This window comes from Methylomonas koyamae (assembly GCF_001644025.1).
Classification (GTDB): Bacteria; Pseudomonadota; Gammaproteobacteria; order Methylococcales; family Methylomonadaceae; genus Methylomonas; species Methylomonas koyamae_A.
The window spans coordinates 1-42451 of record NZ_LUUK01000164.1; the positions used below are offsets into that span (position 1 = coordinate 1).

Here is a 42451-nt window from a genome sequence, read left to right on the forward strand (position 1 = left end):
GCGGCAACGGCTTGGCCAGGCCGCCCAACTGCAATGCGTCGTTACTGCCCAGGCGTTGTTGCAACATGCCGGCGATCAGCATCAAACTGGCGGCGACGCTGGCGAAATTCAACAACTGCATCAGCGCGCCTTGCAAACCCGACAAGTTAAAACTGGCGATACCGAGGATCACCATGCCGACATGGCTGACCCCGGCATAGGCCAGCAAGCGGCGCAGATTGGTCTGCCGTAGCGCGACCAGCGCGCCGTAGATCAGCGTCACCGCGCCGCCTATCGCCAGCGGCCAGCGGTATTCGGACGCGGCGGCCGGCGCCAGCGGAATCGCGAAACGCACAATGCCGTAAACCCCCAGTTTCAAACCGAGCAGCAACGCGGCGATTTGCGGCGGCGCCTCCATCGCCACGGTCGGCAGCCAGGTATGAAACGGCAGCAGCGGCGCCTTGACCGCGAAACCCAGCAGCAGCAGGCCGAACACCACCGTCTGCGCCGAAGCCGGTAGCGGCGACCTGAGCAATTCCGGCAAGCCGAACACCGGCAACGCGCCTGGCTCGCCGGCGGTCGCCAGCAATATGAACGCAAACAGCAGCGGCACGCCGCCGAACAACATATACAAGGTGTATTTCATCGCCGCGTAGCGCCGATGCGGACCGACACCCCACAAACCGATCAAAAAAAACAGCGGCGGCAGGGTCAGTTCCCAAAACAAAAAAAACAACACGGTATCCAGCGCGGTAAACACGCCTATCGTCACGCTTTCCAAGGCCAGCAGCAGCGCCAGATAAAACCGGTTCAGACGCTGCACCGCATTCCAGCCGGTCAGCAGGGCCGCCAACGTCACCAGCGCGGTCATCGGCAGAAAACCGATCGAAATACCGTCCACGCCCAGCAAAAATCGAACATTCAAGCCGGGTATCCAGGGATAGTCTTCGACCAGTTGGAAATCGCCGTCCTCCGGCCGAAATGCCGCGAATGCCCACAAACAAAACAGCAACTCCAACCCGGCAACCACCAAGGCCCAACGCCGCGCCGACATCCGTCCGACCGGTACCGCCAACGGCAGCGCTCCCAGCAGCGGCCAGAACAGACAAAGCGATAACAGCGGAAATCCGTTACTCATGGTGAGGAGTATTTCTGTGGTGGCTATGGTGCGCGGGGTAGTGTTCGCCGATTTCACTGGCTTCCTGATCGATGAACTTCAACCACGGCGTCGTGTAAAAGCCGGTGCCGATCAGCAAGCCGCAAATCACTAGGGCGATGATGCGTTCCTTGATGACCGGATGATGAATACTGCCGTAGGGCTGCACCCAACGCCGCGGGTGAGCGATGAACAGGCGTTGAAACGCCCACAGTAAAAATGCCGCGGCCAGCACGTTGCCGAGCAATATCGCAATCGCGATCAGCCAGCCGTGCTCTTCTATCGTGCCTTCGATCAGTAAATGCGCGGCGTCGAAGCCGGGCGTGCCGGGCATCACCATCGTGCTCAAGGCCGAGATCATGAACAGCAGCGCCAGCGTGGTGTTGGTCTCGAACAATCCGCCCAGGCGGGGTAGAAACGAAGTCCGGGTCCGTTCGTAAATCAGGCCGATACTGAACAGCATGCCGGCGGTCGCCAGACCGTAGGCAACCGACAACAGAATGCTGCCTTCCAACGCGAAATCGTTGAACGAAAACACCCCGATCGCCAGCATACCGGTATGGCTGATCACCGCGAAGGCCACCAACCGGCGCATGTTGATTTGCATCAGCGCCAACAACGCGCCGTAAAAAATCCCGATCAAGCCCAAGGTCAGCACGAAATGCGCCCATTGTTCGGCGGCGCCGGGCACCAGCGGCAATATGAAGCGAATCAGCGCGTAAATGCCCAGTTTGATGCCATGCAGAAAGATCGCCGCGCTGGCGGCGGTACCGTGCTCGGCCAGCGGCGGCAGCCAAGCGTGAAACGGAAACAGCGGCATTCGCACCGCGAAACCGAACAATAGCAGGATGAAGATCAAGGTCTCGTTGGGAATCGCCAAATCGTGATGCTTAAGCGCCAACCAATCGAAGCTTAGCGGCATGCCGTTCTGAGCCAGACCGCCGCTGAGCAGCACGAAACCGATCAGACTCATCGCCAGTCCGGACAGCCAGTATTGCAACACCGCTTTGACGACCCGGTTGCGCTGGCGGCCAGTGCCGGCGAACACGGTCAGCAGCACTACCGGCACCAGTTCCAACAGGCACCAAAACCAAAACTGCAAGGTGTTCAACGCGCTGAACGCGCCGATCAGAATGCCCTGATACGCGAGTAGGCAGGCGACGAACAAACGGTCGTCGCGGTGGCGGGTAATCAAGGTATAGACCAAGGCCAACAAGCCCAGGATGGCCGCCAGCGGGATGAATAGCACGTTGGTGCCGTCCACGCCGGTGCGGTAATGCAGACCCAGCCATTCGACGCTCTCGGCCAAGTGGATGCCGGGGGCTTCGGCGTCGAACACCCACAGCATGTAGACGCTCAAGGCCACGTTCAGCAACGCGCCGGCGAACGCCAGGCGTAGCGCGTGCGGCGGCCGTGCCGCCATCACCGCCAACGCGGTCAGCAACGGCAACAGGGTCAGAATGCTCAATACCGGCAACGCGGCGGCGGCTTGCCAATAAACGATATCGGTTGTCATCGGTATCCCAGCGCCACCATCAGCGTAATCAGAACGAACAGCGCCAAATAGCGCGGACTCAACAGCAATTTCTCGAAGCGGTTGGCGGCGCGTCCCAAGCGCCGGCCGAAACGAATACTGTCCCCGCCGATGCCCCGCAAGATGAAGCGATATTCGAACCAGCCCAACAGCGCCGCGCTCCATTGCGCCAGTTTGCCGGCCAGACCGCTGCCGTAAGCGAAACTATCGCGGTCGCTGTCCAAGTTCGCGCCGAGCTTGCGTTCCTCCCATTGCGCCAGCGACGAAATCGCCCGTATCGCCGGCGCCGGCGCGCCCAGGGCCGGATCGATGACGTGCTCGTCCAGAAACCTTAAGTCCTCGGACAAGCGGCGTACCGGCTTGACGAATAGCCGCTCCAGCGCCGGCTCCAGCCAGCCGCGCTGCAGCGACACCAAAAACGCCCAGCGCCGCCGAGCTAGCCAGGCCGGTACCGGCGCGGTCGGCCGACAGGCGGTGGCTTGCAAAATCGACGGCGCCGACAGCAGCAAATAGCAGCGCACCACCGCGTGGGCCAGCAAATGCCAGGACGCCAGCGTCCACCAACCCAGCCCGCATTCGACGAACATCAAGCCCAATTGCACCGCCGCCGCGAAAATCTGCGAACTCTTGATATCGGTCTGACTCAGCCCAACCCAATAGCCGTACAGCGCGGTCAACGCCCCAACCTCGATCAACAAAGCCATCGCTTGCGAGGCCTGCTCGAACAAGGGCTGCAATTGAATCAGCAAAAATACCCCGGCGTGGGTCATCACCCCGCCGTAAAAAATCGCGCTGGACGGCGTCGGCCCTTCCATGGCTCGCCCCAGCCAGAACGTAAACGGAAATTGCGCCGACTTGACGCTGGCCGCCAACGCGAAACAAGTCGCCAACAGCAAAGCGTCGCCTTTTTCCAAATCCGCCGCGCCGTCGTTGATCGCCCGCCAGTCGCAACTTTCCAGCCAGGCCAGGCTCAGACCGATGGCCAGCACAAAACCGGCGTCGCCGATCCGATTGGTAACGAATACCCGCAACGCATTAGCGGTCGCGATCGGCCTGTCGTAGGCATAGCCGATCAGCAAATACGAACACAAGCCGGCCAGTTCCCAGCCGACGAAGGTCAGCAAGGCATTGCCGGCCAGCACCAGCAACAACATCGCCGCCGAGAACAAACTCAGCAGGAAGAAGAAGCGGTGGAAGCCGGCCTCGCGGTGCATATAATTGACCGAGAAACGTAGCGTCACCCACAGCAAAATACCGAACACCCCGGCCACGGCCAGACGGAACCGGTCGCCGGCCAGATCCAAACCGACGCTGATCTTGCCCAGCCGCAGCCAGTCGCCGTAGGCCTGTGCGTCCAGCCCGGCCGGCCAAGCATTCCAGGCCAGCGCCAACACCAGCAGCGTCGCCGCGCCTATCCCCAGCAAAGCCAATCGGGCCGTGACTTTTTCGCCGGCATCGCCGCTCAGCGCGCCGCCGAACTGTAAAGCGCCGATCGCCAGCGCCGACAACAGCGGCAACAACGGTACCAAGGCCAACCAATACGCGCTCATCGCTCGACTCCCGCTTGCCGGATCAGCATCGGCGCCACCGGCTCAACGGCATCGCGGTAGCAATCCGGCGAATTTTCCCGGATCGGCAATTCGTCCGGCAACGGCTGCCACGGCACGAAGCCGTCGCCGCGCTCGAACACGAAAATCTCCCCGCTATCGGGGTCCTGGGCGCTCAGATGCACCCAGCCGCCACCGATCAACTCCCGCAGACCGTCCTGCCGTTGGTAGATCTCGGTCAGCACGCCGATCTTGGCCTCGACCACGAGTTGCAGCCGCATCGCCTCGTGAATTTCGATCATCTGCTTGGGCAAACCGGTGCGCAAATCGCTGCCGGCGCCTTCCATGACCGCGAAGAAACCGGTCGGATTGTGCGGCACCTTGGAACCGCAACCCAGCCGCTCGTTGTTGACCGTGGAAAAGTAGTATTCCAAATTAATGCCGGCGCCGACCGGACCGACCGCCAGCAAGATGCCTTCCAGAATTTGGCCGCTCGGGTCCTGGGTCGGATCGTAGGAAATCAGGAACAAGCGCCTGTCGAAAAACGCGCCCTGGGTGGCCGCGCGCCGGCCGACGAAGGCGGCCGCGTTGGTGGCGTGGCCCAATTCCGGCCGGGCTTGCGAAAAATCGGCGGCACGGTTCAAAAAATGCCGCAGCGCTTGGGCCGGCTTGGGTCGGCGCGGCGCCGACGCCAGCCTTCGGCAGCGTTCGTGGGCCGACATGCGTTGGGCATGGCGCAATTGCTCGTTCAGATTAAGCCAATCCGATCGGCGCTCGGCCGGCAAACCGTCCAGATCGTACCAAGCGATGTCTTCGTCGCAGGTATTGTGCTCGGCGCCAATGAAATAGGTATCGGGCGGAATGACGATGCCGCGTTCCGCCAACAGCAGCCGCACCTCGGCACGATTAGCCATCGCCGCGAACAAACGCGCGTTCGGCCCGCCGTGCCGGCCGCTGCACGCACCGCAGTCGTAAGCGGCCAGATGCGGATTGTTGCGACTCATCGAGCCGTGGCCCATCAACACCACCCATTCGGCAAAGCCGTAGGTCAGGCCGGTATTGCGCAAAAAACCGGCGACCCGCTCGGCTTGCTCAAGGTCGGTAAACCCCAGTCTCGGCTGCTCCGGCGTGGCCGGGGTCGGCGCGGTCGCGGAAAAATTCAGTCGAGTCTTAAGATCCGGCGCGACGATTTTGGCTGCGACGCCCAGCAAATTTTGTTGAGTCCTGGGAAACAGGGCCTTGCCGACCAAGCCGGCCAGCGTCAACGGCGCCATCGCGTTGATTGCCGGATAAGCCAGCCAGGGATCGCGGCGCAAACGATGGTGTATAAAATCCGCGAGACCGCGCACGACTCCGCCGCCGGCTCTATGCCGGCTCGCCCTGAGCGGCGCGGTGCCCGGCGCGGCTTGTTCCTCGACGTCGTGGGCTGGCACGACCACCACCGGACACAACGGCGTCTTGGCCGTGTCGTCCAAGCCCCGGTAATTCATCGGCACCCCGAAAAATCCGGCGGCGCCCAAGGTCTCGACGTCCAGATTCAGTTCCTCCAGATGGCGGCGGAAGCCTTCCTCTCTATCGTCCATGCAAAACACGATTTGCGCGGAGGGACGCCGGTCGCGCCGCGCCCAGCGCCCGCGTCGCCGATTGGCGTGCAGCGCTTGCAACACCTGATCGCGGTAATGGCGCTCATAGGCCCCCAACCAGACCCGGCGCCGGGCGCTGTCGTCGAACCCGTCGCTGGCGCTGAGCCAATGCAGCAACTGGGCCTTGCTCAACTGCGCGATCTCGGCGGCGTTCAACCCCAAGGCCCGGCAAATCCGCCACAAGCGCCAGCCGTGATCGTAAACCGACAAGCCGCCTACCGCCGCCAGCGGGCTGCGTTGCCAAGTCCGGATCCGCTCCGCCAGCCCTTGCCAAGCCGACTTATCGCGGCCGCCGTCGGCGATCTGCACCTGACAGGCTTGCACCAGATATTCCGGCAAGCCGCCGCCGAATAAGGCATCGCGCACGAAAAATTCGTAAACGTGCTTGCCGAAATAACCCGCCAATTTGTCGTAGCGGGCATCGCAGTGCCACAGGGTCCGACAATGGGTTTGCAGAAAGGCCCGATCCAAAATCAAGCACAGGGCCAGGTAGTCGGCCAATTCCGGACGAGCCTCGCCGTCCCGGTAGCCGGGATGGGTCTGCCGCCAATTGATCAAGCCGGACCAACCCGGCAGTTCCAGCGCCAAGCGTTGCAGATAACCGGACCAGCGCTGTTCCGGTATCGCCAAGGCTTGCAGTTGCTGAACGACCGCATCGGCGGCATCGTCCGGCAGGGCCGCGACTATATCGTCCCAATCGTCGAGATCGTGAAAAAAACCGCTAGGATCGAAAGCCAAATTGCGCCGCCAGGCCCGATATAAACCCAATCCCTCGCGGTCGGGCAACTGCCAGGCCGCCAAACCTTCGTCCAGCCAGGAGGCGCACAGTCCGATTAATATCGGGCGCACCTGATCCAGCACATCGACACCGGTCAGCGCCGCCAGCAAACCGCGTAAGCTCAAGCCGTGACCGATCCGGGCAAAGCACTCGTCAACGACGCCAGCCGCCCGTTGCCGCAAATCGCCTTCGCCGCTCAGCCAATCTTCGGCCTGCTCGGCGCTCAAATCCAGCAAATCCTCGGCATGCAGTTGCGGTTCGCGCAATTCCAGAACCGCCAGCAGCGCCCGCCAAGCGGCAGCGGCTTCCGGCTCGGCCAATACACCCAGTTCGCCGACCTGCCAGGACCATTGCGCCGGGGACACCGGGCTGATGTCTTCCAGTAGCGCCAAGCGGTACAACGCGCGGAGCGTGACCGGCCGGCCGCCGCTGCGAGCGATCACCGATTCGATGTCGTCGCCGAAATGGCGGGCGAGTTCGGCGTCCAACTCGGCGTCGGAAATCCGCCCTTGCCGGTAAAACTCGCGAAAGCGCTCGATCGGTAGATAACAATCGATACCGGTCAGTGCGGTGAATTCGGCCAAGGCCTGTTCGAACGGCAGATGTTGAAAACCGTGCAGGGTGTTGTGGTGGACGAAATCGTGGATCGGCGCCTGGCCGGGCAACACGTGATCGAGATGGGCAATGGCGTCCAGAACGATTTGGCGCGGCTCCCGGCCGACGGCGGTGGAGGCTGACATGGCTTAAATCCGGAAAACGGCAGGGCGGCGATCCACGCGGCCGGCCGGAGAGACTATCCAATTCACGGCAGGCGCTCTCCTATCACCGCCAACATTCTATCCACCGTGACGCTGGACAACTCGATCAGCGGCGCCGGCAGCAAACCCAACGCGACGATGCCACCGACCAACACCCCGGACGCCAGCATTTCGACCGGCCGCAAATCGGCGATCTCGCGCATTTGCGGCTTGACCGGTCCGGTAAACAACAGGCCGACGGTGCGCATCGCGTAAGCGGCGCTGATCAGGATGCTCAGGCTGAAAAACACCATCAAGCCGCCCCATTGCCGGAAACCGCCGATCAGCGTGTGCAACTCGGCGACGAAACCGACCGAGCCCGGCAAGCCCATCGCCGCCAGCAAGGTCAGCGTGGTAAACACCGCGAAACGCGGCATGACCTGGACCAGCGAGCTGTAGTCGGGCAGGTGACGGGTATGGGTGCGTTCGTAGAGCAGTCCGACCAGCAGGAACAAGGCGCCGGCGATCAGGCCGTGCGCGGTCATCTGCAAAATCGCGCCGGTGAAACCGGTATGATTCAACGCCGCGATGCCCAGCAGCACCACGCCCATATGACTCAAGGACGAATAGGCCACCATCGCCTTGATGTCGGTCTGCCGCCAAGCCAGCAAGCCGCCATACAGCATGCCGAACAAGGCCAGGAACAGCAACGCCGGCTGCAGCAATTGGGCGGCGACCGGCAGCATCACGCACGACCGGATCAGACCGTAGGCGCCCATCTTCAGCAGGATGCCGGACAGCAAAATGCTGATCGGACTGGGGGCTTCGACGTGCGCCAGCGGCAACCAGCCATGCAGAGGGAAAATCGGCATTTTGACGCCAAAGCCGATCAAGAAACCCAGCAAAACCAGAACTTGCTCGACCACCGGCATGGTTTGCGCCGCCTGACCCATTGCCGCCATCAGCGAACCCTGCTTTTCCAGGTCGTACTCGCTGATCGCCAGCAGACTAAGCAACATGAATACCGACCCGCCCATCGTGTACAACACGAAGTTGAGACTGGCCGCGTGGCGGCGCTTGCCGCCCCAGCGATCGATCAGGAAGTAGAGCGGAATCAGCGTGACTTCCCAGAAAATGTAAAACAGCGCCCAATCCTGCGCCATGAACACGCCCAACATGCCGAATTCCAGCAGCAACACGCAGATGTGATAACCCTTGACGCCATCGCTGACCGACGCCGAAGCCAGCAACGCAATCGCGGTCAGTAAGGTGGCCAAGACCAGCATCGGCAGCGACAAGCCGTCGACGCCGAGCGCGTAGGCGCTGCCGAGCTTGGGATTGAGCGGATAAAATTCGCCGAATTGCATCGCGCTGTCGCCGGCGTCGAAATCCAACAACAGCTTGCCGGCCAAGGCCAGCGCGCAAAGACTCATGAGGTTGCCGAGGATGCGGATCAGCCTGACACGGTCGCCGGAAACCGGTACCAACATCAGCGCCCCTAGCGCCGGGGTCCACAGCAACGCGCTTAAAATCGCCATTTCGAGGTGGTGGTTGAAGTCCAATTCCGGCCATTCTAAAGGCAGCCGGCCCGGCTTGACCAGCCTGAATTCGCGGCCTCGGCCGTTTTCCCGGCCGGCTCGGAGCCGGAATCGGCCGTTCGGTTTAAAAATCCCGCGGCTTCGTGTACTCTAGCCGGCTGGCGTCGCCCACGGGTGACGCTACTTTTTAACCCCGCGCAGGCCGCCACCGCGTCCTCGGTGTCCGCCTCAAACCACGATGCAAATTCACCTGATAGCAGTCGGCAACAAGATGCCGGACTGGGTACAGCAAGGTTATAATGAATACGCCAAACGCCTGCCGCGCGAATGCGAACTGGTCTTGCGGGAAATCGCGCCGGATAAGCGCAAAAGCGGCGACATTGCTCGTATCGCCCGCGACGAAGGCGAGCGGATGCTGGCGGCGTTGCCGCCCAGAGCTCACGTCGTGACCCTGGATATCCCCGGCAAACCCTGGGCCACCTCGGATTTGGCGCAAGCCCTGCAACGCTGGCTGGGCAACGGCCAACCGGTAGCGTTGATGGTAGGCGGCCCGGAGGGCCTGTCGGAGCAAGTCAAAAGCGTCGCCAAGGAATCCTGGAGCCTGTCGCCGTTGACCTTTCCCCACCCGCTGGTTCGCATCGTCGTGGCCGAACAAATCTACCGGGCCTGGAGTCTGCTCAACCACCATCCTTACCACCGCTGACCATGAGCCCACAAATCATTCTCGCCTCCGCCTCGCCGCGCCGTAGCGAATTGCTGAAGCAAATCGGCGTGCGCCACCGCGTCGTCTCGGTCGACATCGACGAAGCACCGCTGCCCCACGAAGCACCGGATGCTTATGTCGCCAGGGTCGCCGCCGAAAAATCCGAAGCCTGCCGGCTTGTAGACCGTTCCGGCCTGCCGATTCTGGCGGCCGATACCAGCGTGATCCTGGACGGCCGCATCCTCGGCAAGCCCGAAGATTTGCAACACGCGATCGAGATGCTGAGCCGGCTGTCCGGCCGTACCCATCAGGTTTTCAGCGCGGTGTCGCTACGCGGCGACCGGCATTGGCAAGCCCTCAGTGTCAGCGAGGTGCGTTTTCGACCGCTCAGCCACCAGGAAATCGTCGCCTATTGGCAAACCGGGGAACCTTGCGATAAAGCCGGCGCCTATGCAATACAGGGCTTGGCCAGCACGTTTATCGAATCGATGGCCGGCAGTTTCTCCGGCGTGATGGGTTTGCCACTGTTCGAAACCGCCCAATTACTGGCCCAACAAGGCATTACCATCCTCCCATGAGCGAAGAAATTTTAATTAATGTGACGCCGCCGGAAACCCGGGTCGCGGTCATCGAAAACGGCGTCTTGCAGGAATTGATCATCGAGCGGCTGCGCCAGAAAGGCCTGGTCGGCAATATCTACAAGGGCGAAGTTTGTCGGGTACTACCAGGCATGCAGGCCGCCTTCGTCGACATCGGCCTGGAACGGGCGGCATTTTTGCATTTGTCGGATTTCAGCAGCCAGGAATTGGCCGAGAAGGCCTCGGAAAACATCGAACACTACCTGAAGGAAGGTCAGAAACTGGTGGTCCAGGTCACCAAGGACCCGATCGGCAACAAGGGCGCCCGGCTGACCACCGATATTTCGATACCGTCGCGCTACCAGGTTTACATGCCCTACGCGGGCAACTCCGGCGTGTCGCAACGCATCGAATGCGAAGCCGAACGCGGCCGTCTGCGCGCCTGTATCGAGTCCTACCAGCAAAAACACAGCGTGCCGGGCGGCTTTATCGCCCGCACCGCCGCAGAATGCGTCGAGGAAGCCATTCTGTATTCGGACATGACCTTTTTGCACAAGCTCTGGGAATCCATCCTGGAAAAAAGTCAAAAAGCTAAGGTCAAGACCCTGATCCACGAGGACTTGCCGCTCAGCGTTCGCACCCTGCGCGATTTGTACAAGGAAGGCATCGAGAAAATCCGCGTCGATTCCAAGGAAACCTATCTGCGCATGGTCGAATTCGCCGAAACCTTCGTGCCGGAAGTGGTCACGGTCATCGAGCACTATTCCGGCGAGCGGCCGGTGTTCGACATTTACAATGTCGAGGACGAGATCAGCAAAGCATTGGATCGCAAGGTCAAGCTCAAATCCGGCGGACATCTGGTATTCGACCAAACCGAATCGATGACGACGGTGGACGTGAATACTGGCGGCTACGTCGGCGGACGCAATCTGGAAGAAACCATCTTCAAGACCAATCTGGAGGCGGCGCAGACCATTTCCCGACAACTGCGGCTGCGCAATCTGGGCGGCATCATCATCATCGATTTCATCGACATGCAGAGCGACGAGCACAAAAAACAAGTGCTCCAGGCCCTACAGCGCAACCTCGACAAAGACCACGCCAAGACCAAAATCACCGAGGTCTCGGCACTGGGTCTGGTGGAAATGACCCGCAAGCGCACCCGCGAAAGCCTGGAACACATCCTCTGCGAGCCTTGCTCCACTTGCGGCGGACGCGGCGTGCTGAAAACCGCCGAATCGATTTGTCTGGAAATCTTTCGCGAGATTATCCGAGTGGTGCGCCAATATTCGGTTCAGCAAATTCTGGTGCTGGCCTCCGAGCAGGTCGTCGAAATGTTGCTCGACGAAGAGGCCGACATGCTGGCCGAACTGGAAATGTTTCTGAAGGTGGCGATCAAGATTCGCGCCGAAGCCGAATACAATCAGGAACACTACGACGTGGTGCTGTTATAGGCCGTCGCCTTGGTGATTCGACACGTCAGCCGCGCGAGTCGGCATCTGCTATTCTGGTCGCTGATAACGGCGGCGCTGGTGCTCAGCGCCTTCCGGATTTGGCTGACCGATATCGCCGACTATAAACCGGAGCTGGAACGGCGCATCCGGGAGGCGGCCGGCATCGCCGTGCATATCGGCCGGCTGGATGCGAACATGCGCGGTTTCAGCCCGGAGTTGAAACTGATCGACATTGCCGTCGATTCGGCCGACTCGGCGGCCCGGCCGGCCATCCGGCTCAGGGAAATCCGGATCGGCATCGATCTGCTGGCCTGGCTGTTCAGCCAGGACCCGATGGCCTCGGGCTGGGTCAGCTTGGTCGGCGCCAAGCTGGACATTATTCGCAACAGCGACGGCAGCCTGGCTGTCAAGGGCTTGCCGAGCAGCGACGAACAACCGCTGTGGCTGTTGCAAGGCGGAAAGTACGAGATCCTGCAAAGCCAGCTGACTTGGCAAGACCTGAAACGCGGCAGCCCGAAAGTCGCCGTCGACGACTTCGATTTGCTGATTAAAAACACCGCCGACGGCGCCAATCACGAAGTCCATCTGCTGGCGAAACTGCCGGAAAGCCACGGCGACCGACTGCGGGTTTCCGCGCGGCTGACAGGCAATCCGTTCCAGCCGGACACAATAGACGGCAGCCTTTACCTCGAAGCCGACAATCTGCAAGGCCCGGCTTGGCTGAACGACGCATTTCCCGAAGGCCCGAGGCTGAACTCCGGTTCCGGCGATTTCCGAATCTGGAGCGAATGGCGCCACGCGCTACCTTACCGGATCGCCGGCTATGCGCAGGCGCAACAAATCGAGCTCAGCCGTCCGCAAGGCGCGGCGTTGCAACTCGACACGCTGGAAGGTAACTTCGTTTGGCGCGATGAGGCCGGCAGCCAACGCTGGTGCGGCTACGACGTCAATCTCGTCGCCAAGCACCAACGTTGGCCGAACGCCGAATTCTGCGTCGGCCGCAATGCCGACGGCGCGTTGTCCGGTTTAATAGAAAGGATCGACTTGCAAGCGCTGATGCACTTGGCCGCCGCCTGGACCCCGGCCGACGATAGGCAGGCCCAATGGCTGAAGATCAATCCGCACGGGATTCTGCGGCAAGTCGGCTTTTACGCCGACGCCAACTTCGACCGCTATGCCTTGCACGGCGACTTTACCGAGCTGGGCAGTGAAGCCGCCGACGTATTTCCGCAACTCCAATCCGTGAACGGCACGTTCTCGATCGCCGATGCCGGCGGCCACCTGCGACTGAACGGCCGCGAAGTCTTGTTGAACGCACCGGCGCTGTTCCGCAATCCGTTGACCTTGCATAACCTCGACGGCAGTCTGAGCTGGCGACAAACCGCCGACGCCTGGCAAATCCACGGCGCCGATCTGATGATCGACTCCGATATGCGCACCGCCAGCGCATTCGACCTACTCGTGCCTAAAAACGGCGATAGCCCGATGCTGGCGATGCGTACCCGCTTCAGCGACTTTAACGACATCGGCAAAGTACCGCTGTATCTCCCGGCCAAAGTCATGAGCCAGGACGCGGTGGCCTGGCTGGACGACGCCTTCGTCGCCGGCCGGATCGAACGCGGCGAAATGGTCTTGTCCGGCCGTCTGGCGGATTTTCCGTTCGAACAAGGTAACGGCCGTTTCGAAACAGTCTTCGCGATCGACGGCGGCGAAATTCAGATCAACGAGGATTGGCCGCATCTACAAGACGTGCATGCCGACGTGCAGTTTCTCGGCGCCGACTTGCAGGTGGCCATCGACGGCGGGCACAGCGAACAGGTCGACATAAGCCAAGCGGTCGTGGCGATACCCGATTTGGCCAACAGCGAGGCGGTTTACGTGTGGGGCCGGGTCGGCGGCAAGCTGGCGGCCGGCCTGAGTTATCTGCAAAAGACGCCGTTGCACGGCAAGGTCGATCCGCTGGTCAAGGCCTTTAGCGCCGAAGGCGAGGTCCGCGTCGACCTGGATCTGAAGATCCCGTATTACGAGAACCAACCGACCGTCTCCGAGGTCGCCGCCCATTTGACACAGGCGAAATTAACGTTGAATTCGGTGGCGCTGGCGATCTCCGACATCAACGGCGTTCTGCATTTCAGCGAAGACGGCGCTAGCGGCGAACGCCTGGACGCCCGCGCGCTAGGCCACCCGATTCGCGGTACTTTGAGTCACGACCAAAGCAGTACCCGACTGGTCTTAGACGGGACCACTGGTACCGCCGAATTACAAAAGCAGTTCACCTTCCTGAAAAACCAAAGCGCCGCCGGGACTTTCCGTTACCGGACCGATTTGCTGATACCCTACGCCGCCGAACGCCCGTCGGTCTTGACGATCACCAGCGATTTACAAGGCGTCGCCGTCAACGGTCCCGACTGGCTGGCCAAATCGGCCGAACAGAGTCTGCCGATCGCGCTGACTTTTCGTTTGGACAGCGGCGACCGCCTGCCGCTGGACATCCGCTACGGTCAGGATCTGAGCTTGGCGCTAACGATAGACACCAAGCAGAATCGGCTATATTCCGGCCATGTCGTGTATGGCGGCAGCCAAGCCGAGCCCTATCCGGCCGCCGGTCTGAAGCTGGACATCGACCGACCGACCTTTAAATTGTCCGAAGCCCTGGCCGCCTTCGGCGACAGCGAGCAACAGCAGCGCCTGCCACCGTTGCGGGAGGTTGGTCTGACCACCGAACAATTGGTCTGGCAGGGCCGCGACATCGGCCCCTTTCATTGCAGTTTGACCCGTCGCGATCAAGGCTGGCAAGGCAGTATCGACAGCAAGTTCGCCCGCGGTCAGCTGAATATTCCCGACCTGCGCGGCGGCGGCGAACGTTTTGTGTTGAACATGGATTATTTGAATCTGTCGGCGGCCGATCAACTGGATTTCGACGCCGCCGAAGACGTCGTCACCGAATTGCCGCTGATCGAAATCGACAGCCAGCAATTGCTCTGGCGCGGCGTCGATCTGGGCAAATTGAAATTGCGTAGCGAACGCCGTCCGCAAGGCATGCACTTCAAGCAGATCCAACTCAACAAGGGCGGCCGGACCATGGAATTCCGCGCGGACTGGACCAAATTGGCCGGCGCCAGCGTCACCCAATTGAGCGGCCGCTTGACCACCGACGGTTTCGGCCAATTTCTGACCGAACTGGGTTACACCGATGAAATCAAGGAAACCCATGCCGACATCAGCATCAACGGCGGCTGGAGCGGCGCGCCGCATCAGTTTTCGCTGGCCGGCTTCGACGGCACCGTCCAAATCGACCTCAGCGACGGCCGGATTTCCAGCATCGAGCCTGGCTTCGGCCGACTGCTGGGCCTGATTGCGATGGAACAATGGGCCAAACGCTTGAGTCTGGATTTCAGTGACGTTTACCGCCAGGGCTTTGCCTTCGACCGAATTACCGGCCATTTCCGTTTCAGCAACGCCCAAGCCTACACCGACGATCTGGTCATCGACGGCGTGGCCGCGAAGCTTAGTTTGGCCGGCACCGCCGATCTCGCCAAAAAGACCGTGGACCATCGCGTCGCGGTAATACCCAAGAGTTCCGACGCCTTGCCCATAGCTGGTACAATCGTGGGCGGGATTGCCGCGATGATTACGCAAGTGGTTACCGACGATTATAAAGAAGGTTATTTCTTCGGCTCCCAATACAAACTCGCCGGCCCTTGGGGCAATGTTGAAGTCACGCCGCTGCACGATCAAGACGGTCTGGTGAAAAAGGCCTGGCGCAGTCTGACCGGCTTCGAGTGGCTGAACGATCTGACAAAATAACGCGATACCGCCAATCTCCTCGCCAAACAATTAGAACAACAAGGACAACATGACTATCTGTGCCGCCATTCAAATGGCCTCCGGGCCGCAAGTCAGCGCCAATCTGCTCGAAGCCGACAAACTGATCGCCGAGGCCGCCAAGGCCGGCGCTAAACTGGTCGCGCTGCCGGAAAATTTCGCGATCATGGGCATGCACGAGACCGACAAGATCAAGGTCGGCGAACAAGACGGCAGCGGCCCCATTCAGGACTTCCTCGCCGCCACCGCCAAGAAATACGGGATCTGGCTGATCGGCGGCACGATACCGGTATTCGGCGAAGCCGCCAACAAGGTGCGCGCCACCTGCCTGGTGTTCGACGAGAAGGGCGAGCGAGTAGCCCGCTACGACAAGGTACATTTGTTCGACGTCAACGTGCCGGATTCGGCCGAGGTCTACCGCGAATCGGATTCCATCGAGGCCGGCGAAACCCCTTGCCTGATCGATTCACCGTTCGGCAAGATCGGCATCGCGGTCTGCTACGACCTACGCTTTCCGGAGTTTTTTCGGCCGATGGCGCGCAAGGGCATGGACATTCTGGTGTTGCCGGCCGCTTTCACCGCCAAAACCGGCGCGGCGCATTGGGAGGTTCTGCTACGCGCGCGCGCGATCGAAAACCTATGCTACGTCTTAGCCCCCAACCAGGGCGGCTTTCATATGAACGGCCGACAAACCTACGGCCACAGCATGTTCGTCGATCCCTGGGGCGTCGTGCTGGATTGCTATAAAACCGGCCCCGGCTTCGTCAGCGGCGACGTGGACCGCGGCCGTCTGGAAAAAACCCGAGCGTCGTTTCCGGTCCTGGAACATCGCCGCTTTTTTTGCGAGTAAGCCCCATGTTGAAAACGTTGCGTTACACCCTGCCTTGTCTGCTATTGGCCGGTTGCGCCGACGCCCCGGAAAAATATCGCGATATCAAGCACCTGGAATTGCCGCCGGTACTGCCGATCGAGAATCCCCATCCGCAACCAGCCATCGCCGCCGACGATCTGACTGGCTCGAAAAGCGGGGGAAAATCCATGCTGGCGGGCTTGGTTGACTTCAAGGACGACGGTCAAAAACCGCAGCTAACGTTGATGACCCGGCTGGATCGGGCCTGGGAAATGGTGGAAACCGCGCTGACGCTGAGCGATATCGACATCGTCGACAAAAACCGCAACGACAACAAAATCCAAGTCCGCTACGACCCGGATACCGGCGGCAAAACCAAAAGCCTGTTGAACCGGCTATTTTTGGATAACGACTTCCCGGAAGCGGAATACACCATTTCATTGACCGATGCGATTTCCGGCGTCAAAGTCAATGCCGCTCTGGGCAAACCGGACGACTTCGCCGCCAACGAAGACGGCTCGGCCGCACTGATCCGCCTGCTGCACGACACCATCGATAAGAAAATCATCAACCGCGACGAGAAGGCAAAACCGGAGGAGTAAGCGCTGGGAGCCAGTTCGGCACTGTTCGGCCGTCTTGAACGCGATGGCGATGGATACGTCTCGCTACGAACTCCGGTCAAACCGACTCAGCGCTCCAAAAAATTCCGCAACATGTCGTGCCCGTGCTCGGTCAAAATCGACTCGGGGTGAAACTGCACGCCTTCGATGTCCAGGGTTTTGTGGCGCACGCCCATGATTTCGTCGATGTTACCGGCTTCGTCCTGGGTCCAGGCGGTGACTTCCAGGCAATCGGGAATGGTCGCCTGTTCGATGACCAGCGAGTGATAGCGGGTGGCGGTAAACGGATTGCTCAAGCCTTTGAACACACCCAGTTCTTTGTGATACACCGGCGATACCTTGCCATGCATGATTTGCTTAGCGTGGATGATGTTGCCGCCGAAGGCGTAACCTATGCTTTGATGGCCCAGGCAGACGCCAAGAATCGGGTATTTGCCGGCGTAGCGGTGGATGGTTTCGACCGAGATGCCGGCCTCTTTGGGGGTGCAGGGGCCGGGGGAAATCACGATTTTGTCCGGGCGCAGCCCTTCGATGTCTTCCACCGTCACTTCGTCGTTACGCACCACCACCACCTCGGCACCCAGTTCGCCGAAATATTGCACCAGGTTGTAGGTGAACGAATCGTAGTTGTCGACCATCACCAATCTGACGCCGCTCATGCTTTGCCTCCGAGGCCGGCTTCGGCCATGCTGACGGCGCGGAACACCGCGCGGCCCTTGTTCATTGTTTCATCCCATTCGCTGCGCGGCACGGAATCGTAAACGATGCCGGCGCCGGCTTGAATGTGCAGGGTTTGATCTTTAATCACCGCCGTGCGGATGGCGATGGCGGTATCCAGATTGCCGGACCAGGAGATGTAACCGACCGCGCCGGAATAAATGCCGCGCTTAACTGGCTCCAGTTCGGCGATGATTTCCATGGCCCGAATCTTGGGCGCGCCGCTGACGGTGCCGGCCGGGAAGGTGGCCGCCAGCACGTCGAAGGCGTTTTTGCCTTCCTGCAATTCGCCGGTGACGTTGGAAACGATGTGCATCACGTGCGAATAACGCTCGACGATCATCTTGTCGGTGAGTTTGACGCTACCGATTTTCGCGACCCGGCCGGTATCGTTACGGCCCAAGTCGATCAGCATCAAATGCTCGGCAATTTCTTTCGGGTCGGCGAGCAGTTCTTTTTCCAGTTCCAAATCTTGCTCGTGGGTTTCGCCTCGGCGGCGGGTGCCGGCGATCGGCCTGACCGTGACTTCGTTGTCTTCCAGCCGTACCAAAATTTCCGGCGACGAGCCGACCACGTGCAAATCGCCGAGATTCATGAAAAACATGTACGGCGATGGATTCAAACAACGCAAGGCCCGGTACAAATCCAGCGGCGAGGCCTCGAACGGAATCGACATCCGTTGCGACAACACCACCTGCATGCAATCGCCGTCGGTAATGTATTGCTTGGCTTTCATGACCGCGGCTTCGAAACCTTGCTGGGTAAAGCCGGACACGAAGTCGGTTTCCCGCACATGCTTGGTCGTCGCGCTCGATTGCGGGTGGGCGTGCGGCTCGCGCAGCTTCGCAACCAAGCTATCCAGCCGGGCCTTGGCGTTGTGATAGGCATTGTCCTGGGCCGGGTCGGCGTGAGTCAGCAACAGCATTTTGCCGGACAGATTGTCGAACACCAATAAGTCCTGCGAGACCATCAACAAGATATCCGGCGCGCCGATGGGATCGGGTTTGTCGCCGGGTGTTAGGCGCGGTTCGATGTAAGCGATGGTCTCGTAGCCGAAATAGCCGACCAAACCGCCGTTAAAGCGCGGCAGATCGGGCACGTCCGGCACCCGGTATTGCCTGCGAAACTCTTCAATCCAGGCCAGTGGCCGCGCGTGTTCGAAGGTCTCGGCGGCCGCTCCGTCGCGTTCGACCGTGATCGTCAAACCGTGGATTTTGATGCGCGTGTTACACGGCAAGCCGATAATCGAATAGCGTCCCCACTGCTCCCCGCCGTGTACCGATTCGAGCAAATAGGAATAAGCGCCGTCGGCCAGCTTCAAATAAGCGCTGAGCGGCGTATCCAGGTCGGCTAAAACTTCGCGGCAAACCGGAATGCGGTTGTAGCCCTGTTGGGCGTATTCGGCAAATTGGGCGGGTGTCATCAGTGTTGCTCAGAATGGGTCGTAGCGACCGTTGCGAATCAACGTGCGATTGTACCCCACAACGCGACTAGCGGGCGAACGCCCGCCGAGCGCCGCCGCCAAAACCCGGCCGATCGGCTAAAATGACCGATTTTCGGATCGAGCGATTATATGAAACTGGTAACTTTTCTAAGTAACGGCGCTTGCAAGATCGGCGCTCTGGTTGGCGATGCGATCGTCGCCGCCGACGACAGCTTGCCGAACGATATGATTGGTTTTTTGACGGCGGGCGTTGAAGCCAGACGGGCCTTGCAAGCGCTGATCGACGGCGGCGCGCCGAGATTGGCGCTGGCCGACGTGACCTTGCTGGCGCCGATCCCCAGACCCGGCAAATTGCTCGGCATCGGCCTGAACTATGCCGACCATATCAACGAAACCGGCTGGGAAAAGCCCGAATACCCGACTTTTTTCACCAAACAAAGCACTTGTGTCATTGGCCCCGACGCCGCGATCCATATCCCGCCAATATCGGACAAGGTCGATTACGAAGGCGAATTGGCCTTCGTGATCGGCAAACGCTGCAAATATGTCGGCGTCAAGAACGCCCGCGACGTCATCGCCGCTTATACGATCTGCAACGATGTCACGGTTCGGGACTGGCAGGCCCGCACCCCGACCTGGACGCTGGGCAAATCCTTCGACAGCCACGGCCCGCTCGGTCCCTGGCTGGTCACCGCCGACGAAATTGCCGATCCGCACAATCTCACGTTGAAGACCTGGGTGGACGACGAATTGCGGCAGAACGCCAACACCGGCGAGATGATCTTCAATTGCTACGAAATGGTCGCCTATCTGACCCAGGCGATGACACTGGAGCCGGGGGACGTGATTACCACCGGCACCCCGGCCGGCGTTGGCGTCAAGATGAAGCCGCGCGGCTATTTGAAACCTGGACAGACCGTGCGCATCGAAATCGAGGGACTTGGCGCGCTAAGCAATCCGGTGATTACCGAACCGCCCGAAAATCACGGCGCGTAAAGACCGCCGCGCTACTCGCTGGCCATCCGGCTTAGGCCGAACCGGTCGATTTTCTTGTACAGCGTGGTGCGGGTGATACCTAGCGCCTTGGCTGCCTGCGAAATGTTGCCGGCGCAGGCTCGCAACGTGGTTTTGATGCCGTAAAGCTCCCAGTCCTCCAGCGTCATCGCCCGTCCCGGCTGCGACGCCCTGGGCGAGGCCTCCAACTCCGGTTCGGACTCCCGCGCGGTTTTCGCCAGTTCCGCGACAAAGTCCACCGGCAGATCCTCGCGCGTGATGAAATTGCCGCCGGCGGTATACAGCGTGGCGCGTATCACGTTGATCAATTGCCGAATATTGCCTGGCCACGGATGCTGCTCGATCAAGGCAATGACGCTGGGACATATGCCGATCGCTTGTGCGTTGGGCATTTTCGCAAGTTCGCGCTGCAGAATGTGATGGATGATGGCCTGTTTGTCCTGCCGCTCACGTAATGGCGGCAGGTGGATTTGCGCACCGTTGAGACGGTAATACAAATCGCGCCGAAAGCGACCGGCCTCGACCGCATCCAGCAAAGGCACATTGGTAGCCGCGACGATCTGCACATCGACCCGAATCGGCTTGGCGCCGCCGACCGGCGTGAATTCGGAGGTTTCCAATACCCGGAGCAACGTGGATTGCAAATCCAGGCTCATATCGCCGATTTCGTCCAAAAACAAAATGCCGCCGTCGGCCAACAAAAATTTGCCCGGTTTACCGCCGCTGCGGGCGCCGGTGAAGCTGCCGGCTTCATAGCCAAATAACTCGCTTTCGATCAAATCGTGCGGTATCGAGGCGCAATTGATCGCGATCAAGGGTTGCTCCCGGCGTGGCCCGGCATGCTTGAGGAGATTGACGAAGTGATCCTTACCGACGCCGGATTCGCCGGTGATCAGGATGGGAATCTTGTATTGCTGCAACTTGACCGCCTTATCAACCAAGGCCGCCAATTGCTCCGACATGGCCGGTTCCTCGGTTTGCGGCGGCCTTTTCGCTAATTTGAACGGGATTTTTTCCAAGACCCTGGCCTGCGCCGCCGGACTTCGCGTTAACGGTAGATTGGTATTCAACACCACGCATAGCAGATGCAGAAAGGCGAACAAGGAATTCATACTCTCCTGGCGATCGGCAATCAGGCCGATCACCGCCAGCAATTCGCCGCTGTCGTCCAGCAACGGGTAACCGACCGTGCTGAAAGGATGTAACAAACTCAAGAAATGCTCCATGCCTTGAAAGGCAACCGGCCGTTTCAGCAAGGCCGCGCTACCGATACCATTGTTGCCCAGCACCGCTTCGCTCCAACGGCTGTTTTGTTCGTACAGGTTGCGCATGAACGGGCTGGGGAAGGGATTTTCACCTAGAGCTTGTAACAACGCGCCGTCTGCGGCGGTCAGCACCAGCATCACGCCGGCTTCTTTCAAAAACACGTGAAATTGGTGACCCAAGTCCGCCAGCGACTCGGCGATCTGGCGGGACTGCGCATCGCCGCCGACAACGCCCTGGCCCGAACGCTGCCAATTGGCGAAATTCCCTAGCGGCAATTGATAGTCCTCCAAGCAACGCCGCCAAGCTTCGGCCACTTCCGGCCGAACCCAGTCGCTCTGATCGGGGACGGAGCGGGTTTGATTCATCCATCGCCAGGCTTGAACCGGGCGGTCGACTTCGAATTCCAGCGTACGCTTGTACAGAAAGGTTTCCTGAACAATTTTGGCGGTTTCGGGTAACCGTAACGCAATATCCATTTCTTGTCTCGATGTCCGGGCGCCGATTTTGGTTTTGGCGCGAAACTAAATAAAAAACAGCGGCTTAGGCTGTTTTTCGTTCGTTTAGAGTAGAACGCGCACCATAACAAAATAAAAAAAAGAGGCAATGCGACATAACGTCACATTGCCTGTTCTCGGAGTTGCAAGATTCCCGGAGCGGAGAATCCTCTAGTCGAGAGAGGAGGTTTAAGAGGTAGGTTGCATCACGCGCGCGGGTCCTCGCGAGTCGCCGCGGCCCATTCCGGCGAATAGCCGGCCATAATGGTGGGATCGGGCACATCCATCACCACTGATTCGCTGGCCATTAACGTGCCAACGATGCTCACTGCATTACGTAATCCCAAACGGACTACCTTCACCGGATCGATGATGCCGATGTCCAAGAAGGGACCCAAGCGTTGCCGCTGCGTATCGTAGGCATAACTCTCGCCGGCGTGTCGGCGTAAGTCCGCCGCGACGATTTCCCCATTCAGACCGGCGTTGCTGAGTATTTGTCGCAACGGCGCGAATAAGGCCTGACTCAAAATCGCCACGCCTCGCTGTTGTTCGGCATTCTCGGCGATGACCTCGTCCAAGACCGCCGCCACGGCGACAAGCCCGGCACCACCGCCGGGCATGACGCCTTCCTCCAGCGCCGCTTGCACCGACTTGTAAGCGTTTTCGATGCGGACCATGCGTTCCTTGATTTCGATGTCGGTGACACCTCCGACGCTGAACACCCCGGTTTTACCGGACAGCATCGCGATGCGTTCTTCCAACTCGTCCGCTTCGTGCTGATTGCCGGTCGGGGAGCCGTCGCCCGGTTTGCGGGCGCGCACGTCCGCGAGCGCTTGACGCAAGCCGGACACAACCCGCGCGACGGCTTCGGAATCAGCGGCGCCGGCCAGTATGGTAGTTGTTTCCGCGCCGACGATTGCGCGCTCCGCCTGGCCCAGTTGCGCCAACGTCAGATCTTCCAACCGAGTCCCGTGGCTTTGTAGGACCGGCGTGGCGCCTGTCAACAAGGCTAAGTCGTTCAATCTTTCCAGCCGGCGATCGCCAAAACCGGGCGGCTTGACCGCGACAGTTTTGAACACGCCGCGAATGTGGTTCAGCAGCATGCCGGTCAACGCGTTGTCGCGGACATCGTCGGCGATCACTAATAACGAACGATGCTGGTCGGCGACTTGTTCCAAGATGGGCACCAAATCCATCAAGTCGACGATTTCCCGATCGCAGAGCAGGATGTAAGGACGCTCAAGTTCCGCCGTGGCCCGATTGCGGTCGGTCACGAAATAGGGCGACAAATAGCCCTGGTCGTAGCGAATACCCTCGACAATATCCAGTTCGTCGTCCCGGCCGTTACCCAGTTGAAAAGTTAAGGGGCCATCTTGACCCAATTCGGCGAAAGCTCGGTTGAGCAATGTGCCGACGCCGGGCTCATCCTTGCTGGCGACTGCCGCTATTCGGGCGATCCATTCCGGCGTGACGTCTGTCAATGCCCGGCGCCGCAATTCAATTTCAACCAGCGTCAGCGCCAGATCCAGGCCTTTTTGCAGTTGCAGTGGATGGAAGCCGGCCGCGACGCTTTTCAAACATTCCGCGGCGATCGCTCGAGCCAATACGATCGCCGTGGTGGTGCCGTCGCCGACTTGCCGCGACACGGATCCCGCGACGTCGCGCAGCATTCGCCCACCCAGATCGGCAACCCGGTCTTCGAGAATGATCGAGTTGGCGACGGTCACCCCGTCGCGAGTAAAGATGGGCGGCATGCCATCGGTACGGTGCTGAATCAGTACCGCCGGCCCGGAACTGCCTAGCGTTGCCGCCGCGGCCCTAGCCACGGTGTCCATGCCTTGCATGATCCGCAAGCGGGCCTCGGGGTTGTAAATAATTTGTTTACTCATAGGTCTCGTATGCTGGTGACGGACCAACGCTCCCCGCCAAAATCGGCTTGCTCCCGAAGGGAGAACCGGCGAGGGCGCTAACCCAAGTTCTTAAAACCCAAACCGCCCCCCTAAAAGCCATTCGTCCGGAACAGCTTTTCAGAAAGGTATCCTTTTGCCTTTGGGGAAGGTTGGGAACTAGTGCGGCAATCAAGTTCGGTTTTTCATCAACGCCTGACCCGCCCGCGCCCGCGACAATCTGGCCCGCTTCAGCCTCAGCCAAACCCAAGTCAGTTTTTTGTCGTTATGGTCCAGCGCCAGTCGAAAGGCCTCTTCGTCCTCGGGCGGCATGCGCCTTTCCCAGTACTCCAGCAACTCGGCAACGCGCTCGTCGCCGAGCTTGGCAACCAAACGGATTTCTTCGGCGGCAAGCGCCCGAATGCTGTCTTCCAATTCCATGACCATTTCGTTGATAAACGCTTGATCTTCGCTTTTCATCGGATTCAAGCGGCGCTAGGCAAAAATTTTTCCAAGTAGATTTTGTCGCGCGGGATGCCGACTTCGGCGCAGACCGCGTAAGTGGCATCGACCATGCCCGGCGGACCGCACAAATACAAATCCGGTTTGACGCCGGTACCCTGCAAGTCACGGCGTAAAATATCCACGACGCTGCCTTTCTCGCCATGCCAGCCGTCGCTGGCCTTCCAAACGCAAATACGCACCGACAAGGTCGGCATGGCTTGTTCCAGTTGCTGGAGCTGATCTCCGTAGAACACTTCCTGCTCGGTGTTGACGCCGAAATAGATCACGCAGGGCTGAGGTTCTTCCCATTCGTGCATGCGGCGTACCATTGATAGGATCGGTGCCAGTCCGGTACCACCGGCCACGAAATAACGTGGCGTAAAACCGTTTTCCTTCAATCCGAACACGCCCAAGGGCCCAACTACGTGAATGGTCTGGCCGACATAGGCATCCTGTTGTAAATAGGAAGAAAACTTACCGTTGTCGACGATACGAATCAAAAACTCCAACTCGCCGCGATTGTTGGCGGTATTGGCCGGCGAATAAGACCGACTGATTTCCGTACCCGGAATGACCAAGTTGTAGTACTGTCCCGAATCCAGCCGAATTTGCTGATCGTCACCGAGCTTTTGCAAACGCAATTTCACAACGTTACTGGACACCTGCGCCAATTCAACAATTTCGGCGTCGAATTCCAAACCCTCCGGCGAAAACGAAATCCGGTCGTAGGTATACGGCACTTCGATTTCCAGATTAGTCGTCGGGAAACAACGGCACAACAATACGAAACCCTCTTCGGCCTCGTCGGGCGGCAGGGCCTGGACACTGACCTTACCGATTTCGTAATCGCCTTCGGTACAAAATCCTTTGCAGGTCGCGCAACCGCCCTCGCGACATGAGGCCATCAGATAGATATCCTGGCGCAATCCGGCGCTGATGATATCTTCGTCGTCTCCGCAATCGAAGGCGACCGATTCACCGTCCTCGGTGATGATTTTGACATTATGCATCATGTTAAGCGTCTCCCTGGCCGACGCGCGCCGCAGAGACATTGAAAAACGCCATCACGTGCTCAACTGCCCGGCGAGAGGCGTCCAGCGTCAACGAGCACCCTTCTTGCACCAGCTTGCGGTCGCGGTAGATGGTCCAGCGCCACATGAAGTCCAAGTCTTCGCCGAATGCGGTATAGGGGGCAACATCGTATAACTTGGTCACCGGCGCGGAGGCGTCCGGAAACGGCGGTGGCGTCGCCGATTTGATATTGGCTAGTAAATCCATCGTACTGTCTATCGAGTTAGATTGAGAATAAGCCGAGACGCGATCCGGCGCCCCAACCGAAAAAACCGGGGGAAAGAAGAGCCCGCCATCCATGGCGGAACCCTAACATGCCGGAGAACGGGCCTCCCGCATACGAATAAAGGCCCGTTCGCCGACAATTCGATGCCCGACTATTGCAATGTCACGACTCTGACGCCACGCACTTTGCGTAGATCTTCGAGAGACATTTCGTAATAGTCGGTGTTACGCAACTCCATCAGCTTGGTGCCGAGAATGCGGTCGGTATCCATGAATACGTTGACCGGCATCATCGGCGGCTTAAAGGCTTGGCGGAAACCAATATGGATTTTTTCCGCCGCGAATTTATCGGTGCAGGCCGCCATTTTGGCAAGCACCGCATCCGCTTCCTTCTGGGCATCGGCGCCGTTGGCGCATTGGTTTTGGATTTGCTGATCGTTAAGCTCCTTGTGTTTCAACAAGGCTACTTTTTCCTCGAGCTTGCACTCGATCCAACCCCAATCGAGTTCAAGATCATAGCTTGCACGAAGCGGCGTGGTGTACTTGAGACGAAACTCGTTAAGCATTTCCACGCCTTTGGCCAGCGTATTGAGCGAACCGATTTTTTTGATCCATTCATCGCGAACCGGGTTGTCATGAATGTTGTAATTTGCCATGGGTAAAAACTCCTATGATTTCAGGTCTTCCAATTGACGATCCAGGCCCATCAACTCCGAAGTGATGGTGAATTTCTCGCCCAGGGTAAAGGCACGGCCGATCGTGGACGAAACGTCCACCAGGAAGTCATAGACGCTGAAGTGACGACCCAACAACTCCGAGACTTCCTCGCAATCGACTTCGATCTTGCCGGTGGCTTTCAACCACCAGTAGCCGGCGCGGTCTTCGACCACTAAAGTCGGATTGTCGGCCTTGCGATCGCCCAGCAAGATTTCGTCGACGACGATATTAATCTCGTCGGATTTTTTCAGCACCAGAACCACTTCGTTGCTTTCATGCACCACTTGGTTTTCTTCGGCGAAATACTCGTCGGCAAAAGCTTTGCCGGTTTTGGCCATAATGCCGGCGCCGTACGCGTTAGAACTGACTGACATGTTGCTCTCCTTATTTCAAGCCTTGCAGAATGGTTTTGATAATGGCCGCTTTGTCGAATTTGTAGCTGACTTTGTCGGCATAATCGAGTTTCCAGTCGTCGAAGACCCGCTCTAACGCAGCCTCAACGGCATCCTTGCTGGTCACACCGGGAATGGTCGGGATTTTTGTAAAAATGCCCATGAAATCCTGCAATGCTTGCACTGTTCTTGGCAACCATTTGTCGGTCCAAGCCCGCATCATCCGGCGGTTGTAGTCGCCGAACTCAGCGTCGTCACCTAGACATTCGAAGAACATGTCGGAGGTGATACCCTTGGTTTGCGAGAAATACAACTGCATTTGGTTGATAAAAAACGGCGTCAAGGTATCACCGTAGTAGGAGGACAGGCGTTGGAAAAACTCCCGACGCACGAACTGGCCGAACAAGGGGTCGTAAACCATGTGGCAAGACCACAGGATTTCGTTCCAGTCGTACGTGGCTTGCCAGATGTCCTGAACCGTTTCGCGCGCACCTTTGTAGATGGCCCCTTGCGTCCATTCGCGTTTCGGTTCGTCGGTGGATTCAGGAAATCCAGGCACCAATTTCGCCAAAAAGGTTCTTTCCAATTGGATCATTTGCGCGTTATCGACTTTATCGAAGCCGATCATCGCGATACTCATCCGCAAGGTATCGCCCAGGCAGTCGCGGGACGCCGAGGAATGCGCGTTGAACAAACCGTACTCGTTGAAGCAAAACGCGCCGAGATAGTCGTTCAATACTTCGTCGCGCCAAATGGGGTCGATCGAGCGCACTTGACCTTCGGATGAATACGCCAGCAGGAAACGATCGGTGTAACGCCATTCCTCCGCTTTGTCTTTCACGTACGGTGCGTGCCAACGTTTAGCGGGATCGCGGTGTTTGTGCCAGTCGGTGGAATGCAGTTCAGTAGTCTCGTTACCCCAGGACGGACGGCCGCCGTGGAATTTTTGAGTCCAATCGCCCCAGTCCAACCCCCCGGGAATCCAGTCCGGGGTGGGTTGCGCATAGCAGGTCAATACTTCGTATTCGGTCAGCCGGCGACCGCGCGGCTTAACGAAGTAGTTCATCTTACGTTGTGTATCCAGCGGCTGATCGGGAATGGCTTCCAGAATTTCTTTGACCATTTCCGGATCGGTCAATCCGCGTTTTCCTTGTTGTACTTGTACAGACATTGAGCTGTCTCCTAAGATAGTGGTAAGAACGACGTTTACAGAGCGTCCAGCGGGTCTTTAAACACGCAGTTCAGCTTTTTGATGTCGTCCAAGGTCCACAACTTGCCGTTTTTGTTGGTGTGCGGTTGGGCGATCAAGGTTTTACCGTCGCTACGCACGCCGTGCTGTTCGGCGATTACTTCGGACAATTCGCGTCCCGCATATTGTTCGAACATGTTTTGGCATTCGTAACGTTCCGGCTCGCTCAACCACATCCGCTCGCCCCATTCGTCGCTAAACGAATGTTTTTTGCCGTTGTACTCGTGGACTCTCAGCGTGCTGGCGCCTTTGCACAATGAAGGGCAGAACGGTACTTGCGAAACGCGGTCGATGTAGATCGGATGGTTGTTTTCGATGAACCACATCAACGGAATAAAGCCGCTGTTCGGATCTTCGCAACCGCGCGCGCGCCACTCGTCGTAGATTTTGCCGTATTGGTCGTACCAGCCTGGATAGTTGGCTTCGAACCAGTCCGCTTCTTCGGCGGTCGGCAGCGTCAAGCGGAAGAAACCGGTGGGCCACAAGGCATAGGCCAACAGGAACAGGTCGTGGTGAGCCCAATACGCGTCTTTTTTCGCATCGCGCAAACTGCGTGGCGATTCGACACCATATTTGCCTAGACGGCCGATCCAGATGCCACCCCAGTCTTCGTAAACCCAGCGGTTCCAGGTTTTGACCCAAGGCTCGACTTTGAATTTCGAGCCGTACTCAAACAACATACCCAATACCGGCGTGAAGTATTTTTGTTGGGTCCAGAACGCGTTGTTCAAATCGGTGTTCAGATATTTGGAAGCCGCCGCGTCGTTGGCGATGGACACCACGGTTTGATAACCGTTGGCCATGTGGCGCAACTCGTCGGTTTCGATCGACAGGAACACGGTCGGGGTAATTTCGTCGCCGTTGGCCGCCGCCCATTCAGTGATCGCGACGATCAACGGATTGGTGAAGCAAGCCTCGCCGACCAATTGCAGGTTAACCGAGCACTCGACCGCATCGCCGGAGATAAAGCCGTCGGAGAACACCCGCTTCATACCTTTCCACAGCGGGCCGATGGTACGAGTCCGGCGTGCATCGTTATGGCCGGCGGGATCGTGGAAATGCTTGCTGAAGTAGTAGTTTACGTAACCGCATTGGTTGGTGTGGCGAATTTCATCCAACACCTGAGCCAAGTAGCCGTTTTTTTGCTCGGGCGCGGAAGCCGAATCCCACAGCATGCCGGTCGCGGCGATCGCATTGTATTCGCCCACTTCCAAGAAGTTGGAAGCGACTTTCATGGTTTCGCCCCATTTCGGATGCACCCGATTGCCCGCGTCCAAACGAGTCAGCACGTCTTGCAAACTGCCGAACTGGCGCTCGTCCTTGACCGACTCCATTCTGGCGTATTCCTTGGCGATCAGCTTGAACTGTTCCTTGGTTTCATTCGCCATTTTGTACTTGGTAGGATACTTGGTGCGATTTTTGTCAAAGTCCCAAGTGAAACTTTGCAACCACCGATGGACTTCCTGGGCGTTGACGCTGGTTGGCGCGCGATTGACGGCCAAGGCATCGGTTGCGGCTTTTGTTGCTGCACTTATAGCCATGTTGATTCCTCATTGTACTGTTATAGGTTTGATCGAGGCCGGCGCCGATCGGCGGGGTGCTTTTCGTCGTCTTGAAGTGCTTTCATCTGCGGGGCGGCGCAGGCCTCGGTGCCTAATAGTGCAAGCAGCGTACCAACTTGAACAAAAGCAATTTTTTTGATCTGAATCAATAATTTGAAAGCCGCCGAAGCCAGCGCCAATACAGCGGAATTAGCGTCCACTTTCTGGACGTTGCTTAGAAATAAGACGTTCAATCGAAGCGACCGGTTCGCGGCGATTAAGCGGCCATTAAGGGGACGCGGCTACTCTGGAACCCACTCAAATCAATCGAGCGAACAGCCCAGAGGCACCGTATGAAAACCTTGCAAGTCACGATACTGGCGATTGCCGCGTTCACCCTGTCGGGTTGTGCGACGGGTTATTACCAACGTGGCTACACCGGTTACGGGTATGGCTCCAGTTACGGCGTGTATCAGCCCTATCAGGGTTACGGTAGCGGTTATTACTCTCCCGGCACGCAATTCAACTACGGCACCTATTACATTCAACCCGGCCACTACCGCGATCATCACGATAGGGATCGCCATGAGCACCATGAGCGACGCGAATCGAATTCCGGAAACCACGAACATCACGAGAATAACTGGCATGGCGGGGTGGGGCACCACGAGTCGCACGGAAGCGAGGGCTGGGGGGAACGCGGCCATCGGAGCGAGACCGAGACAAGACACGATTTCAGCGGCGGGCCTACCGCCAATGCCGCCGGCAGCGAACATCATCGCCATCACGAACACGGCGAACGCCGCCATTGAGAATCATCGCTTGGGAAAGCAGCGACCTGACGTTAGCCGGGCCTCGGCCAACGGGATTTAGTCGCTTAGAGTTCTATGCGAATGCCTAACTCGATCACGCGCTCGACGGGGATTTTGAAATACTCGATCGCACTGGTCGAGTTATGAGTCAGGAAACTGAATAAGGAACGGCGCCATTTAGGCATCGGGCTCTTACGACGGAACGACAAGCGCTCGCTACCAATGAAAAACGACACGGTCTTTTGGTTGATGTCCAAACCTTCATGGCAACACAGTTGCAAAGCGCGGCGCACATCCTGTTCCTCCTGAAAACCGAAATAGAGCTTCACTCGGTAAAAACTGCGGTTATGGCCGAACGCCCTGATTTTTACGCGATGAGATTCGTCGACGTAAGGCTCTTCGGTGGTCACGATCGTCAACACGATGATCTTCTCGTGCAACACCCGGTTGTGCTCCAAATTGTGCAACAAAACTTGCGGAACCCCGTGCATGCTGCGGGCCATGTAAATCGCGGTGCCGGGCACCGTCACCGGCGGCTGGGTCTTCAACCGTTCTTCCAGTTCTTCGAACAACACCCGCCGATCTTCGAGATATTTGGCCAGTAATTCGCGCCCCTTGATCCAAGTCGTCATCACCAAGAACAATATTGCGCCCACCACCAGCGGCAGCCAGCCGCCGGTCGGAATCTTCAAGCTGTTGGACGCCAAGAACAACAAATCCACCGATAGGAAAATAGACAGAAATGCGATGCTAGTGGGGCGATTCCAACGCCACAAGCCCTGAATGACGATGAAGGCCAGAACTGTATCGACGATCATGGTACCTGTCACGGCGATGCCGTAAGCGGAAGCCAACGCCGAAGCCGATTTAAAACTTAACACCAGCACGAACACGCAAACCGCCATCAAACCGTTGATGGCCGGCACGTAAACCTGGCGCATTTCATAGCCGGAGGTATGCCGCACGGTCATCCGTGGGCAATAACCGAGTTGTATCGCCTGCCGGGTCACCGAAAACGCGCCGGAAATCACGGCCTGCGAAGCGATCACCGTCGTCAGCGTCGACAAAATCAGCAGCGGATATTGCGCCCAATTCGGCGCCAACAGATAAAACGGATTGCGTATCGCCGACGGATCGCTGATCAGCAAGGCGCCCTGACCAAAATAATTCAGCATCAGCGCCGGAAACACCACGAAGAACCATGCGCAACGTATCGGCTTCAAACCGAAATGCCCCATGTCGGCATACAAGGCCTCAGCGCCGGTGATGACCAACACGATGGCTCCCATGATCAAAAAGCCCTTCCAGCCGATCTCTACCAACAAATGCAGGGCATGAAAGGGATTGATCGCCATCAAGACTTCGGGGGCGCTACCGATATTGACGATGCCCAGCAATGCCAGGGTGGCGAACCAAGCGCACATGATCGGCGAGAACAAGCGGCCGACGACGCCGGTACCCTTGACTTGCAAAATGAACAACAAGCTCAATACCGCGATCGCGGCCGGCACGACGTATTCGTGTAAACGGGGCGCGATGACCTTTAAGCCCTCCACCGCACCCAACACCGAGATTGCCGGCGTAATAATGCTATCGCCGTAAAACAACGAGGCGCCAAGCAAACCCAGCGTGACGATGAATCCCTTACGGCGCGGATCGTTTCTGGCGCCTCGCAGCGCCAGCGCCATCAAGGCCATGATGCCGCCTTCGCCGCGATTGTCGGCCCGCATGATAAACGTGGCATATTTGGTGCTGACGACCAATGTCAGCGACCAAAAGATCAGCGACAACACCCCGAGCACATGTTCGGTATCGGTTGGCAAGCCGCCGTGAAACACCTCTTTCATCGCGTAAAGCGGACTCGTGCCGATATCGCCAAACACCACGCCGATAGCGCTTAGCGCGAGAGTAGAAAGTTTTTCCTTGGGGGGGAATGGGTGTTTCGAAGGCATGGCGAGTGTTGGATGCAAGCGAAAAGCTGTTGAAATTATGCCACATAACCCAGAATTGACCGCAATCGCAATTCTTTGGTGGGGATTTTATTTTCTGAATCGTCTTATGTTAATGAGGCTGTTTTCCAGGGAATGACTAACTCGCAGATGAAGCGAAGTTCATCCCGGACCGGCAAATAACTTACAATGTAAGATCGAATTTAGAACCTGCATACCTTCCAGCACTCATTGCATTCATGTATTTATTTAAAACCCACGAAGAGGCTTTGCAGATCAGCCCGCTAGCAAACTTTGGCGGCACGGGACCATCTCCGCGGGAGGCGAGAACTTCGATTTGGCGAACATTGCTGGGCGAGGAAAAGCCTTCCAATATGCTGAGTTTGCTGAGCGTGTTGGTACTGCTGGTTCATGTTTGGGGCTTGCGACAACTGTTGCAGCCTGTGGAAGCCTTGACGCAAGCGCAACCGCTGATGATGGAAGTGTCGATGATCGCGATCTCGGCGCCCAAACCCAGCGTGGCGCCGCCACCGCCCGCCCCGGCGCCTCCCGAGAAAAAACCGCCCGAAATCAAACCCAAGCCCAAACCCAAGCCGCTGCCCAAAAAGGCGCCACCCATCGTGCAAAAAGCACCGGAGTACGCGCCCAGCGAAGCGGCGGCCGAAACCCAGCCGACGCCGGTGACCGCACCGGCCAATCCGTCGCCGTCGGTGACGCAAACCACCAGTACCGCAACTCAGGCCGAGCCCTTTACCGAAGCCAATTTTCGGGCTAACTACGCTCATAATCCCAAGCCGGAATATCCGATGATCGCCAAAAGCCGGGGCTGGCAGGGAAAGGTATTGCTGAAAGTGCAAGTGTCCGCCGAAGGCTTGGCCGATGCCGTGGCGGTGGAGCACAGCAGCGGTCACGAGGTTTTGGACGACTCGGCGGTCGAAGCGGTCAAACAATGGAAATTCATCCCTGCCAAACGCGGCGAAACACCGGTAGCCAGCTCGGTGATCGTCCCCATCATCTTTACATTGCGTGAATAAAAACGGAGAAATTAATGCCCTACCATATAGCCCCGGAATTGGTTATCGACGCCACGTTGTATACGTTGCTGGCGTTTTCGTTGATAACCTGGACTTTGATTTTTTTCAAAATCTGGCAGTTCGCTAAAAACAACTATTACAACAAGCAATTCAACGAAGCGTTTTGGGACTCAGCCGATCTATCCGCCGCCCAGCAATTGCCAGCCGAAAAGTTGCGCGGCCCTAAGGCGCGTGTCGCAACCTGCGGCTTTACTTGGCTGGCTGAAATGAGCCATCCCGAGACTTGCGCAAGCCTGCGATTCCGCGGCTCGCCGCAAGACTTGCTGGAGCAAACCTTGCGGCACCAAACCCAGATGGAACAGCGCAAAATGGAAAGCGGACTGACGATGCTGGCCAGTATCGGCAGCACCGCGCCGTTCGTCGGCTTATTCGGCACAGTGTTGGGCATCATGCACGCAATGCACGACATCAGCGCCAGCGGCTCGGCCAGTCTGGACGTGGTCGCCGGTCCGATCGGCGACGCGCTAATCGCCACCGCGATCGGTATCGCCGTAGCGGTTCCGGCCGTATTGGCCTACAATTTTTTCATGCGCCGGGCTAAGCATCACCGCGCCTCACTGGAAAATTTCGTGGACGGTTTCCTGCATATCGCGTTCGGCGACAACGCCAAAGACAAGGAGTAATCGATGGGCTTTAAAACCAATTCCGAAGAAGACGAAGCCGTTAGCGAAATCAACGTCACGCCGCTGGTCGACGTCATGTTGGTACTGGTGATCATCCTGCTGGTCACCGCGCCGCTGTTAACGCAATCGGTCAACGTGGCGCTACCCAAAACCGCCTCGACCACCCCTGACACCGAAAAACAACCGATGCAACTCGGCATCGACGCGCAGGGCGGCGTCACGCTGAACAAAAACCCGATCGCCGACTTGGCTGGATTGGAGACCACGTTGCAGGGCGAATTAGCCGCCAATCCCGACATCGTGATCCACATCTACGCGGACCAAGGCGTTAACTACGGTAAAGTCGCCGAAGTGATGGCAACGGTGCAACATGCCGGTATTTCCAAACTGGCCTTCGTCACCGTCGAGCAATAAGGCGCCAAACCAAGGATTGCCTAAGGCCTAGTGCTTTAACTTGGCGAGTTCGGCCTCGAACTCATCCATCGTTAAGGCACCGCTCTTGCCTGTTCGCCGATGGGCCGCATCGAAGAAATAGGTTCTAGGCAATTCCCCGAACCACGCCGGATCGATTTCATAGCGCAATTTTTCCGGAGTTTCGTCGGCGAAAACCCAGTTCTCCAACGCCGCCAGACGCTCATCGCCAATGATTCTGCGTATCTCCGGCAAAGCCTCGCCGTCGTCGACCGCGAGCATGACGATCTTCAGCTCCGGATGTTTTTCGTGCAGCGCCCTTAAGTTCTTCATGTCTTTCAGGCAGGACGGACAATCCACCGACCAAATCGCCAACAACAACGGCGCGTGCGCGGACTCGGCAAGAATTTGCCGATAGCTATCGATCCGAAACGGCTTGAACGCTATCTCATCGGCAACAGCCGAATGCCAGCCGGCCAGCACGCACGCAACCCAAACCAGCCATCTAAGTATTTTCATCATTTCCTCGGCAATACGGAGTAAAACTCCGTCAAATAACATAGTTTTAAAATCATTTGCCGCCACCATTTTGCGACCAAGAATCTCAAGCGTCACGGTTCGCCTGAATTGCCGAAAATTGTTTGAGCACTATCGCAGATTTGGCTTCAACGGCTTAATAACCGCCAATCTGCCGGACCCCGCCGCAGTCCATTTTCGGTGATTTCCCAGATACTGCCAGCCATTAATATTTTATATAACATAGTTTATTTAAATATTGGCTCCCTCCCGAATAAAACCATTTATTTATCATTGCCTTGAATTACAGGCTCCAAAATTGCTCGCGCAACGCTATTCCCAAAACCGGGCGAACACGCTTCCGTCCGGCCTTGGCGAGTCAATTTTATTTTCAAGGAACACTCGACATGCGAGAAACCATAAAAAAGACATCATTGCTACTGGCACTACCCACCATCCTGCATTCATCGCATAATTTGCAAGCGGCGGAATCCAAGGACAACACACTAGCCGATGTTATCGTTTCGGAAGATTCCGAAGACGGCCGCCCGGAAAAGCCCTCGAAAACCGACCTATCAACGCCTAAAACCAAAATCTCCAAAAAAGACATCGCCGAGACCAACGCCGTCACCACCTCCGATTCAATCAAATTCGAATCCGGCGTATTCGTCCGACAACGTTATATCGGCGATCCGAATGCACCGGTCGGCATGCGCGGCTCCAATCCTTACCAAGGCGGCCGGGTCATGGTATTCATGGATGGCATGCCAATCTGGAACGCCTTGCAATATTCGTTCAACGGCTCGCCGCGCTGGGGATTGATCGGTCCGGGCGAAATCAAATCGGTCGATATTCTATCGGGACCGTTCTCCGCCGAATACAGCGGAAACGCCATGGGCGGCGTGATCAACTTCAATACTCTGCTACCGCAAAAGCGCGAGGTCTATACCGAGGCAACCTATATCTTCCAACCCTATCAGTTCGAAGGCACCAGCAAAAACCTGCAAGGATTCAGGACCTTCGGCTCTTACGGCGATAAGTTCGGCGACTTCAGCAGCTACTTCTCTTACAACCATTTAGAGAACGAAGGCCAGCCGATGACCACCTATAACTACTCGAATACGTCCGGTGCCAACGGCGGCGCGCTAAGAGCCTACACCTCCGGAGCCGGATCGGTCAGCGGCGCCTATCTCGAGCGCAATCCCCGAGCCGTCGGGAATCAGGCCAACCAAGGCGGTTATGCCGGCCAGCCTCGACTATCCTATGGCGACAGCGGTGTCGTGCATTCGGTGGACGATTTGTACAAATGGAAAGGCGGCTATCAAATCAATCCGCAACTCGACGCTTTGTTCACCGTCGCTTTCGAAAATCTGGACGTCACCAGCGTTGGCCAAACTTATCTGCGCAAGGCCGACGGTACGCCGGTCTACGGTAACGGCAGCACGACTTACAACTACAACGGCTTACGGATCGTCCCGGTCGGGACCAATTTCGGCGCCAGCCAACAAAATCGGCAAACTCTAACGCTAGGTGGCGGCTTGAAAGGCCAGCTATTCGGCAATTGGAACACCGACACCCACGTCAGTTATTTTGACGTCCTGCACGACCAGACGGTCTCCTCGTCCTTGAATCCCAGCGACCCCAACAATACCAATGCCGGCCAAATCAGCGATGTCGACAGCATGGGCTGGGTCAATATTTCAACGAAATTCGACAACCAAAAGTTCTTCGATCGCGAAGACCTGTCGTTTTCGACCGGCATGGAATATCAACACGCCAAAATGTTCACCAGCCAATACAGTACCAGCAACTATACGAGCACCAATCGCGACCGGCTAACCTTGCGTAGCGGCGGCGCGACCGACACCTACGGTCTGTTCGGCCAACTGTCATGGCGGTTTATCCAGGACTGGGACGCCACATTCGGTAGCCGGTTGGAACGTTGGAACGTGTCCGACGGCATTTATCTGTCCGGCAACAATAATTACTCGCCGCGGGACCGTCAAGCATCGACATGGTCGCCAAAATTCTCGTTGGGCTACGAACCGGGCCGCTGGAAATTCCGCTACTCGGTCGCCAAGGCCTACCGGTTTCCGCTGGTCGGCGAATTGTTCGACAACTCGAACAGTTTGAGGGGTAGCGTCAGTTTGGCCAATTCCCTATTGAAACCGGAAGACGGAACCCACCACAACCTGATGGGGGAGTACGATTTCAATAACGGGTATATCCGCTTGAATCTGTTCCATGAAAACGTGCGCAACGCCATTTACAGTTCGACGATCTCCAACTCGTTATTGATCGCTCAAGACCCCGCTACCTTCGGGCCGGGCGGCTTGAACCTGAACGCCAGTAACTTCAGCAGCCTGTTGGCGTCGATAGACGAAGTGGAAATTAACGGTATCGATCTGACAATCAACCAAGACCGGGTATTCGACTCGAATTTCGACATCAAACTGGATACGACGATTTTGAATTCGAAGATTCTGAAGAACGATGCCAACGTCAATTACGTCAGCAAGAGCTTTCCGCTGCTACCTGACTATCGAGCCAACCTGTTAACGACCTACCACTACGGCAAAGACTGGGACTTTTCGGTCGGTACCCGCTACCAAGGCAGAATGTACGCCCAGCTCGACAACAAGGATCTGCAATTGCCCTATTACGCGGCCTTTACCGAATCGGTCTACGTCGATCTGAAAGCCACCTACCGCTTCAACAACGCCGGACATATCTCGGCGGGGGTCGACAATATCAACGACTATCAAGCCTTCTTTAACCATCCGTTGCCGCAACGGACATTCTTTGCTCAAATCGGCTACAAGTTCTAGACGGCAAACCCGCCACCGAACAGCCGATGTCCGCTACCCAGCGGCCCGGACCCGAAACAGCGGGGCTATTGGAAGCAGCCCCGCCCGACAACCGCCGCCGACTTCCGCAAGCACGACCGAAGCGCCGGCTAAACACTTCACCCCATGAAAAAAACCTGTGTTTTTGCAATCGCGGCGCTTTGGCTATTTAACGGCTGCGCCGGACAACCGCTATCGACCGAATCGCCAACCTTGGCCGAAGCATCGCCCGCCGACCCGGCGCCGGCTTGCCCGGCACCGACACCCCATCGCGCTTGCTCGGATACCGTCACGCCGACCTTCGACGCCGACGGCACGCTTTGGATCGTCTGGGCCAACGACAAGCACGTTTATTTACAGTCCTCGACCGACAAAGGCCGGCACTTCTCCGAGCCATCGCGGGTCAATGCCGAACCGGAAGCCGTCGCCTCGCACGGCGAGTATCGGCCCAAAATCAAAACCGATCGACAAGGCAATTTATTCGTGACTTGGACCCAGAATCTGGAAAAACGCCATAGCGGGCACATTCGATTTTCTCGTTCCGACGATGGCGGGCGAAGTTTTAGCAAACCGGTCACGATCAACGACGATCCCAATATCACCGGCCACCGCTTCGACAGCCTTGCGGTCGGGCAAAATGGCGAAGTCTTCATCGCATGGCTGGACGCTCGCGATAAGGACAAGGCCAAAGCCGAAAATCGGCCCTTCGACGGCTCGGCGGTCTATTTCACTTGGTCGCGGGACGGCGGACAAAGCTTTCAACCCAACCGGATACTGGCCCCTCACAGTTGCGAATGCTGCCGTCTGGGTACCGAGATCGACAGCGACAATCTGCCGGTAGTCCTTTGGCGGCATGTTTTCGACGGCGGCATCCGCGATCACGCCATCGACAAATTCGTAGACTGGGACACGCCTGGCCCCGTCAAGCGCGTCGAAAACGCAAACTGGAAAATCGACGCCTGTCCTCACCACGGCCCGGCGCTGTCCATCGACGACGGCGCCTATCATGTGGTCTGGTTTAGCGGCACCGAATCCCGGCCGGGCCTGTTTTATACCCGCTCGATCAATCAGGGCCGAGACTTTTCCCCGCCGTATCCATTTGGCGGCGCCGGCGCCAAACACCCCCACGTGCTAGCCAAAGACCGACAAGTTTGGGTGGTTTGGTCCGAATTCGACGGCAATCGGAATATAGTGAGGCACCTGCACTCGGGCGATTCCGGCGAAAGCTGGTCGCCGGCAGAAACCTTGGCAACCACGACAGGCAAGGCCGATGACGCCTTTCTGATCGGAGACGACCGGGACGTGTATTTGTCCTGGCAAACGGATCGCGGCTACCGCTTCGTTCCGCTGACCCAGTAAACAGCCGAACTTATGCCGGCTTTTTTTTGGCGTTTTTTTCGATATATTCGATCATCAAGCCGGCGATGTCCTTACCACAGGTTTTTTCGATACCTTCCAGCCCCGGCGAGGAATTGACTTCCATCACCAACGGTCCGCGCTTGGAACGCAGCAAATCCACGCCGCAGACATCCAAACCCATCACTTTCGCGGCGCCGACCGCGGTGGCGCGTTCTTGCGGCGTCAGCCGGACCACGCTGGCGCTGCCGCCGCGATGCAGATTGGAGCGGAACTCGCCTTCGCGGCCTTGGCGTTTCATCGCCGCCACCACCTTTTCGCCGATGACAAAACAGCGAATGTCGCTGCCGGCCGCTTCCTGGATAAATTCCTGCACCATGATGTTGGCGTTCAAACCCATGAAGGCCTGAATCACGCTATGCGCGGCGTTATGCGTTTCGGCCAGCACCACGCCGATGCCTTGCGAGCCTTCCACCAATTTAATCACCAGCGGCGCGCCGCCGACTTCGGCGATCAGGTCTTCGATGTTGTCGGGATTGTGCGCGAACGCGGTAATCGGCAGATCGATACCTTTGCGGGCCAATAATTGGCTGGATGCCAGTTTGTCGCGGGAACGGCTGATCGCCGCCGAGTTATTCAACGTGAACGTGTTCATCACCTCGAACTGGCGCAATACCGCCGTGCCGTAAAAGGTGATCGACGCGCCGATGCGCGGAATCACCGCGTCGTAACTCAACAAATCCTCGCCCATGTAATGGATCGACGGCTTCATCGACGTGATGTTCATATAGCAATGGGTCGGGTCGAACACCCTGGCCTGATGTCCGCGCGCCGTGGCGGCCTCGACCAACCGCACGCTGGAATACAGAGTGGCGTCGCGGGACAGGATCGCAATTTTCATGGCCGCCGGCCGTGGTCAGGGCCGCACGGCGTCGAAATCGGCGACTTGCGGATGTTCCGCATCGGGATTGGGGACTTGCTCGCGCACCAACCAGCGCGTTGCCATGCCGGCTTCGCGAGCCGCATCCAGTTCTTCGCGTATGTCCGACAGGAATAAAATCCGGTCGGACGGTAAACCCAGCGCGGCGGCGATACGCCGGTAGGACTCGGCTTCGCGCTTGCCGCCGATGTGAGTATCGAAGTAGCCGGAAAACAGCGGCGTCAAATCGCCGAAATCGCTATGGCCGAACAACAATTTTTGCGCCTGCACCGAGCCGGACGAGTACACGTACAGCTGATAGCCCTGGGCATGCCAAGCCTTAAGATTGCGTACCGCATCCTCATAAATGTGACCGGTGAAATCGCCGTTGCGGTAGCCGTCCAACCAGATCAAGCCTTGCAAGGATTTCAAAGGCGTAATCTTTTGATCGGCGTCTATCCAGGCTCGCAATTGTTCGACAATCGCGGCCCGATCCGGCGTCCCGCCCATCAATTGAGCAGCATCGTCCAACAACGTCCGAACTTGCGGCTCGTCGGCGTGGCTTGCGACATAATCGGCCAAATGCGTCCGCGCGTAAGGAAACAACACCTCCTTGACGAAGGATAGCGACGAGGTAGTACCTTCGATATCGGTGACGATGGCTTCTATCATAGCGTGGCCAGGTATTGATCCAGGGTCGGAAAGCGCTCGGCAATGCGGTCGCCGGTAAACTCGGCCACCCAGCCGTCTTCGGTGGTGAACAGGCGGATGCATTTAAATGCCGGGTTTTCGCCCATATCGAACCAATGCGTGGTATTGGCCGGCACGCTGATCAGATCGCCTTGTTCGCACAGCACCGCATAGACTTGATCGCCAACGTGCAAGTAAAACAGGCCGCGGCCTTCCACAAAGAAGCGTACTTCGAAATCGCTGTGGGTGTGCTCGGATAAAAACTTCTGCCGCAAAGCCTCCTTGTTCGGATGCTCGGCGTTCAGACTGATCACGTCCACCGACTGAAAACCGTATTGCCGTTTCAGTTGGTCGATCGAAGCTTGGTAAGCGCTTAAAACCATGTCGCTATCGGCATCGGCGCCGAACGCTTGCTCGGCTTGCCAGCGCTCGAATTGCACGCCTAAATCGCGCAAACGATCGGCGATGTCGGCAAACTCGCGGAAGGTGCGGCCTTGATCGGGTTGGCCGGCGGGAAAAATCGTTAAAGCGCTCATAAGCGTGTTACTCCATGTAGGCGAATTTCAATGTCGAATAAAAACTCCAGTGCTTCCAAATGGCGCAAGGCATCGTCCACCGACGCGCCCCACGTGTAAAACCCGTGGCCGGCGATGATGTAGCCGTGGACATCGTCGTGGGCATCCATATAGGCCTCGACCCTGGCCGCCAAGCGCGGAATATCCTGATCGTTGGCGAAAATCGGCACGACGATCCGGGTTTCGTGGGTGGCGATGCCGGGCAGGGCCTTCAACAATTCGTAGTCTTCCAGCACGATTTCGTGTTGAAACAGGCGCGCCGTCAGCGTGGCGTTGACCGAATGCGGATGCAACACCGCTTGCACTTGCGGAAAACGTTGGTAAATCGAGGTATGCAGCAAGGTCTCCGCCGACGGCTTCTTACCGTCCAGCGACTGGCCGCGACTGTCGATCAACATGATGTCGTCCGGTTCCAGCCGGCCCTTGTGGCGGCCGGAGACGGTAATCGCGATATTGCCGTCGGAAAGTCTGGCCGAAAAATTGCCGCTGGTCGCCGGCACCCAGCCCTTGCTGTCGATGAAACGGCCGGCGGCAATCAATTGCTCCGCCTTCCGGAAAAATTCGTCGGTCTTGGATGTCATGGAATATTTTGCGGATTGCAAAAGAAGGGAAAGAGTTGGCCTGTAAGCCGGGTTCTGTCGTGAACAGCCATTCATCTAGGCGCTTGATCACCCAAGCGCTCAAGCAATCTACCCAGGAACAGCGCGGGCCACGCCAATGCTCCTCTATTTGATCTTGCTCCGGGTGGGGTTTACCCTGCCACACCTGTTACCAGTTGCGCGGTGCGCTCTTACCGCACCATTTCACCCTTACCGGGTTCGATTCGAACCAGGCGGTATATTTTCTGCGGCACTTTCCGTAGGCTCGCGCCTCCCAGGCATTACCTGGCACCCTGCCCTATGGAGCCCGGACTTTCCTCCCTCCCGCTTACGCGAAACGGCGACTGTTCGGCCAACTCTGGCGGCGATTATACAGACAAAGCCAAAAAATTGGGCGGGACGAACGCGAAAGGTCGCCAAAGCGCAACCTACCCGCTCAGCAATCCGAACGGCGGCGTCGTTGTCGCCCTTTAGATTCGAACGGACGCCGGCTTCCGAGCACCCAAGACGGAGAAACTTGCGCGCATGGTTTTTTGCGTTGCAGGCAAAACGATCAGAATCTAGCGCTTGCCACTCGAATCCCTTCGGCTCCGCTCAGG

Annotated in this window: 36 protein-coding genes and 1 other RNA gene; 13 read left to right on the forward strand and 24 right to left on the reverse strand. The window is 58.0% G+C overall.

What is annotated here, in order from left to right:
• The 5 genes from A1355_RS11935 to A1355_RS11955 all read right to left on the reverse strand — a co-directional run.
• The coding region (locus A1355_RS11935) for a complex I subunit 4 family protein (RefSeq protein WP_064028424.1) at positions 1 to 1117 on the reverse strand (1117 nt) is incomplete at its 3' end.
• Complete coding sequence (locus A1355_RS11940) at positions 1110 to 2651, reverse strand: complex I subunit 4 family protein (RefSeq protein ID WP_064028353.1); 1542 nt, start codon at positions 2649 to 2651, stop codon at positions 1110 to 1112. The genes A1355_RS11940 and A1355_RS11935, both read right to left, overlap by 8 nt.
• Positions 2648 to 4219 carry a proton-conducting transporter membrane subunit gene (locus tag A1355_RS11945; protein WP_064028356.1) on the reverse strand — a complete coding sequence of 524 codons (1572 nt, stop codon included), beginning with the start codon at positions 4217 to 4219 and terminating at the stop codon, positions 2648 to 2650. Before A1355_RS11945 ends, A1355_RS11940 begins: the two co-directional genes overlap by 4 nt.
• On the reverse strand, positions 4216 to 7377 hold the full coding sequence (locus A1355_RS11950; protein WP_064028359.1) for a DUF2309 domain-containing protein: 3162 nt from the start codon (positions 7375 to 7377) through the stop codon (positions 4216 to 4218). The genes A1355_RS11945 and A1355_RS11950 overlap by 4 nt, the downstream gene beginning before the upstream one ends.
• Before the next feature lie 62 nt (positions 7378 to 7439).
• Entirely contained in the window at positions 7440 to 8912 is a 1473-nt protein-coding gene (locus tag A1355_RS11955) for a complex I subunit 4 family protein (RefSeq protein ID WP_064028361.1), read from the reverse strand.
• 238 nt (positions 8913 to 9150) lie between these two features.
• Here A1355_RS11955 and rlmH point away from each other — a divergent pair, with 238 nt between their 5' ends.
• From rlmH to A1355_RS11985, 6 genes are read left to right on the forward strand one after another with little or no spacing between them, the layout of a single operon-like run.
• Complete coding sequence (rlmH, locus tag A1355_RS11960) at positions 9151 to 9615, forward strand: 23S rRNA (pseudouridine(1915)-N(3))-methyltransferase RlmH (RefSeq protein ID WP_064028363.1); 465 nt, start codon at positions 9151 to 9153, stop codon at positions 9613 to 9615.
• 2 nt (positions 9616 to 9617) lie between these two features.
• Positions 9618 to 10193 carry a Maf family protein gene (locus tag A1355_RS11965; protein WP_064028365.1) on the forward strand — a complete coding sequence of 192 codons (576 nt, stop codon included), beginning with the start codon at positions 9618 to 9620 and terminating at the stop codon, positions 10191 to 10193.
• Positions 10190 to 11647 carry a ribonuclease G gene (gene rng, locus A1355_RS11970; RefSeq protein WP_064028367.1) on the forward strand — a complete coding sequence of 486 codons (1458 nt, stop codon included), beginning with the start codon at positions 10190 to 10192 and terminating at the stop codon, positions 11645 to 11647. Before A1355_RS11965 ends, rng begins: the two co-directional genes overlap by 4 nt.
• A gap of 12 nt (positions 11648 to 11659) precedes the next feature.
• Positions 11660 to 15454, forward strand: a complete 3795-nt coding sequence (locus A1355_RS11975) for a YhdP family protein (RefSeq protein ID WP_231883652.1) — start codon at positions 11660 to 11662, stop codon at positions 15452 to 15454.
• A 49-nt stretch (positions 15455 to 15503) separates the two neighbouring features.
• Positions 15504 to 16322 carry a carbon-nitrogen hydrolase family protein gene (locus A1355_RS11980; RefSeq protein ID WP_064028371.1) on the forward strand — a complete coding sequence of 273 codons (819 nt, stop codon included), beginning with the start codon at positions 15504 to 15506 and terminating at the stop codon, positions 16320 to 16322.
• A 5-nt stretch (positions 16323 to 16327) separates the two neighbouring features.
• Entirely contained in the window at positions 16328 to 16924 is a 597-nt protein-coding gene (locus A1355_RS11985) for an outer membrane protein assembly factor BamC (protein ID WP_064028373.1), read from the forward strand.
• Between the two features lie 86 nt (positions 16925 to 17010).
• On the opposite strand, the gene A1355_RS11990 is transcribed toward A1355_RS11985, so the two are convergent.
• Together A1355_RS11990 and trpE are read right to left on the reverse strand one after the other, a co-directional pair.
• On the reverse strand, positions 17011 to 17601 hold the full coding sequence (locus A1355_RS11990; protein WP_064028375.1) for an anthranilate synthase component II: 591 nt from the start codon (positions 17599 to 17601) through the stop codon (positions 17011 to 17013).
• On the reverse strand, positions 17598 to 19082 hold the full coding sequence (gene trpE, locus A1355_RS11995; RefSeq protein WP_064028377.1) for an anthranilate synthase component I: 1485 nt from the start codon (positions 19080 to 19082) through the stop codon (positions 17598 to 17600). Before trpE ends, A1355_RS11990 begins: the two co-directional genes overlap by 4 nt.
• Before the next feature lie 150 nt (positions 19083 to 19232).
• Here trpE and A1355_RS12000 point away from each other — a divergent pair, with 150 nt between their 5' ends.
• Positions 19233 to 20099, forward strand: a complete 867-nt coding sequence (locus A1355_RS12000) for a fumarylacetoacetate hydrolase family protein (RefSeq protein ID WP_064028379.1) — start codon at positions 19233 to 19235, stop codon at positions 20097 to 20099.
• An 11-nt stretch (positions 20100 to 20110) separates the two neighbouring features.
• Here the strand turns inward: A1355_RS12000 and A1355_RS12005 are convergent, their stop codons facing one another.
• The 10 genes from A1355_RS12005 to A1355_RS12050 all read right to left on the reverse strand — a co-directional run bounded on the left by A1355_RS12005 (position 20111) and on the right by A1355_RS12050 (position 29716).
• Positions 20111 to 21859 (reverse strand): sigma-54-dependent Fis family transcriptional regulator, encoded by a 1749-nt coding sequence (locus A1355_RS12005; RefSeq protein WP_064028381.1) that lies wholly within the window; start codon positions 21857 to 21859, stop codon positions 20111 to 20113.
• Positions 21860 to 22083: 224 nt separating this feature from the next.
• Positions 22084 to 23766: a chaperonin GroEL gene (groEL, locus tag A1355_RS12010; RefSeq protein WP_064028383.1), complete on the reverse strand. Its 1683-nt coding sequence runs from the start codon at positions 23764 to 23766 to the stop codon at positions 22084 to 22086.
• Between the two features lie 189 nt (positions 23767 to 23955).
• Positions 23956 to 24243, reverse strand: coding sequence for a hypothetical protein (locus A1355_RS12015; protein WP_064028385.1), 288 nt, complete (start codon positions 24241 to 24243; stop codon positions 23956 to 23958).
• A gap of 5 nt (positions 24244 to 24248) precedes the next feature.
• A complete protein-coding gene (mmoC, locus tag A1355_RS12020; protein ID WP_231883651.1) occupies positions 24249 to 25280 on the reverse strand; it encodes an aromatic/alkene monooxygenase hydroxylase FAD-binding subunit MmoC in 1032 nt (343 codons plus the stop codon).
• Between the two features lies 1 nt (position 25281).
• Entirely contained in the window at positions 25282 to 25545 is a 264-nt protein-coding gene (gene mmoD, locus A1355_RS12025; RefSeq protein WP_064028387.1) for a soluble methane monooxygenase-binding protein MmoD, read from the reverse strand.
• 170 nt (positions 25546 to 25715) lie between these two features.
• Positions 25716 to 26219 (reverse strand): aromatic/alkene monooxygenase hydroxylase subunit gamma, encoded by a 504-nt coding sequence (mmoZ, locus tag A1355_RS12030; RefSeq protein WP_064028389.1) that lies wholly within the window; start codon positions 26217 to 26219, stop codon positions 25716 to 25718.
• Positions 26220 to 26231: 12 nt separating this feature from the next.
• Entirely contained in the window at positions 26232 to 26654 is a 423-nt protein-coding gene (mmoB, locus tag A1355_RS12035; protein ID WP_064028391.1) for a methane monooxygenase regulator MmoB, read from the reverse strand.
• Between the two features lie 10 nt (positions 26655 to 26664).
• Positions 26665 to 27843, reverse strand: coding sequence for an aromatic/alkene monooxygenase hydroxylase subunit beta (mmoY, locus tag A1355_RS12040; protein WP_064028393.1), 1179 nt, complete (start codon positions 27841 to 27843; stop codon positions 26665 to 26667).
• 35 nt (positions 27844 to 27878) lie between these two features.
• Positions 27879 to 29462 carry an aromatic/alkene monooxygenase hydroxylase subunit alpha gene (gene mmoX, locus A1355_RS12045; RefSeq protein ID WP_064028395.1) on the reverse strand — a complete coding sequence of 528 codons (1584 nt, stop codon included), beginning with the start codon at positions 29460 to 29462 and terminating at the stop codon, positions 27879 to 27881.
• 20 nt (positions 29463 to 29482) lie between these two features.
• Positions 29483 to 29716 (reverse strand): hypothetical protein, encoded by a 234-nt coding sequence (locus A1355_RS12050; RefSeq protein ID WP_139306385.1) that lies wholly within the window; start codon positions 29714 to 29716, stop codon positions 29483 to 29485.
• A 99-nt stretch (positions 29717 to 29815) separates the two neighbouring features.
• On the opposite strand from A1355_RS12050, the gene A1355_RS12055 reads away from it, so the two are divergent.
• Positions 29816 to 30274 carry a hypothetical protein gene (locus tag A1355_RS12055; RefSeq protein ID WP_064028400.1) on the forward strand — a complete coding sequence of 153 codons (459 nt, stop codon included), beginning with the start codon at positions 29816 to 29818 and terminating at the stop codon, positions 30272 to 30274.
• Between the two features lie 65 nt (positions 30275 to 30339).
• Here the strand turns inward: A1355_RS12055 and A1355_RS12060 are convergent, their stop codons facing one another.
• On the reverse strand, positions 30340 to 32226 hold the full coding sequence (locus tag A1355_RS12060) for a potassium transporter Kup (protein WP_064028403.1): 1887 nt from the start codon (positions 32224 to 32226) through the stop codon (positions 30340 to 30342).
• Between the two features lie 236 nt (positions 32227 to 32462).
• On the opposite strand from A1355_RS12060, the gene A1355_RS12065 reads away from it, so the two are divergent.
• Genes A1355_RS12065 through A1355_RS12075 form a run of 3 tightly spaced genes read left to right on the forward strand, consistent with a single transcriptional unit; the run spans position 32463 to position 34354 of the window.
• Positions 32463 to 33257: an energy transducer TonB gene (locus A1355_RS12065; protein ID WP_064028405.1), complete on the forward strand. Its 795-nt coding sequence runs from the start codon at positions 32463 to 32465 to the stop codon at positions 33255 to 33257.
• A 14-nt stretch (positions 33258 to 33271) separates the two neighbouring features.
• Positions 33272 to 33940 (forward strand): MotA/TolQ/ExbB proton channel family protein, encoded by a 669-nt coding sequence (locus A1355_RS12070; RefSeq protein ID WP_064028407.1) that lies wholly within the window; start codon positions 33272 to 33274, stop codon positions 33938 to 33940.
• A gap of 3 nt (positions 33941 to 33943) precedes the next feature.
• Positions 33944 to 34354 carry an ExbD/TolR family protein gene (locus tag A1355_RS12075; RefSeq protein WP_064028409.1) on the forward strand — a complete coding sequence of 137 codons (411 nt, stop codon included), beginning with the start codon at positions 33944 to 33946 and terminating at the stop codon, positions 34352 to 34354.
• A 27-nt stretch (positions 34355 to 34381) separates the two neighbouring features.
• Here the strand turns inward: A1355_RS12075 and A1355_RS12080 are convergent, their stop codons facing one another.
• The gene (locus A1355_RS12080) at positions 34382 to 34870 is read right to left on the reverse strand and encodes a TlpA family protein disulfide reductase (RefSeq protein WP_064028428.1); all 489 of its coding nucleotides are present in this window, start codon (positions 34868 to 34870) and stop codon (positions 34382 to 34384) included.
• A 404-nt stretch (positions 34871 to 35274) separates the two neighbouring features.
• Here A1355_RS12080 and A1355_RS12085 point away from each other — a divergent pair, with 404 nt between their 5' ends.
• Positions 35275 to 37695, forward strand: a complete 2421-nt coding sequence (locus A1355_RS12085; protein ID WP_064028411.1) for a TonB-dependent receptor — start codon at positions 35275 to 35277, stop codon at positions 37693 to 37695.
• A 144-nt stretch (positions 37696 to 37839) separates the two neighbouring features.
• Positions 37840 to 39072, forward strand: coding sequence for a sialidase family protein (locus A1355_RS12090; protein WP_064028413.1), 1233 nt, complete (start codon positions 37840 to 37842; stop codon positions 39070 to 39072).
• Between the two features lie 10 nt (positions 39073 to 39082).
• Here A1355_RS12090 and rimK read toward each other — a convergent pair whose 3' ends face one another.
• The 5 genes from rimK to rnpB all read right to left on the reverse strand — a co-directional run bounded on the left by rimK (position 39083) and on the right by rnpB (position 42212).
• The gene (gene rimK, locus A1355_RS12095; RefSeq protein ID WP_064028416.1) at positions 39083 to 39970 is read right to left on the reverse strand and encodes a 30S ribosomal protein S6--L-glutamate ligase; all 888 of its coding nucleotides are present in this window, start codon (positions 39968 to 39970) and stop codon (positions 39083 to 39085) included.
• Positions 39971 to 39985: 15 nt separating this feature from the next.
• Positions 39986 to 40660: an acireductone synthase gene (gene mtnC / locus A1355_RS12100; protein ID WP_064028418.1), complete on the reverse strand. Its 675-nt coding sequence runs from the start codon at positions 40658 to 40660 to the stop codon at positions 39986 to 39988.
• On the reverse strand, positions 40657 to 41214 hold the full coding sequence (locus A1355_RS12105) for a 1,2-dihydroxy-3-keto-5-methylthiopentene dioxygenase (RefSeq protein WP_064028420.1): 558 nt from the start codon (positions 41212 to 41214) through the stop codon (positions 40657 to 40659). Before A1355_RS12105 ends, mtnC begins: the two co-directional genes overlap by 4 nt.
• Positions 41211 to 41834, reverse strand: a complete 624-nt coding sequence (locus A1355_RS12110) for a methylthioribulose 1-phosphate dehydratase (protein ID WP_082885512.1) — start codon at positions 41832 to 41834, stop codon at positions 41211 to 41213. The genes A1355_RS12105 and A1355_RS12110 overlap by 4 nt, the downstream gene beginning before the upstream one ends.
• A gap of 27 nt (positions 41835 to 41861) precedes the next feature.
• Positions 41862 to 42212, reverse strand: an RNA gene (gene rnpB, locus A1355_RS12115) — RNase P RNA component class A.
• Positions 42213 to 42451 lie beyond the last annotated feature (239 nt).

Bases quoted from the DNA above. Each gene is read 5' to 3' on its own strand.
- A1355_RS11940 (WP_064028353.1), bottom strand. From the start codon at position 2,651: ATGACAACCGATATCGTTTATTGGCAAGCCGCCGCCGCGTTGCCGGTA.
- A1355_RS11945 (WP_064028356.1), bottom strand. From the start codon at position 4,219: ATGAGCGCGTATTGGTTGGCCTTGGTACCGTTGTTGCCGCTGTTGTCG.
- A1355_RS11950 (WP_064028359.1), bottom strand. From the start codon at position 7,377: ATGTCAGCCTCCACCGCCGTCGGCCGGGAGCCGCGCCAAATCGTTCTG.
- A1355_RS11955 (WP_064028361.1), bottom strand. From the start codon at position 8,912: ATGGCGATTTTAAGCGCGTTGCTGTGGACCCCGGCGCTAGGGGCGCTG.
- rlmH (WP_064028363.1), top strand. From the start codon at position 9,151: ATGCAAATTCACCTGATAGCAGTCGGCAACAAGATGCCGGACTGGGTA.
- A1355_RS11965 (WP_064028365.1), top strand. From the start codon at position 9,618: ATGAGCCCACAAATCATTCTCGCCTCCGCCTCGCCGCGCCGTAGCGAA.
- rng (WP_064028367.1), top strand. From the start codon at position 10,190: ATGAGCGAAGAAATTTTAATTAATGTGACGCCGCCGGAAACCCGGGTC.
- A1355_RS11980 (WP_064028371.1), top strand. From the start codon at position 15,504: ATGACTATCTGTGCCGCCATTCAAATGGCCTCCGGGCCGCAAGTCAGC.
- A1355_RS11985 (WP_064028373.1), top strand. From the start codon at position 16,328: ATGTTGAAAACGTTGCGTTACACCCTGCCTTGTCTGCTATTGGCCGGT.
- A1355_RS11990 (WP_064028375.1), bottom strand. From the start codon at position 17,601: ATGAGCGGCGTCAGATTGGTGATGGTCGACAACTACGATTCGTTCACC.
- trpE (WP_064028377.1), bottom strand. From the start codon at position 19,082: ATGACACCCGCCCAATTTGCCGAATACGCCCAACAGGGCTACAACCGC.
- A1355_RS12000 (WP_064028379.1), top strand. From the start codon at position 19,233: ATGAAACTGGTAACTTTTCTAAGTAACGGCGCTTGCAAGATCGGCGCT.
- A1355_RS12005 (WP_064028381.1), bottom strand. From the start codon at position 21,859: ATGGATATTGCGTTACGGTTACCCGAAACCGCCAAAATTGTTCAGGAA.
- groEL (WP_064028383.1), bottom strand. From the start codon at position 23,766: ATGAGTAAACAAATTATTTACAACCCCGAGGCCCGCTTGCGGATCATG.
- A1355_RS12015 (WP_064028385.1), bottom strand. From the start codon at position 24,243: ATGAAAAGCGAAGATCAAGCGTTTATCAACGAAATGGTCATGGAATTG.
- mmoC (WP_231883651.1), bottom strand. From the start codon at position 25,280: ATGATGCATAATGTCAAAATCATCACCGAGGACGGTGAATCGGTCGCC.
- mmoD (WP_064028387.1), bottom strand. From the start codon at position 25,545: ATGGATTTACTAGCCAATATCAAATCGGCGACGCCACCGCCGTTTCCG.
- mmoZ (WP_064028389.1), bottom strand. From the start codon at position 26,219: ATGGCAAATTACAACATTCATGACAACCCGGTTCGCGATGAATGGATC.
- mmoB (WP_064028391.1), bottom strand. From the start codon at position 26,654: ATGTCAGTCAGTTCTAACGCGTACGGCGCCGGCATTATGGCCAAAACC.
- mmoY (WP_064028393.1), bottom strand. From the start codon at position 27,843: ATGTCTGTACAAGTACAACAAGGAAAACGCGGATTGACCGATCCGGAA.
- mmoX (WP_064028395.1), bottom strand. From the start codon at position 29,462: ATGGCTATAAGTGCAGCAACAAAAGCCGCAACCGATGCCTTGGCCGTC.
- A1355_RS12055 (WP_064028400.1), top strand. From the start codon at position 29,816: ATGAAAACCTTGCAAGTCACGATACTGGCGATTGCCGCGTTCACCCTG.
- A1355_RS12060 (WP_064028403.1), bottom strand. From the start codon at position 32,226: ATGCCTTCGAAACACCCATTCCCCCCCAAGGAAAAACTTTCTACTCTC.
- A1355_RS12065 (WP_064028405.1), top strand. From the start codon at position 32,463: ATGTATTTATTTAAAACCCACGAAGAGGCTTTGCAGATCAGCCCGCTA.
- A1355_RS12070 (WP_064028407.1), top strand. From the start codon at position 33,272: ATGCCCTACCATATAGCCCCGGAATTGGTTATCGACGCCACGTTGTAT.
- A1355_RS12075 (WP_064028409.1), top strand. From the start codon at position 33,944: ATGGGCTTTAAAACCAATTCCGAAGAAGACGAAGCCGTTAGCGAAATC.
- A1355_RS12080 (WP_064028428.1), bottom strand. From the start codon at position 34,870: ATGAAAATACTTAGATGGCTGGTTTGGGTTGCGTGCGTGCTGGCCGGC.
- A1355_RS12085 (WP_064028411.1), top strand. From the start codon at position 35,275: ATGCGAGAAACCATAAAAAAGACATCATTGCTACTGGCACTACCCACC.
- A1355_RS12090 (WP_064028413.1), top strand. From the start codon at position 37,840: ATGAAAAAAACCTGTGTTTTTGCAATCGCGGCGCTTTGGCTATTTAAC.
- rimK (WP_064028416.1), bottom strand. From the start codon at position 39,970: ATGAAAATTGCGATCCTGTCCCGCGACGCCACTCTGTATTCCAGCGTG.
- mtnC (WP_064028418.1), bottom strand. From the start codon at position 40,660: ATGATAGAAGCCATCGTCACCGATATCGAAGGTACTACCTCGTCGCTA.
- A1355_RS12105 (WP_064028420.1), bottom strand. From the start codon at position 41,214: ATGAGCGCTTTAACGATTTTTCCCGCCGGCCAACCCGATCAAGGCCGC.
- A1355_RS12110 (WP_082885512.1), bottom strand. From the start codon at position 41,834: ATGACATCCAAGACCGACGAATTTTTCCGGAAGGCGGAGCAATTGATT.